This is a genomic window from Flavobacterium sp. GNP008 (genome assembly GCF_056428965.1).
Window position 1 is genome coordinate 576,716 of the sequence record NZ_JBWJVL010000002.1, and the last position, 57,671, is coordinate 634,386.

At 34.1% G+C, this 57,671-nt stretch carries 44 protein-coding genes, 3 tRNA genes, 3 rRNA genes and 2 pseudogenes (2 of these 52 running past the window's edge); 28 read left to right on the forward strand and 24 right to left on the reverse strand.

Features of this window, described 5'->3' with window-relative positions:
- Positions 1–472 carry the final stretch of an alanine/ornithine racemase family PLP-dependent enzyme gene (locus tag AC0608_RS08865; protein ID WP_478288813.1) on the forward strand. It extends 602 nt beyond the left edge of the window, so the window shows 472 of its 1,074 coding nt (coding positions 603–1,074); its start codon lies beyond the left edge, outside the window; its stop codon occupies positions 470–472.
- Positions 473–637: 165 nt separating this feature from the next.
- On the opposite strand, the gene AC0608_RS08870 is transcribed toward AC0608_RS08865, so the two are convergent.
- The 3 genes from AC0608_RS08870 to AC0608_RS08880 are packed head-to-tail and all read right to left on the reverse strand — an operon-like array spanning position 638 to position 5,295.
- Complete coding sequence (locus AC0608_RS08870; RefSeq protein ID WP_478288814.1) at positions 638–2,671, reverse strand: protein-disulfide reductase DsbD family protein; 2,034 nt, start codon at positions 2,669–2,671, stop codon at positions 638–640.
- The gene (tilS, locus tag AC0608_RS08875; protein WP_478288815.1) at positions 2,671–3,981 is read right to left on the reverse strand and encodes a tRNA lysidine(34) synthetase TilS; all 1,311 of its coding nucleotides are present in this window, start codon (positions 3,979–3,981) and stop codon (positions 2,671–2,673) included. The genes AC0608_RS08870 and tilS overlap by 1 nt, the downstream gene beginning before the upstream one ends.
- A gap of 27 nt (positions 3,982–4,008) precedes the next feature.
- The gene (locus AC0608_RS08880) at positions 4,009–5,295 is read right to left on the reverse strand and encodes an anthranilate synthase component I family protein (protein WP_478288816.1); all 1,287 of its coding nucleotides are present in this window, start codon (positions 5,293–5,295) and stop codon (positions 4,009–4,011) included.
- A gap of 142 nt (positions 5,296–5,437) precedes the next feature.
- Between AC0608_RS08880 and AC0608_RS08885 the strand changes: the two genes are divergently transcribed.
- Complete coding sequence (locus tag AC0608_RS08885) at positions 5,438–5,842, forward strand: VOC family protein (RefSeq protein ID WP_478288817.1); 405 nt, start codon at positions 5,438–5,440, stop codon at positions 5,840–5,842.
- 37 nt (positions 5,843–5,879) lie between these two features.
- Positions 5,880–6,260, forward strand: a complete 381-nt coding sequence (locus tag AC0608_RS08890; protein ID WP_417960131.1) for a DoxX family membrane protein — start codon at positions 5,880–5,882, stop codon at positions 6,258–6,260.
- 94 nt (positions 6,261–6,354) lie between these two features.
- On the opposite strand, the gene lpdA is transcribed toward AC0608_RS08890, so the two are convergent.
- Positions 6,355–7,758 carry a dihydrolipoyl dehydrogenase gene (lpdA, locus tag AC0608_RS08895; protein WP_478288818.1) on the reverse strand — a complete coding sequence of 468 codons (1,404 nt, stop codon included), beginning with the start codon at positions 7,756–7,758 and terminating at the stop codon, positions 6,355–6,357.
- Positions 7,759–7,909: 151 nt separating this feature from the next.
- Positions 7,910–8,368, reverse strand: a complete 459-nt coding sequence (locus AC0608_RS08900; protein ID WP_478288819.1) for an Lrp/AsnC family transcriptional regulator — start codon at positions 8,366–8,368, stop codon at positions 7,910–7,912.
- Between the two features lie 213 nt (positions 8,369–8,581).
- Between AC0608_RS08900 and AC0608_RS08905 the strand changes: the two genes are divergently transcribed.
- A complete protein-coding gene (locus tag AC0608_RS08905) occupies positions 8,582–9,808 on the forward strand; it encodes an aminotransferase class I/II-fold pyridoxal phosphate-dependent enzyme (RefSeq protein WP_478288820.1) in 1,227 nt (408 codons plus the stop codon).
- 329 nt (positions 9,809–10,137) lie between these two features.
- Here the strand turns inward: AC0608_RS08905 and rrf are convergent.
- From rrf to AC0608_RS08940, 7 genes are all read right to left on the reverse strand, one after another.
- A 5S ribosomal RNA gene (gene rrf, locus AC0608_RS08910) occupies positions 10,138–10,247 on the reverse strand.
- A 142-nt stretch (positions 10,248–10,389) separates the two neighbouring features.
- Positions 10,390–13,273: ribosomal RNA gene (locus AC0608_RS08915) — 23S ribosomal RNA — on the reverse strand.
- Between the two features lie 138 nt (positions 13,274–13,411).
- Positions 13,412–13,485: transfer RNA gene (locus AC0608_RS08920), tRNA-Ala, on the reverse strand.
- Between the two features lie 91 nt (positions 13,486–13,576).
- Positions 13,577–13,650: transfer RNA gene (locus AC0608_RS08925), tRNA-Ile, on the reverse strand.
- Positions 13,651–13,778: 128 nt separating this feature from the next.
- Positions 13,779–15,292 (reverse strand): 16S ribosomal RNA (locus AC0608_RS08930).
- The 16S, 23S and 5S rRNA genes sit together here with 2 tRNA genes alongside, the layout of an rRNA operon.
- Before the next feature lie 77 nt (positions 15,293–15,369).
- Complete coding sequence (locus AC0608_RS08935; RefSeq protein WP_478287969.1) at positions 15,370–15,525, reverse strand: hypothetical protein; 156 nt, start codon at positions 15,523–15,525, stop codon at positions 15,370–15,372.
- Between the two features lie 836 nt (positions 15,526–16,361).
- Positions 16,362–17,039: a DUF4294 domain-containing protein gene (locus AC0608_RS08940; protein WP_478288821.1), complete on the reverse strand. Its 678-nt coding sequence runs from the start codon at positions 17,037–17,039 to the stop codon at positions 16,362–16,364.
- A gap of 82 nt (positions 17,040–17,121) precedes the next feature.
- Here AC0608_RS08940 and AC0608_RS08945 point away from each other — a divergent pair, with 82 nt between their 5' ends.
- From AC0608_RS08945 to AC0608_RS08955, 3 genes are all read left to right on the forward strand, one after another.
- Positions 17,122–18,210: a M42 family metallopeptidase gene (locus AC0608_RS08945; protein ID WP_417960447.1), complete on the forward strand. Its 1,089-nt coding sequence runs from the start codon at positions 17,122–17,124 to the stop codon at positions 18,208–18,210.
- Between the two features lie 190 nt (positions 18,211–18,400).
- Complete coding sequence (locus tag AC0608_RS08950; protein WP_417960449.1) at positions 18,401–18,859, forward strand: DUF1801 domain-containing protein; 459 nt, start codon at positions 18,401–18,403, stop codon at positions 18,857–18,859.
- A 27-nt stretch (positions 18,860–18,886) separates the two neighbouring features.
- A complete protein-coding gene (locus AC0608_RS08955; RefSeq protein WP_478288822.1) occupies positions 18,887–19,426 on the forward strand; it encodes an SRPBCC family protein in 540 nt (179 codons plus the stop codon).
- Between the two features lie 75 nt (positions 19,427–19,501).
- Here AC0608_RS08955 and AC0608_RS08960 read toward each other — a convergent pair whose 3' ends face one another.
- From AC0608_RS08960 to AC0608_RS08970, 3 genes are all read right to left on the reverse strand, one after another.
- Complete coding sequence (locus AC0608_RS08960) at positions 19,502–20,455, reverse strand: phosphoribosylaminoimidazolesuccinocarboxamide synthase (protein WP_478288823.1); 954 nt, start codon at positions 20,453–20,455, stop codon at positions 19,502–19,504.
- Positions 20,456–20,557: 102 nt separating this feature from the next.
- Positions 20,558–22,906 carry an alpha/beta hydrolase family protein gene (locus tag AC0608_RS08965; RefSeq protein WP_478288824.1) on the reverse strand — a complete coding sequence of 783 codons (2,349 nt, stop codon included), beginning with the start codon at positions 22,904–22,906 and terminating at the stop codon, positions 20,558–20,560.
- Positions 22,907–22,968: 62 nt separating this feature from the next.
- Positions 22,969–23,784, reverse strand: coding sequence for a Cof-type HAD-IIB family hydrolase (locus tag AC0608_RS08970; RefSeq protein ID WP_478288825.1), 816 nt, complete (start codon positions 23,782–23,784; stop codon positions 22,969–22,971).
- 310 nt (positions 23,785–24,094) lie between these two features.
- Here AC0608_RS08970 and AC0608_RS08975 point away from each other — a divergent pair, with 310 nt between their 5' ends.
- The 5 genes from AC0608_RS08975 (at position 24,095) to AC0608_RS08995 (ending at position 30,365) form a co-directional block, all read left to right on the forward strand.
- On the forward strand, positions 24,095–24,412 hold the full coding sequence (locus tag AC0608_RS08975; RefSeq protein WP_478288826.1) for a hypothetical protein: 318 nt from the start codon (positions 24,095–24,097) through the stop codon (positions 24,410–24,412).
- A gap of 169 nt (positions 24,413–24,581) precedes the next feature.
- The gene (locus tag AC0608_RS08980) at positions 24,582–25,088 is read left to right on the forward strand and encodes a hypothetical protein (protein ID WP_478288827.1); all 507 of its coding nucleotides are present in this window, start codon (positions 24,582–24,584) and stop codon (positions 25,086–25,088) included.
- A gap of 181 nt (positions 25,089–25,269) precedes the next feature.
- The gene (locus AC0608_RS08985; RefSeq protein WP_478288828.1) at positions 25,270–25,824 is read left to right on the forward strand and encodes a hypothetical protein; all 555 of its coding nucleotides are present in this window, start codon (positions 25,270–25,272) and stop codon (positions 25,822–25,824) included.
- Positions 25,825–25,986: 162 nt separating this feature from the next.
- Entirely contained in the window at positions 25,987–28,518 is a 2,532-nt protein-coding gene (locus AC0608_RS08990) for a PIG-L family deacetylase (RefSeq protein ID WP_478288829.1), read from the forward strand.
- 122 nt (positions 28,519–28,640) lie between these two features.
- The gene (locus AC0608_RS08995; protein WP_478288830.1) at positions 28,641–30,365 is read left to right on the forward strand and encodes a sodium:solute symporter family protein; all 1,725 of its coding nucleotides are present in this window, start codon (positions 28,641–28,643) and stop codon (positions 30,363–30,365) included.
- A 296-nt stretch (positions 30,366–30,661) separates the two neighbouring features.
- On the opposite strand, the gene AC0608_RS09000 is transcribed toward AC0608_RS08995, so the two are convergent.
- From AC0608_RS09000 to AC0608_RS09020, 5 genes are all read right to left on the reverse strand, one after another.
- Complete coding sequence (locus tag AC0608_RS09000) at positions 30,662–31,507, reverse strand: DUF2911 domain-containing protein (protein ID WP_478288831.1); 846 nt, start codon at positions 31,505–31,507, stop codon at positions 30,662–30,664.
- A gap of 52 nt (positions 31,508–31,559) precedes the next feature.
- On the reverse strand, positions 31,560–32,234 hold the full coding sequence (locus AC0608_RS09005; RefSeq protein ID WP_417960367.1) for an HAD family hydrolase: 675 nt from the start codon (positions 32,232–32,234) through the stop codon (positions 31,560–31,562).
- A 21-nt stretch (positions 32,235–32,255) separates the two neighbouring features.
- Positions 32,256–33,005, reverse strand: coding sequence for a tRNA threonylcarbamoyladenosine dehydratase (locus tag AC0608_RS09010; RefSeq protein WP_478288832.1), 750 nt, complete (start codon positions 33,003–33,005; stop codon positions 32,256–32,258).
- A 79-nt stretch (positions 33,006–33,084) separates the two neighbouring features.
- Positions 33,085–33,738 (reverse strand): TatD family hydrolase, encoded by a 654-nt coding sequence (locus tag AC0608_RS09015; protein ID WP_478288833.1) that lies wholly within the window; start codon positions 33,736–33,738, stop codon positions 33,085–33,087.
- Positions 33,738–34,340, reverse strand: a complete 603-nt coding sequence (locus tag AC0608_RS09020; protein ID WP_478288834.1) for a DUF1684 domain-containing protein — start codon at positions 34,338–34,340, stop codon at positions 33,738–33,740. The genes AC0608_RS09015 and AC0608_RS09020 overlap by 1 nt, the downstream gene beginning before the upstream one ends.
- Positions 34,341–34,436: 96 nt before the next feature.
- On the opposite strand from AC0608_RS09020, the gene AC0608_RS09025 reads away from it, so the two are divergent.
- From AC0608_RS09025 to AC0608_RS09045, 5 genes are all read left to right on the forward strand, one after another.
- Positions 34,437–35,654, forward strand: a complete 1,218-nt coding sequence (locus AC0608_RS09025; protein ID WP_478288835.1) for an MDR family MFS transporter — start codon at positions 34,437–34,439, stop codon at positions 35,652–35,654.
- Between the two features lie 145 nt (positions 35,655–35,799).
- On the forward strand, positions 35,800–36,168 hold the full coding sequence (locus AC0608_RS09030; RefSeq protein WP_478288836.1) for a BlaI/MecI/CopY family transcriptional regulator: 369 nt from the start codon (positions 35,800–35,802) through the stop codon (positions 36,166–36,168).
- 44 nt (positions 36,169–36,212) lie between these two features.
- Positions 36,213–38,099 carry a M56 family metallopeptidase gene (locus AC0608_RS09035; RefSeq protein WP_478288837.1) on the forward strand — a complete coding sequence of 629 codons (1,887 nt, stop codon included), beginning with the start codon at positions 36,213–36,215 and terminating at the stop codon, positions 38,097–38,099.
- A gap of 70 nt (positions 38,100–38,169) precedes the next feature.
- Positions 38,170–38,310: an SsrA-binding protein gene (locus tag AC0608_RS09040; RefSeq protein ID WP_417960381.1), complete on the forward strand. Its 141-nt coding sequence runs from the start codon at positions 38,170–38,172 to the stop codon at positions 38,308–38,310.
- Positions 38,311–38,905: 595 nt separating this feature from the next.
- Positions 38,906–38,979 (forward strand) — tRNA-Arg (locus AC0608_RS09045).
- Positions 38,980–39,528: 549 nt separating this feature from the next.
- Here the strand turns inward: AC0608_RS09045 and AC0608_RS09050 are convergent.
- Together AC0608_RS09050 and pdxH are read right to left on the reverse strand one after the other, a co-directional pair.
- Entirely contained in the window at positions 39,529–40,032 is a 504-nt protein-coding gene (locus tag AC0608_RS09050; protein WP_478288838.1) for a CAP domain-containing protein, read from the reverse strand.
- Between the two features lie 165 nt (positions 40,033–40,197).
- Positions 40,198–40,842, reverse strand: a complete 645-nt coding sequence (pdxH, locus tag AC0608_RS09055) for a pyridoxamine 5'-phosphate oxidase (protein ID WP_478288839.1) — start codon at positions 40,840–40,842, stop codon at positions 40,198–40,200.
- Between the two features lie 596 nt (positions 40,843–41,438).
- Here pdxH and AC0608_RS09060 point away from each other — a divergent pair.
- The 5 genes from AC0608_RS09060 (at position 41,439) to AC0608_RS09080 (ending at position 46,820) form a co-directional block, all read left to right on the forward strand.
- The gene (locus AC0608_RS09060; RefSeq protein ID WP_478288840.1) at positions 41,439–42,026 is read left to right on the forward strand and encodes a Maf-like protein; all 588 of its coding nucleotides are present in this window, start codon (positions 41,439–41,441) and stop codon (positions 42,024–42,026) included.
- 8 nt (positions 42,027–42,034) lie between these two features.
- Entirely contained in the window at positions 42,035–42,565 is a 531-nt protein-coding gene (locus AC0608_RS09065; RefSeq protein ID WP_478288841.1) for a mechanosensitive ion channel domain-containing protein, read from the forward strand.
- 183 nt (positions 42,566–42,748) lie between these two features.
- On the forward strand, positions 42,749–43,948 hold the full coding sequence (locus AC0608_RS09070) for an AI-2E family transporter (RefSeq protein WP_417960137.1): 1,200 nt from the start codon (positions 42,749–42,751) through the stop codon (positions 43,946–43,948).
- Positions 43,949–44,049: 101 nt separating this feature from the next.
- Positions 44,050–45,870 carry a BamA/TamA family outer membrane protein gene (locus AC0608_RS09075; protein WP_478288842.1) on the forward strand — a complete coding sequence of 607 codons (1,821 nt, stop codon included), beginning with the start codon at positions 44,050–44,052 and terminating at the stop codon, positions 45,868–45,870.
- Positions 45,871–46,154: 284 nt separating this feature from the next.
- Positions 46,155–46,820 carry a fused MFS/spermidine synthase gene (locus AC0608_RS09080; protein ID WP_478288843.1) on the forward strand — a complete coding sequence of 222 codons (666 nt, stop codon included), beginning with the start codon at positions 46,155–46,157 and terminating at the stop codon, positions 46,818–46,820.
- Positions 46,821–46,912: 92 nt separating this feature from the next.
- Here the strand turns inward: AC0608_RS09080 and kdsB are convergent, their stop codons facing one another.
- The gene (gene kdsB / locus AC0608_RS09085; RefSeq protein ID WP_478288844.1) at positions 46,913–47,650 is read right to left on the reverse strand and encodes a 3-deoxy-manno-octulosonate cytidylyltransferase; all 738 of its coding nucleotides are present in this window, start codon (positions 47,648–47,650) and stop codon (positions 46,913–46,915) included.
- Between the two features lie 778 nt (positions 47,651–48,428).
- On the opposite strand from kdsB, the gene AC0608_RS09090 reads away from it, so the two are divergent.
- The 6 genes and pseudogenes from AC0608_RS09090 to AC0608_RS09115 all read left to right on the forward strand — a co-directional run bounded on the left by AC0608_RS09090 (position 48,429) and on the right by AC0608_RS09115 (position 57,132).
- On the forward strand, positions 48,429–48,755 hold the full coding sequence (locus AC0608_RS09090) for a DUF6660 family protein (RefSeq protein WP_417960141.1): 327 nt from the start codon (positions 48,429–48,431) through the stop codon (positions 48,753–48,755).
- A gap of 107 nt (positions 48,756–48,862) precedes the next feature.
- A pseudogene (locus tag AC0608_RS09095) lies at positions 48,863–53,235 on the forward strand (CusA/CzcA family heavy metal efflux RND transporter).
- Between the two features lie 14 nt (positions 53,236–53,249).
- Positions 53,250–54,470: an efflux RND transporter periplasmic adaptor subunit gene (locus tag AC0608_RS09100; RefSeq protein WP_478288845.1), complete on the forward strand. Its 1,221-nt coding sequence runs from the start codon at positions 53,250–53,252 to the stop codon at positions 54,468–54,470.
- 25 nt (positions 54,471–54,495) lie between these two features.
- Positions 54,496–54,825, forward strand: a pseudogene (locus AC0608_RS09105) (MerC family mercury resistance protein); the annotation flags it as partial.
- A gap of 57 nt (positions 54,826–54,882) precedes the next feature.
- On the forward strand, positions 54,883–55,095 hold the full coding sequence (locus AC0608_RS09110; RefSeq protein ID WP_417960418.1) for a GDCCVxC domain-containing (seleno)protein: 213 nt from the start codon (positions 54,883–54,885) through the stop codon (positions 55,093–55,095).
- Positions 55,096–55,113: 18 nt separating this feature from the next.
- Positions 55,114–57,132 (forward strand): heavy metal translocating P-type ATPase, encoded by a 2,019-nt coding sequence (locus tag AC0608_RS09115; RefSeq protein WP_478288846.1) that lies wholly within the window; start codon positions 55,114–55,116, stop codon positions 57,130–57,132.
- Positions 57,133–57,288: 156 nt separating this feature from the next.
- Here AC0608_RS09115 and AC0608_RS09120 read toward each other — a convergent pair whose 3' ends face one another.
- A protein-coding gene (locus tag AC0608_RS09120) for an amino acid permease (RefSeq protein WP_417960144.1) crosses the window boundary here: on the reverse strand, positions 57,289–57,671 show its 3' end. It continues 1,537 nt past the right edge of the window; 383 of the gene's 1,920 nt are visible here — the last part of the coding sequence; its start codon lies off the right edge, out of view — the gene reads right to left on this strand; it ends in the stop codon at positions 57,289–57,291.

The window sequence follows — 57,671 nt, forward strand, 5'->3', positions numbered from 1 at the left end:
TCCTTTGATATTGAAAAATGCCCGACCTATGGCTGTGAATCATTTTCGAATAGGAGAAGCACTTTTTTTTGGCAAAGATTTGTTTACAGGAAATACTATCGAAGGAATGCACAATGATGTTTTTAAATTATATGCTGAAATTATCGAAATTACTGAAAAGCCAAAAACACCAACAGGTGAATTAGGCGAGAATGTTGCCGGAAATTCCTTTTCTATGAACGAAGTCACTGATTTAGGAATCACTTCCCTGAGAGCTATTCTAGACATTGGTTTATTAGACATGCAACCCCAATACATCGAATCTGACGATGCTGACATTACCATTGTAGATGCCAGTTCTGACATGTTAGTTATTGATATTTCTAATTCTAAAAAGACCTATAAAATAGGAGATTTAGTCGCTTTTAAAATACGATATATGGGTGCATTGTATCTTTTAAATTCCGATTATATCGAAAAGATAATCGAATAAAACCACATTACTTCCCACCTTGAGCAAAATACCCCTAATACTACGGATTATATTCTGCCACTATTACTAAATAAAAATTGCACTAATCTCCAGCAATTGATTTGTTGAAATTAGTGCAATTTTATTTAAATATTCGGGCTAAAATTTATGTGACCAGACGATAGGTTATTTTATTTTTTTAAATTGATCAATTCCTGCTTTCAACCATCCTTTATAAGCATTGATATTTGAATTATAACTTTCTGGTTTATCAGATAACATATTTTCTTCTGTATCTAAAACAATGTAATACGGTTGCGCATTGGCTTTGTATCGAGTGATTTGAAAATCGCTCCATTTATTCCCCACACTTACAATTTCTTTACCCGTTTCTTTAGATATATATTGCTCACTTTTTGGCAATTCTCTTTTATCATCGACATACAAAGAGATCAATACCACTTCATCCTGTAATATTTTAAGAATCGCGGGATCAGACCAAACATAATCTTCCATTTTTCTGCAATTCACACAAGCAAATCCGGTAAAATCAAGTAAAATGGGTTTGTTTACTGATTTAGCATAAGCCAATCCTTTTTCATAATCGTCAAAAGCAATAAGATCATGTGGTCCTAAATGTGCGCCTTGCGGCAAAATTTGGGCTGATGCATTTGATCCGCCTTTTGAGTTTCCTACACCGTATGGACTTTCGCTATACGTCATTGGTGGCGGGAAACCAGAAATTAATTTTAATGGTGCGCCCCAAATTCCAGGAATTAAATAGATGGTAAAGGCCAGCACTACTAATCCGAAAGACAATCTTCCCACCGAAATATGATTCATAGGACTATCATGTGGCAGCGTAATTTTTCCGAATAAATAAAAGGCCAGTGTTCCAAAAATAGCAATCCAAATTGACAAGAACACTTCTCTTTCTAAGAAATGCAATTGCAATACCAAATCCGCATTTGACAAAAATTTGAAGGCCAAAGCCAATTCTAAAAATCCTAAAACCACTTTAACAGTATTCAACCAACCACCTGATTTTGGCAAAGAATTCAACCAACCCGGGAACATCGCAAACAACATAAAAGGTAAGGCTAAAGCCAATGAAAATCCGAACATCCCAACAATTGGTGCTATTCCGCCCTTAGAAGCCGCTTCGACTAAAAGTGTCCCCACAATAGGTCCTGTACAAGAAAAAGATACAATCGCTAAGGCTAAAGCCATAAAGAGAATTCCAACTATACCACCTCTATCCGCTTGATTATCGACTTTATTGGCCCAAGAATTAGGCAACATGATCTCGAAAGCACCTAAAAATGAAGCCGCAAAAGTAACTAGTAAAATAAAGAAAATAATATTAAACCAAACATTCGTTGATAACGCATTCAGTGCATCGGCACCAAAAATCCAAGTCACTAAAAAGCCTAAAACTACATAAATAAAGATAATAGCAATTCCATAAATAATGGCATTTCTAATTCCTTTTGCTTTTGTTTTACTTTGTTTTGTAAAAAAACTTACTGTCATAGGGATCATCGGGAAAACACAAGGCGTAAGCAATGCGGCAAATCCAGATAAAAAAGCGATAAAGAAAATAGACCATAATCCTCTTTGTTTGGAAGGCTTAGAATCTAATACCGGAACTTTTTCAGGAGTAACAATTTGTGCTTTATTCCCATCCGTATTTACAACTGTAGTATCAACTTTGGCAGAATCTATTGTCGTTAAATCAGGTGCTACAGTAGCTATCTCTAATGTTTTTGAAGCCACAGGAATCGTAAACGAAAAATTCTTCTCTATATTAATACAAACCTCTTTACACACTTGGTAATTGAAATTAACTTCAATTTTAGAAACCTTTGGATTTGTAATTGTGATTTCTTGTTGAATTTGTCCTTTCTTTTCAAAAAATGTTTCGTTTACTTCAAAAATATCATTAAAAGCTGTTCGGGTCTTGCTTTCTTTGGCTTTACCAACCAAATTAAAATTTCCTTTTTGATTTTTGAAAATGATTTCCAATGGCAGCGGTCCGCCATCTGGAGTGAATTGAGAATACAAATGCCAATCATTTTCTATGACAACATTGAAAGTAAGGATATAATTAGTATCTGATTTTTTTTCTATTTTGGTGGTCCATTTTGCAGGATCAAGAATTTGAGCATCTCCATTGGCAAAAGCCAAAAAAGCAATAAGTATAAATAGTAGTTTCTTCATTATTCTAATTGTATTTTAAGTATATTTCTTGTTGTATTTTGTACTTTAAAGCGTTCATCTTGACGAACATCAATAATCCAAACTATTTGATCATTCGAACATAAAAGCCAAGTATTTTCTTTATCTATCAATGATAATTTTTCATCTTTAAAAAGCTTGCTTAATTTCTTCGATTTACCATTCATCCCAAAAGGCTGCAGCTTATCTCCCTCGTTCCAATGCCTTAAAACCAATGGATATTGTAATTTATCGGCGTCCACAAAGATAGTTTTATTTGAAACGATACTAATGTCCGCTACTTTACAAAACGTAAGATTTAAGGGAATATTAACTTCTTTTTGATTTTCGTCAATAAAATATTCTCCCTTTTCATTTACGAAATTTATCGGGCTAAGGATTAGAGAATTCCTATTTTTCAACAAACGGTATTCAGAAGAAAAAATTTGCTTTCCAGATTGGCTTTCGACCAAATCATAAATATCATCCCATGCCGAAAATTCAAATTCTTTGAGCCATTGGTACAAATACGATTTGTAATTCGGTAATTTTTTTAATTTTTTTAAATCAAAGTAGATATCTTCTTTCTCTTGCGTTGCAACTTGCTGATAAATCATAATGGAAGCATCTTCAACCATAACTTGTGCCTCTTGCAAATACATTTGCGTTTTGTTAAACGAGGAAAGGAAATTTGGATTCAATTCCTTTAACATTGGAACCAGATGATGGCGAATTTTATTTCGAAGGTATTTATCAGATGCATTACTACTGTCTTCACGCCATTGAATGTTATTTAATCCGGCATATTCTTCCATTTCCGCCTGGCTGAATGACAAAAGTGGGCGAATTACTTTTTCGTTCTGTTCCGGAATCCCTGTCAAACCATCTAAACCTGTTCCTCGACTCAGATGGATTAGGAATGTTTCCAGATTGTCATCAGCATGATGCGCCGTAAGAATATAGTCAAATTTTTCCGTTTCCAATAATTCATAAAACCAATTGTAACGTAATTCTCGGGCTGCAACTTGGGTAGATATTTTATAATCTTCAGAAAAAGCTTTGGTATCAAATTGCGTTATAAATACTGAAATATCATTTGTAGTGGCATATTGCTGAACGAAATTTTGATCTTCAAAACTTTCCATACCGCGCAATTGAAAATTACAATGTGCAATTCCAATTTTATAATTCAATTGCTGAAACAAATGCACCATGACCATACTGTCTTTCCCGCCACTTGTAGCAAGAAGTAATTTTTTTCCGTTCAAGAATTGGAAATTATGAAGCAGATGGTTTTTGAATTTCTGTAGCATGTTCAAATTTAATTAATTCATTTTGATTTAGCTTAAAACTTCTCGCATAGCTTTTGCTTTAAGCAAACATTCTTCATACTCGTTTTCAGGAATGGATTGCGAAGTTATAGCACTTCCAACTGAAAAAGAAACATATTTTTTTTCTTGATTGTATAAAATGCTTCGGATAACCACATTGAAATCAAAATTTCCATTGGGGGAAATATACCCTACAGCACCACTATAGAGCCCACGTTTGTTTTCTTCCAATTGTTCAATGATTTTCATCACCGAAATCTTTGGAGCTCCGGTCATACTTCCCATTGGAAAAGTTGTTTTTAAGGCATCTACAACGGAATATTGTGCATCTAATCTTGAAGTTACTGTTGATATCATTTGATGTACTTGCATAAAAGTATAAATACCACATAACTCTTCTACTTCAACGGATCCCTTTTGTGCCGTTCGAGACAAATCATTCCGCACTAAATCCGTAATCATAATATTTTCAGCTCTTTCTTTTGGGTCTAAAACCAATTGTATTTTTGATTTTTCATCTTCAATTTGATCCAAAAATCGTTTGGCAGTTCCTTTAATTGGCTGTGAAATAAGCCGTTCTCCTTCTTTTTTTAAATAGCGTTCCGGTGTCGCCGAAAGTAAAAAGTGTTTGTTGTTTTTAAAAAAAACAGCAAATGGAGGCTGAGAAATTTCGTTGAGTTTTATAAATTTTTCAATTGGATCAATCGTTGTATTTTCGGCAAAAAACTCCATACAAAAATTGGCTTCATAAATATCGCCTTGATGAATATGTTCCAATATTTTAGAAACCTTTTCAAGATAATTTTCTTTCAGAATTCGTTGCTGAATAGTTACTATTTCTTCTATTTCAACTTTTGACTTTTGACTTTCAACAATACTTTCAAAATCTTCCTCTATTTCAGCGTCACACACATTAAGATATTGAATTTCCAGTTGATTCCCTTTCAATAAAAACAGTTTTTTTGGTTGAAAGAAAAACAAATCCGGAAAATCTAGTCCATCAAAATTATCTGATTGTAAATCCTCAATGTCATTTTTAAGATCATAAGATAAAGTACCAAAAAGCCAATCTTTAGTACTTTGCTGGTATTGTTTTAAATCCTCAAAAGCATTGTGATGATCGGTCTTTATTGAAGTAAATGCATCAACGGCAAGAACACAATCATAACTGGAATAGTTTTGCGGATAATCATTACTGTCTAAATAAATGATTTCTCGAAACTGTTGAGACCAAAATAAAAGTTGCTGCTTGAACAATTTTGGATTAGAAATGGACTTGTAAATTGAAGTTCTCAAAAAATGATGGTGTTTAAAATTCAAAATTACAACAAAAAATAAACCTTCAATAACTGATTTTACAAAAAGTAGCTTATTTTTTTGTAAATTTGATACTACAGGTTTGTTTTTGAATTCTTTTAATCATTTAATAATTCCAGTTATGGCTTCAAAAATTTTTATTAATTTAGCTGTTAAAGACTTAAAAAAATCCATTGATTTTTTTACTAAACTTGGATTTTCTTTCAATCCACAATTTACAGATGAACATGCTACTTGCATGATTATAGGAGAAAATATTTTTGCGATGTTAGTTACGGAGCAACGTTTTAAAGACTTTACCAAAAAAGAAATTTGTAATGCCCATAAAAATACCGAAGTTTTACTTGCAATAGATGCCGAGAGCAAAGAAAAAGTAGATGAAATGATTCAAATTGCAATTAGTGCCGGTGGTTCAATTTATATGGAGCCACAGGATCATGGGTGGATGTACGGAAATAGTTTTGCTGATTTAGATGGGCATCAATGGGAAATTTTCTATATGGATCAAAGTGCTATTCCTAAATAATAATTCTCAAATCTGTAACCTCTAAAAACCATATACTATGAAAATTGCAATTATTATTATCCGAACTTTAATTGGGCTTTTGCTACTTTATGCGTCTGTTAGCTTCTTTCTTAAACTAGCACCGGAACCAGAAGTTACAGGAAACTTTAAGGCTTTTAATGTCGGCTTAGTTGCGTCAACTTATTTGATCCCCTTGGCAAAATCAATGGAATTCCTTTGTGGATTATCCTTTATTACCGGACGGTATGTTACATTAGCCAATATTTTAATATTACCTATTACCATAAACATTTTGTTTATTAACTTTTTTTTATCCCCTGAAGGAATACCAATTGCCTTATTTTTATTTTTAGGAAATCTGTTTTTAATTTACAGCCATTGGGAAAATTACAAAGGTTTATTTGTGGCCAAAGGCTAAGTAAATTCACCTCATAACAAATAAAAACCCGTTCAATAGAACGGGTTTCTTTATTTTTAAACAAGTATTTGATCTCTCATTTCAGATTCTCTAATTATACATGCAAAGCTCTGTTATCAGTAGCGGCTAATGCAGCTTCTTTTATCGCTTCTGCAAATGTTGGATGTGCATGAGACATTCTTGAAATATCTTCAGCAGATGCTTTGAATTCCATTGCAGTAACTGCTTCAGCAATTAAATCCGCACAACGGGCTCCAATCATGTGAACTCCCAGCACTTCATCCGTTTTTGCATCAGCAAGAATTTTTACAAATCCGTCTAAATCTCCTCCAGCACGAGCACGACCAAGGGCTTTAAAAGGAAAACTTCCTGATTTGAAATCTACTCCAGCTGCTTTCAATTGCTCCTCCGTTTGTCCTACAGCAGCCACTTCTGGCCAAGTATAAACAACACCCGGAATCAAGTTATAATCAATATGTGGTTTTTGACCTGCTAATATTTCAGCAACCATGGCTCCTTCTTCTTCTGCTTTGTGCGCTAACATAGCACCGCGAACAACATCTCCAATAGCATAGATATTAGGTACGTTAGTTTGTAAATGATCATTTACTTCAACCATTCCTCTGTCCGAAATTTTCACTCCTGCTTTATCAGCATTCAATCCATAAGTATACGGACGACGTCCCACAGAAACTAATGAATAATCTCCTTCCAGCGTAATTGTTTCTCCTTTTGCATTTTCAGCTTGAACAACAACGCTCTCGCCATTTCTTTCCACTGATTTCACTTTGTGTGAAACGTAAAATTTCATGCCTTGTTTTTTTAATACTTTAGTCAATTCTTTAGACAATGAGGCGTCCATTCCAGGAATAATTCGGTCCAAATATTCTACCACAGAAACTTGCGCTCCCAATCGTAAATACACTTGCCCTAATTCAATTCCAATTACTCCACCACCGATAATTACCAAATGTTTTGGTACTTCTTTAAGTTTCAACGCCTCTGTAGAAGTGATGATTCTTTCTTTATCGATTTTGATAAATGGCAAAGAAGATGGTTTTGAACCTGTAGCGATAATGATATTTTTAGCTTCGAAAGTTTCAGAAGTTCCGTCCGCTTTTGCAACAGCAACATGTGTAGCATCAACAAATGAACCCAATCCTTCCAGAACTGTAATTTTATTTTTGTCCATTAAAAATTTCACACCACCTGAAGTTTGATCTACAACTGCTTGTTTGCGAGCAATCATTTTTTCAAGATTTACTTTTACTTCGCCAGAAAGTTCAATTCCGTGATCAGCAAAATGAGCAATTTCACTGTAATGATGAGAGGAAGCAAGCAATGCTTTGGAAGGAATACAACCTACATTCAAGCAAGTTCCTCCAAGAGTGGAATATTTTTCGATAATTGCTGTTTTGAAACCCAACTGTGCACAACGAATTGCTGATACATATCCGCCTGGTCCAGAACCTATAATGACTACGTCAAATGAACTCATAGTATATTTTTTTATTGTGTTTTTATAAAATGTTGCACAAAATTAAGGAATTAAGTTTTGTTTGAAGTTTAATTCCGAAGGTTTTTTGTCACGAATTTATAGTAATTAACATTTACTTGTCATTGAATACCACTTAAAATTCACCTTTATTCTAAATATCAACAACCGTCGTATTTTTTACTTCACTAATCATAAAAGTGCTATGTGTACTGCCTATATGTTGCAATGTAGTCAGTTTTGTAACCAAAAACTCTCGATAGGCTTCCATATCTTTTACGACTATTTTCAAGATATAATCGTAATCACCACTCACATGATGGCATTCAAGGACTTCCTTGAGTTTTACCACTTCATTTTCGAATGTAGCGATAAACTCTTTGGTGTGTTGAATCAATTTGAGGTGACAAAAAACAACAAATCCTTTTTCAACTTTCGAACGATTGACTAGCATAACATATTTATCGATAATTCCTTCTCTCTCCAGTTTTTTAATTCGTTCGTAAACAGCAGTAACAGAAAGATTAAGTTTTAAGGACAATTCCTTGGTTGTTTTTTTACTGTCGGTTTGTAATAAAAAAAGTAATTTTTTATCGATGGCGTCTAATGTCATTTTATTAAAATTTGAATTGAAATAAAATCTATATAAATCCTATTTAAGAAGCTAATTTAGAAAAATAAATTATATATTTTAATTATAATAGTTTTAAAGTCTAATAATAAGCAATAGTATTGATTATTAATCTAGAACACTGTTATTTTGAATAGATTTTTTACGCAGCGAATTACCATCAGGGATAGCTTCAAATAACAATAAAAAACAATTATGAAAAATTTCAATCCGGCAGACAACATTCAGGATTTACAGTACTTTGGCGAATTTGGTGGTGTGAATCCATCCATTTCGGATTCCTCAACCTACACTTTCTTATCGGCAAAAACAATGTTCGATACTTTTGAAGGCAATATAGAAGGCTGTTATTTATATTCACGTCACTCTTCTCCAAGCAATTTATACTTAGACAAAGCCTTGGCTGCGATGGAAGGCACAGAAACAGCCAATGTTTCAGCATCAGGAATGGGAGCCATTACCCCTACATTGTTGCAATTGTGCGGTTCTAGCGATCACATCGTTTCCAGCAGAACTATTTATGGCGGAACCTATGCTTTCTTGAAGAATTTTACACCAAAATTCGGCATCAAAACTACATTTGTGGATATTACAAAGTTAGAGGTTGTAGAAGCTGCAATTACTCCTGAAACTAAAGTTTTATATTGTGAAACGGTGAGTAATCCTTTGCTGGAAGTGGCAGATATTGCCGGTTTGTCAAAAATTGCTCAGAGATATAATTTGAAATTAGTGGTAGATAATACTTTTTCACCATTATCTGTTTCTCCTGCAAAATTAGGTGCGGATATTGTGATTCATAGTTTGACAAAATACATCAACGGGAGCAGTGATACTGTGGGAGGCGTCACCTGTGCTTCTCAGGAATTTATTGATAGTTTAAAAAATGTGAATAGTGGCGCCAGTATGTTATTGGGTCCAACAATGGACAGTTTACGTTCTGCCAGTGTGATGAAAAACTTACGTACATTACATATTAGAATGAAACAACACAGCCATAATGCGATGTATCTTGCAGAACGTTTTGAAAAAGAGGGTCTAAAAACGGTTTATCCTGGTTTAAAAAGTCACCCAAGCCATGCATTGTATACTTCAATGATTAATCCCGAATATGGTTTTGGAGGTATGATGACACTAGATGTTGGAACTTTAGAAAAAGCAAATGCACTAATGGAATTAATGCAAGCAAAAAATCTAGGATATTTGGCAGTGAGTTTAGGATTTTACAAAACCTTATTCAGTGCTCCCGGAACTTCAACTTCAAGCGAAATTCCAATGGAAGAACAAATAGCAATGGGATTAACTGATGGATTAATTCGGTTTTCTATAGGTTTGGATAATGATATCCAAAGAACCTATCACATGATGAAAAAATGTATGATGGAATTGGATATACTAACACCAGAATCAGTTTTGATGAATTAGTTTATTTACTTCATAATTTAATAAAGCAGCAAAATATTTTGCTGCTTTTTTTGTTGCTTTAATTTTCAATAAATGAATTCAATATCTAATTAAGATACTGTTTACCAATCAAATAAAATTCTTATTACCTGTAATGCAGATCAGAATAAATTAAAAATTTCACATAACATCCAAAAAAAGTCATATAAATATTCTGATACTTTTGAGTATTAATAATGTTATAATTTCTCGGAAAATTATTTATGGAAAAATGTGTCAATACTAATTGATATTATTTAAAAAGAGGGCAAAAAAAAACCTATTCAAATAAATGAATAGGTTTCTTTAAAGAAAGGCGACGACATACTCTCCCACATAACTGCAGTACCATCTGCGCAGGCGGGCTTAACTACTCTGTTCGGGATGGGAAGAGGTGAGCCCCGCCGCAATAACCACCTTAAGAGGTTATAATTGCTTTGGGCAATTACTGTAATGTTGTTTATACTACTATAAACACCAATCACATAATATCTTAACATACTGAGATAAAGAAAATAAAAAGTATTAGAAAGTTTCTTCCCCGGGTTGCCCCGGGGAAAAGCGTACATAAGCTTACGGGTTATTAGTACTACTCGACTATGACATTACTGCCTTTACATCTATAGCCTATCAACGTAGTCATCTCCTACGACCCTTAAAAGAAATCTCATCTTGTGGTGGGTTTCGCGCTTATATGCTTTCAGCGCTTATCCCTTCCAAACGTAGCTACTCTGCGATGCCACTGGCGTGACAACAGATACACTAGAGGTTTGTCCAATTCGGTCCTCTCGTACTAGAATCAGATCCACTCAAATTTCTTGCGCCCACAGTAGATAGAGACCGAACTGTCTCACGACGTTCTGAACCCAGCTCGCGTGCCACTTTAATGGGCGAACAGCCCAACCCTTGGGACCTTCTCCAGCCCCAGGATGTGACGAGCCGACATCGAGGTGCCAAACCCCCCCGTCGATATGAGCTCTTGGGGGAGATCAGCCTGTTATCCCCGGCGTACCTTTTATCCTTTGAGCGATGGCCCTTCCATGCGGAACCACCGGATCACTATGCTCTACTTTCGTACCTGATCGACCTGTATGTCTCTCAGTCAAGCTCCCTTATGCCATTGCACTCTACGCACGGTTACCAAGCGTACTGAGGGAACCTTTAGAAGCCTCCGTTACTCTTTTGGAGGCGACCACCCCAGTCAAACTACCCACCAAGCAATGTCCCCCGCATAGCGGGGTTAGGCCTCAGACAAACAAAGGGTTGTATTTCAACAATGACTCCACAACGCCTAGCGACGCCACTTCACAGTCTCCAACCTATCCTACACATCATTTGTCCAAGGTCAATACTAAGCTATAGTAAAGGTGCACAGGGTCTTTTCGTCCCACTGCGGGTAAGCGGCATCTTCACCGCTACTACAATTTCACCGAGCTCATGGCTGAGACAGTGTCCAGATCGTTACACCATTCGTGCAGGTCGGAACTTACCCGACAAGGAATTTCGCTACCTTAGGACCGTTATAGTTACGGCCGCCGTTTACTGGGGCTTCATTTCAATGCTTCTCCGAAGATAACATCTCCACTTAACCTTCCAGCACCGGGCAGGTGTCAGGCCCTATACTTCATCTTACGATTTTGCAGAGCCCTGTGTTTTTGATAAACAGTCGCCTGGACCTCTTCACTGCGGCCAGCATTGCTGCTGGCGACCCTTCTCCCGAAGTTACGGGTCTATTTTGCCTAATTCCTTAGCCATGAATCTCTCGAGCACCTTAGGATTCTCTCCTCGACTACCTGTGTCGGTTTGCGGTACGGGTACTTATTACCTGAAGTTTAGAGGTTTTTCTTGGAAGCCCTTAGGCGCACTATCTCTTTGTCCGAAGACTCCGAGTACTATCGTATTTCCCCAAGCCGCGTGGATTTGCCTGCGCAGCTTATAGGTAGGTACTTCAACGAACTATTCCGTCAGTTCGCGGCGCTTTCATCACTCCGTCACCCCATCACAGTAATAACTAGTACGGGAATATTAACCCGTTGTCCATCGACTGTCCCTTTCGGGTTCGCCTTAGGTCCCGACTAACCCACAGCTGATTAGCATAGCTGTGGAAACCTTAGTCTTTCGGTGTGCGGGTTTCTCGCCCGCATTATCGTTACTTATGCCTACATTTTCTTTTCTCACCGGTCCAGCATACCTTACGATACACCTTCTACCCTGTGAGAATGCTCCCCTACCACTTAGAGTAAACTCTAAATCCATAGCTTCGGTAATATACTTATGCCCGATTATTATCCATGCTCGTCCGCTCGACTAGTGAGCTGTTACGCACTCTTTAAATGAATGGCTGCTTCCAAGCCAACATCCTAGCTGTCTGGGCAGACAAACCTCGTTCTTTCAACTTAGTATATATTTGGGGACCTTAGCTGATGGTCTGGGTTCTTTCCCTCTCGGACTTGGACCTTAGCACCCAAGCCCTCACTGTTATGAAACATTATATAGCATTCGGAGTTTGTCAGGAATTGGTAGGCGGTGAAGCCCCCGCATCCAATCAGTAGCTCTACCTCTATATAACTTTACGCATAACGCTGCACCTAAATGCATTTCGGGGAGTACGAGCTATTTCCGAGTTTGATTGGCCTTTCACCCCTACCCACAGGTCATCCGAAGACTTTTCAACGTCAACCGGTTCGGACCTCCACTATGTGTTACCACAGCTTCATCCTGCCCATGGGTAGATCACACGGTTTCGCGTCTAACACTACTGACTAAAGCGCCCTATTCAGACTCGCTTTCGCTACGGATCCGTGGCTTAACCACTTATCCTTGCCAGCAACGTTAACTCGTAGGCTCATTATGCAAAAGGCACGCCGTCACCCCACGAAAGGGCTCCGACCGCTTGTAAGCGTATGGTTTCAGGATCTATTTCACTCCGTTATTCACGGTTCTTTTCACCTTTCCCTCACGGTACTGGTTCACTATCGGTCTCTCAGGAGTATTTAGCCTTAGCGGATGGTCCCGCCAAATTCAGACAGGATTTCTCGTGTCCCGCCCTACTCAGGATACCACTATCGTTATCTTCTATTACTTATACAGGGCTATCACCTTCTTTGGCTCTACTTTCCAGTAGATTCTAATTCTATCCGCAACAAATAACGTGGTCCTACAACCCCAATATTGCCGTAACAACATTGGTTTGGGCTAATCCGCGTTCGCTCGCCACTACTTACGGAATCACTTTTGTTTTCTTCTCCTCCGCCTACTTAGATGTTTCAGTTCAGCGGGTTTGCCCACCTATCGGTGTACTATGTCTTCAACATAGTGGGTTGCCCCATTCAGGTATTTACGGATCATATCGTGTGTGCCAATCCCCGTAACTTTTCGCAGCTTATCACGCCTTTCATCGCCTCTGAGAGCCAAGGCATCCCCCATACGCCCTTATTTTGCTTATTGTACCAACACATTATTTAAAATGTGCCGTTTCTTTTACTTGTCTATAAATAAACAAGCAAAAAATGCTTTCTACTTTTTATTATTTTCTTATCTCAATATGTCAATGAACTTTTATGCTGAATTTATTTCAACATCTTGTGGAGAATAACGGAGTCGAACCGTTGACCTCCTGCGTGCAAGGCAGGCGCTCTAGCCAGCTGAGCTAATCCCCCAATCTAATTATGAATTGTGAATTATGAATTATGAAATACTTTCATAACGCCTCAACTCTAGAATTTCTTCTTTTATTTAAGTCTAAAATAGTTGTCTCGGACAGACTCGAACTGTCGACCCCTACATTATCAGTGTAGTACTCTAACCAGCTGAGCTACGAGACACTCTTATTCTTAAATGGTATTATTTGAACTAACAGCAAGAGTAATATAATTTCAACATTTGTTTCCTTCTCGAACTTTCGTCTTCTTTCCCAAAAGTGTTGTTTACACAACTAACATTCGGGCTCTAGAAAGGAGGTGTTCCAGCCGCACCTTCCGGTACGGCTACCTTGTTACGACTTAGCCCTAGTTACCAGTTTTACCCTAGGCAGCTCCTTGCGGTCACCGACTTCAGGCACCCCCAGCTTCCATGGCTTGACGGGCGGTGTGTACAAGGCCCGGGAACGTATTCACCGGATCATGGCTGATATCCGATTACTAGCGATTCCAGCTTCACGGAGTCGAGTTGCAGACTCCGATCCGAACTGTGACCGGTTTTATAGATTCGCTCCTGGTCACCCAGTGGCTGCTCTCTGTACCGGCCATTGTAGCACGTGTGTAGCCCAAGGCGTAAGGGCCGTGATGATTTGACGTCATCCCCACCTTCCTCTCAGTTTGCACTGGCAGTCTCGTTAGAGTTCCCGACATGACTCGCTGGCAACTAACGACAGGGGTTGCGCTCGTTATAGGACTTAACCTGACACCTCACGGCACGAGCTGACGACAACCATGCAGCACCTTGTAAATTGTCTTGCGAAAAGTCTGTTTCCAAACCGGTCAATCTACATTTAAGCCTTGGTAAGGTTCCTCGCGTATCATCGAATTAAACCACATGCTCCACCGCTTGTGCGGGCCCCCGTCAATTCCTTTGAGTTTCATTCTTGCGAACGTACTCCCCAGGTGGGATACTTATCACTTTCGCTTAGCCACTGAGATTGCTCCCAACAGCTAGTATCCATCGTTTACGGCGTGGACTACCAGGGTATCTAATCCTGTTCGCTACCCACGCTTTCGTCCATCAGCGTCAATCAATTAGTAGTAACCTGCCTTCGCAATTGGTATTCCATGTAATCTCTAAGCATTTCACCGCTACACTACATATTCTAGTTACTTCCTAATAATTCAAGTCAGACAGTATCAATGGCCGTTCCACCGTTGAGCGATGGGCTTTCACCACTGACTTATCTGACCGCCTACGGACCCTTTAAACCCAATGATTCCGGATAACGCTTGGATCCTCCGTATTACCGCGGCTGCTGGCACGGAGTTAGCCGATCCTTATTCTTACGATACCGTCAAGCTCCGACACGTCGGAGTGTTTCTTCTCGTATAAAAGCAGTTTACAATCCATAGGACCGTCATCCTGCACGCGGCATGGCTGGATCAGGCTTGCGCCCATTGTCCAATATTCCTCACTGCTGCCTCCCGTAGGAGTCTGGTCCGTGTCTCAGTACCAGTGTGGGGGATCTCCCTCTCAGGACCCCTACCCATCGTTGCCTTGGTAAGCCGTTACCTTACCAACTAGCTAATGGGACGCATGCTCATCTTTCACCGATAAATCTTTAATATATAAATGATGCCATTCATATATACTATAAGGTATTAATCCAAATTTCTCTGGGCTATTCCTTTGTGAAAGGTAGATTGCATACGCGTTACGCACCCGTGCGCCGGTCTCTAGTTCCGAAGAACTATACCCCTCGACTTGCATGTGTTAAGCCTGCCGCTAGCGTTCATCCTGAGCCAGGATCAAACTCTTCATCGTATATTGTACGCTTGAATAAATTCAAGCTATTGTTATTCGACTAAATTCTAGTGGTTTTTTCAAATCTCTCGATTCTATTACTCTTTATTCTTTTGTCTTAAGATCTCTCTTAAAACGGCTGTCAATTCAATATGTCTAGGAACGTGTTCTTCTTTGTTTCTCTCTTCGTTTGATTCATATTGTGTCTCTCTGGAAGCGGGTGCAAAAGTACAACTTCTTTTTTCAACTGGCAAGAAAATTTTGAAGTTTTTTTAGAAATATTTCTATCTCTCTTTCTTCTCGTTTTACTACCAATCTGTCAAGGAACATTGCGCGTTTTGCGGGGTGCAAATGTAACTTCCGTTTTCTAATCTCACAAGCTTTTTACAATCTTTTTTTGAAAATAAATTTTCTCCTTGATTCGTTTTTCTTGCCAGTGTTTAAAAGAACGTATGCGTCATTGCGGGTGCAAAACTACACCCTTTATTCGCTTTTACAAGCTTTTTAATCGCTTTTTTTTGACCTTTTCTTAACCTAATCTTTAACTAGCTGATATCAAGTTTTTTGAAACCAAATCTTTTTAAACAAAACTACAATCAAACAACTAGTAAACTCGTTTTATTGTCAAAATACCCTATTCCGGTAAGGATGGACCGTTTTCAACTACCTTTCGAATTTTAATAATGCCTTATGAATTCAACCATTATTAACGCTTTTAATGCCCTTTAATACGATCTCAACATTCAAAATAGCTTCCATTACCAGTAATCGAACAAAAGAAACTGGTCTGGATCAATAAAATGGTTTTATCCTATACCTTATATAGTAACAAACATCCCTTTTAAATTCTCTCCTATATATAAGGTATCATAATATGTCGTCTAGATGTCATTCTGAATTATTCGAATAATCAACAAGCTCCGCCTTACACTAGCTCGCGTTAGGGATAGAAGCAAAAAGCCCACAGTACCGCCTTCTTTGGCGGGACGAGGACTTGTAGCGAATAGCCCGACGCCATATATAAAGAGAGTCAACTAATCCCTAGATTAATTGACTCTCTTTATATATAGCGAAACGCTCTAAATAAAAATTACTGTTTCAGCTTCTCAGCTTTGGACTCCCAGGAATCGGTTAGATTGCTATAATCAACTGATTTTGCAGGATTTTGGTTTTGTAATCTTCCGGAATCAAATGCTCGAACTAATATTGTTTCTATCAGATAGTCTTCATTAACATCGAAAGGTGCATACTTTGTTTTTAAATTAATGTCAAACATGCTGGCTGCGGTATTCGACCAAAATGCTTTCCAACCACTTTTTAGGTTTTTTACCAACTCATAAGTTGTGGTGCCTGTTTGGCGATGAATTAACTTTACCAGAATTTGACCTTGTTTACGGGAGAGTTTTTTAAGTTTAGCTTCGAACTCCTCACTCAAATAACTTTCAACTATCTTAAAGTACCTTTTTTTCTCTTTATTTGTTTTGAGGTTTGCCATTCCTTTATTCAAAATCGTCAATCGCTCCGAAGCTAATTTTGCATAAGGATACGTTTTAAAAACACGGCTTTGAAGTAATAAAAATTGCTTTCTTGCATCGGGATCCATTTTCTCCTTGTATATTAATACTTCCGGTAATTGAATCGTATCGTTAAGAATGGATTCGTCATTTTCTAACTCATAGCCCATCTTTGTGGTATCCTGAGGTATTACCTGTGCATTAACAGACATCGTGGTAAAAAGAATAAGCAACAAAAATTTAATTAGCTTCATATAGGGAAATTTAATTGCCAAAATTATACATTATATATACAACTGTAATGCCAAATTTATAATTTAGCAAAAAAATAATTTTATGAGCACTAAATCAATATTAAACAAGTCGTCACTTGACTTTTTAGAAAACTATCTTAATAATGCCTCCCCTACCGGTTATGAAAGTAGTGGCCAAAAATTATGGATGGATTATTTAAAACCTTATGTTGATACTTTTATAACGGATACCTACGGTACAGCGGTAGGAATTATAAACCCTGATGCTCCCTATAAAGTAGTAATTGAAGGCCATGCGGATGAAATTTCCTGGTACGTTAATTACATTACGGATGACGGATTAATCTATGTGATTAGAAACGGTGGTTCAGATCATCAAATTGCCCCTTCAAAACGGGTCAATATACATACTAAAAACGGTATCGTAAAAGGAGTTTTTGGTTGGCCTGCGATTCATACGAGAAATAGAAGTAAAGAAGAAGTGGCTAAAGTCGATAATCTCTTCATTGACATTGGTTGTGAAACTAAAGAACAAGTTGATAAAATGGGTGTTCATGTAGGTTGCGTGATTACGTATCCTGATGAATTCATGATTTTAAACGAAAATAAATTTGTTTGTCGTGCCATTGATAACCGTATGGGTGGGTTTATGATTGCCGAAGTAGCTCGTTTGTTACACGAAAACAAAATAAAACTTCCTTTCGGATTGTACATTACCAATTCGGTTCAGGAAGAAGTAGGGCTCCGCGGTGCCGAAATGATTACCAAAACCATCAAACCCAATGTAGCTATAGTAACCGATGTTTGTCATGACTCTACTACTCCAATGATTGATAAGAAAATTGAAGGAGAAACAAAAATTGGTAAAGGTCCTGTTGTAACGTATGCGCCGGCTGTTCAGAATAATTTGAGAGAATTGATTTTAGAAACTGCCATGGCTAAAGAAATTCCATTCCAAAGATTAGCTTCTTCTCGTGTTACGGGTACCGATACCGATGCATTTGCATACAGTAATGGTGGCGTAGCCTCAGCATTGATATCATTGCCGTTGCGTTACATGCATACCACGGTTGAAATGGTGCATCGTGACGACGTTGAAAACGTAATTAAATTAATTTATGAAACCTTATTGAAGTTAGAAAACGAAGAAACATTCTCTTACTTCAAATAGTTTTAGGAGCTAATCCCTCTATCCGTTGCAAATGAAATTCACTGAACTCAAATAAAAATATAGTGAAGTAATCTTTCCCTTTTTGGCAGCAAAAAGGGAAAGGATTTCCACTACTATCAGGACTAAAAAAACCGCAATTCAAATTATGAATTGCGGTTTTTTTGTTAACTTTACTTAAACAATTCTTAAAATGCAGTCAACCGCCACGTCAATCGAAGCCTATTTAGAAGAAATTCCCGAGGAAAGAAAAGATGCTTTTAAAAAACTGAGAGAAACTATTCTAGAGAATATTCCAAAAGGATTTGTTGAACGAATGTCATACGGCATGATTGGATATGTGGTTCCACATTCCATCTATCCAAGCGGCTACCATTGCGAACCAAAGCTACCGTTACCTTTTATAGGTATTGGATCCCAGAAAAATTTTATCGCGCTATACCACATGGGAATTTATGCTAACCCAGAAATACTAAATTGGTTTATTACTGAATACCCAAAACACAGCACCCAAAAATTAGACATCGGAAAAAGTTGCATCCGGTTTAAAAAGGTTGACCAAATTCCATTCGATCTAATTAGAGCACTTGTGCAGAAAATATCAGTACAGGACTGGATTAATACTTATGAATCACAAATTAAACCAAAGTAAAACGAAACCTTAAATTTTTAAATAGATATGAATATCATCAAAAAGATTCTAGCAATCATAATAGCCCTCGTGTTTTTGGCCCTAATTATTGCTCTATTCTTGACCAAAGACTTTGCTGTTGAAAGAGAAATTACAATCAACCAACCAAAAGACAGTGTGTTCAATTATGTAAAGTATTTGAAAAACCAAGACAATTTTAGCGTTTGGTCTACTAAGGACCCTGCGATGAAGAAAACATTTACTGGAACTGACGGAACCGTTGGTGCTATTGCGGGTTGGGATAGTACTGATAAAAATGTAGGCGTTGGTGAGCAAGAAATCAAAAAAATCGTTGAGGGCGAACGAATTGATTTTGAACTTCGTTTCAAAGTACCGATAGAATCTACAGACTATGCTTTTATGACAACACGAACCATCACACCAAATCAAACCAAAGTAAAATGGGGATTTTATGGAAACATGCCTTATCCCATGAATCTTATGTTGCCTTTTATGAATATGGAAGAAATGCTTGGAAAGGATTTGCAAGATGGATTGAATAACTTAAAAGCAGTTCTAGAAGAATAGTCGTATTTTCAATAAAAGCAAAACTGCAATTCAAAATTATGAATTGCGGTTTTTTCGTTACCATTTATGAATGAATTATTTGTTGGCTAAATATCCCAAAACATTTTTTTCGATTCTTTCATCTATACTAGTGATATCCGCTTTTACAAATTTCTCTCCTAAGATATTTTCGTATAATTCGATATATCTTTCAGAAACTGTTTGAATGTATTCATCCGTCATATCTGGAATTTGTTGTCCTTCTAGTCCTTGAAAACCATTTTCGATTAACCAACGACGAACAAACTCTTTCGATAATTGTTTTTGTTCTTCCCCTTTGTTTTGACGTTCCTGGTATCCTTCAGCGTAAAAATAACGAGAAGAATCCGGTGTATGAATTTCGTCAATCAAGACAATTACACCTTCTTTAGTTTTACCGAATTCATATTTGGTGTCAACCAAAATCAAACCACGACTGGCTGCAATTTCAGTTCCCCTCTGAAACAAATCTCTTGTAAATTTCTCTAAAACCAGATAGTCTTCTTCAGAGACAATTCCTTTCGATAAAATATCCTCTCGAGAAATATCAGCATCATGTTCTCCGTTATCCGCTTTGGTTGTCGGCGTAATAATAGGTTCCGGGAATTTATCATTTTCTTTCAAATATTCTGGCATTTTCACGCCACAAATTTCTCTTTTGCCAAGAGCGTATTCTCGTGCAGCATGACCTGAAAGATAACCCCGAATGACCATTTCTACTTTGAAAGGCTCACATAAATGACCTACAGCCACATTAGGATCAGGAGTTGCAATTAACCAGTTCGGAACAATATCCTGTGTTAATTCCATGAATTTTGTAGCAATCTGATTTAGAATTTGACCTTTATATGGAATTCCTTTTGGTAAAACTACATCAAAAGCCGAAAGCCTGTCTGTAGCTACCATAACCAAAAGTTCATCATTGATGTTATACACTTCTCTTACTTTACCGCGGTAAACAGATTTTTGGTTTGGAAAATTAAAATCCGTAGTTGTGATGGTATTGCTCATTATACTAGTTGTGTGTGTTTATTTTTGTTCTTGCAAATTTAAAACTATTTCATAGAGTTTCGCAAAGAACAGAACTCTTAAATTTCATTTTTATCTCTAAAGTTATTTTTTAAGCAGCGTATCGTTGAATAAATTTAAGATTCGGCTGTATTCATCAACCCATGAATAGGTTTCTTTAAAACCATGAGCTTCTACAGGAAACGAAGAAAGACTCCAGTTTTTCTTCCCTAATTCGATAAAACGTTGAGACAAACGAACAATATCTTTGTACTCTACATTGTCATCTACCATTCCATGTAGCATCAATAAATTACCTTGTAAATTATCTGCAAAATAGATTGGTGAACTTTTTTTATAAGCATCAGGATCCGTTTCTGGAAAATTAAGAATGTTTCCTGTGTAGCCATGATTGTAATGCGCCCAATCTGTTACAGAACGCAATGCCGCACCCGAAGCAAACTCTTTGGGAGTAGTCAACATTCCCATCAACGTGATGAAACCTCCATAAGAACCGCCATAAATCCCTACTCTTGAGGCATCAATTCCATGGTTTTCAACTAAGTATTTCTTGCCGTCTATTTGATCTGTTAAATCCTTACCGCCCATAAAACGGTAAATTCCTGTTCTAAAATCACGTCCATATCCATCGCTGCCTCTATAATCAATATCCAAAACGGTATACCCCAAGTCTACCAATAAATTATGAAACATGTATTCTCTGTGGTACGTACTCCAATAGTTATGTGCATTTTGCAAATAACCAGCACCATGAACAAACAAGATAGCGGCTTTATTTGCATTAGCCGTTTGTGGCTTGTACAATCTAGCATTTACGGGAGTTCCATCCTGCGCTTTGAAAGTAATTACTTCTGGTTCACGCCAAGAATATCCTTTAAAACTTTCCGTAGTTGAGGACGTTATCTGATTTAAGTTTGCATTCTTTTTATTAGGTGCTATATACAATTCCCAAGGTTTGTTTTTATACGAATAACGCACCAATAAAGTACTTTCATCTGGAGACAAACTCACTTCATGAGCGCCATCTTTAGTTAAAATAGGTTGTAAAACCGGATTTGAAACTTCCAATTTATAGCAATTTCTGTTTCCCGGATGCGTAGTCGTTGTGATCAAATAAAAAGACTTTTTATCTTTTGCCAAAGTCACGTTGCGCACTTCCCAATTTCCTTTGGTCAGTTGGGTCTTCTTTTTTGACTTTAAATTATAGCTATACAAATGAGAATAACCCGTTTCTTCTGATTGGAAATATGCGGTTTCATTGTCTCCTAAAAATCCAAGTGCCCCTCTTCCATAAGAATTAGAAGGAATTCCAGGTCCGCCAATCCAAGCTTCGTCATGTTGATAATCTAATTCTTGAAAAGTTCCTTTCTCTAAATTTAAACTGACAATCCATCGGTCTTTGTTGTCTTGACTTCTTATTTCGGCAATTGCGTAAGAACCATTTTCATTGTAAACAGGTTCCTGAACCACAATTAGTTTGTTCTTTTTTTCTGCAGTTTTTGATTTTTCATACAACTCAAAATATTTAGGAACATCCTGAATGTGGCTCAATGATGAAAAATTCATGAAATAAACAGAATCTTTGGCCATGTTATACACTCCGAATTTAGTAGGTAACAAATTTTCTACAGAAACTTTTTCCTTCGTATCTTCTATTTGGTTGTAGCCATCAGCAGTTATGAAAAGTTCCATTTTTTCATTCTTGCGTTCTGAATCTTCTATTAATCTGAAGGTGGCAAAGTTTCCTTTTGGATCCACTTTTAAGCTCCCAAAGGTGTTTTTTCCATAATAATAAGGCTTTGGAAAATCCGATTTTGTAGTTTTTGATTTTGCTAAATTCCATTTTTTAAGCGCTTCCTGATCTCTAACAAATTGAAACAATTCCTCTTGTTGGTTTTTTAAAAAAGATTCTTTTTCCGTTGTTGCATCTTCTCCTTTTCCTCGCCTGAAATTAGTGAGTTGAATAATAGAACCTTCATTGGTATTGAACTGAAAGAGGTTTTCATTTTGTCTAAAATAAAGCATTCCAGCGACAGAACCCATTTGCAAGTTAGAAATAGGACTGCTTTGTTGGTATAGTTTTTTAGATGTTTTACTTTTTAAGGAATATGAAAATAATCTTCCTTTATCGATGTAATAATACAAATCCGGATTGGCTGTTTTTTTGAAATCTAATTTTGAAAAAGCAGCTTCATTTGGCGATGCTACTTCTGGTTTTGACAATCCGTTTTTCCAGAAATAAGTACTTGTACCCAATTCATTATTGGGATTCCAATCAAAATAAACTTTTTGTCCATCTAAAGACCATCTTTCATTTTCTGGTTGCGCACCAATGAAAGTGTTGCCTTTCATGATTTCTTCCAGTTTAAGGGCTTGACTTTGTATTGTTATGGAAAACAAAATACAGATAACAAGGGTTAGTTTTTTATTCATTTTACTGTTTTTATTAAAAAATCGATTCTAAAATTATTTTTAAAAGTATTCATTTAAAATTTTTAACTATTTAAAAGTTGTTTTGCTATATATTTAGCTACTCCTTCATTATCATTAGTTAGTATTACTTCTAAATGAGAAAGTTTATTCTTTAAACTATCGGGTGCATTTCCCATTACTAAACCTTTCCCCGAAGAATTAAGCATATTTTCATCATTATATCCGTCACCAAAAGATATAGCTTCATTAAAAGCAAAATTCTCTTTTTCTAAAATTTTTGCAATCGCAACACTTTTATCTACTGATTTGTCCATGAATTCCAAACACAGCGGAAGACTAAAGGCATGACTAAAAAGGCCTGTATGGTCCTCTAAAATCCGATCCCTTAATTCAATTAATTTCGAATGTTTATGGTGTGTGAAGAATACTTTTATAGCACTTAAGTCTTCCAAACTATCAAAATCTACCAGTTCAGGATGATAATTTACTTCTGGTTGAAATGCATTTAGTTTTTCATTATGCTTGTTTGTTTGCCAAACATTTTCTCTAAACAATACTGTTGTGATTTCAGGATCAATATCTAATGACAAGACGGATTTAACCGCATCGCTTTCCATATTAAAAGAAAAAAGAAGTTCTTTTTCAGGAGAATGTATACGTGCCCCATTTGAAGTAACTAAATAAAGAGGAATATTTAAACCTGCAACTATGGGCATTGCATCCAAGTGATGCCGACCAGTTGCTACAATTATTAAATAATTTTGATTGTTGAGTTCTTGAAAAACAGTTTTGGTATATTGGGATATTTTGTGATCTGAATTGAGTAAAGTTCCATCTAAATCACTAATAACTACTTTAATTTTTTCTTTTAAAATCATTTGTTTTTCACTGTCATTTTTAATAATTTCAAATTTATTCCATTTTTAAGAGATATGCAATGATTAAAGAAAAGTTTAACCCATAAGTATCATTAAATAATATAAACTACTCTACCGATTATATATTAATTTCAAAGTTATAGTTACTAATAGAAAGGCCTAAACTACACCTATCAGTATAAATTAGTATCTCCATTTTTATATCAAATAAGAGTAAATTATATAATTAAATAGCAAAATAGTATAAGATTTTGTATGGGATTAATGTTTACTTTTATGATATATAAATTTATAACTAAAACCAAAAGAAATGAAAAAAGTTACCTTTTATTTAATGATGATGGTATTATCATTAAGTATTGTTCCTACACAAATGTTAGCTGGTGAAAAAACTCCAACTTCAGTTTCAAACACACCAAAAGAAGTTCCGGCAGAAGTAAAAGTGTTGCTTAATCGTCTTGATGAAATAAAAGCAATGGACAAATCATCATTGAATTCCGCAGAGAAAAAAGAGTTGCGTAAAGAAGTTCGTGCTATCAAGGCTGAATTAAAATCTACAGGAAATGGTGTTTATTTATCTGTAGGTGCAATTATTATCGTTATTCTTTTGTTGATTCTTTTGTTGTAATCTAATAAAAAATAAATAAAAAGGAAACGACATTAATCGTTTCCTTTTTTTTTGCAATCCAAACAGACGAAAATAATATTATTTAATATTGGCATAGTTGTTGGCTTTAGTATAGGAAATATTGACTCAAAGAATTACTATAAATAAGTATTAATTAAAATTTAAAAAAATGAAGACATTAAAATTAATTGCGATAGGAGTAATACTTTTAGTATCTACGCATACGATACAAGCTCAAGTTTCAGTAAATGTAAATATAGGAAGTCCTCCTGCTTGGGGTCCTGCTGGATACTCTGCAGTAGAATACTATTATTTACCAGATGTACAAGCCTATTATGATGTAAGAGCGACACAATTTATTTATTTTGGTGGAGGAAAATGGGTTCGTTCCAGAAATTTACCTTCTCAATACAGAAACTATGATTTATACAATGGTTATAAAGTAGTATTGAATGATTATCATGGTTCTAGACCTTATAGCAACTTTAAAAGTCATAAAGTAAAATATCACAAGGGATACAAAGGAAGTCCACAAAGAACAATAGGAACCCGAAAAGTTGTGATTCATAAAGATTCATATAATCACGGTAACAATGGGAATACTAATTACAAAAAAGGAAAAGGAAATAATGGCCATGAAAAAGGAAATAAAGGACGTGGTAACGATAAACATTAATATGTAGATAAACTATTAAAAATGAGAACCTCACGCGAGGTTCTTTTTTTTTGAGTAAAAAACCATCTTAATTAAATCTTAAAAAAATGTTATTTTTTTTACGTTGGCACAATTGTTGGAAAACTAGAGATGGAGCTATAATTTATAGTCCTATAAATAAGTCCAATTAAATTTAAAGAAAATGAGAACACTAAAATTAATCGCCGTAGGAATTATCCTTTTTGCATCAAGTACAATACATGCACAAGTTTCTGTAAGTTTAAACATTGGTAGGGCACCTTCTTGGGGTCCCGTAGGTTATGCTGAAGCTGAGTATTACTATTTACCTGACGTGGAGGCTTATTATGATGTAAGAGCAACACAATTTATCTATTTTGGTAGCGGAAGATGGATCCGTTCTAGAAACCTTCCAAATCAATATAGAAACTACGACTTATACGGTGGCTACAAAGTGGTATTGAATGATTATCATGGTTCAAGACCTTATAACAACTTTAGAAACCATAAAACTAGATATTATAGAGGATATCATGGGAGAGAACAACGAAACATTGGATACAACAATAACCGTAGAGTCTATGTTAACCACAGACAAGATGACAACCGCAGACAATATGATAATCATAGAAAATATGATGACGATAGAGATGATGACGATAGAAAAGAATATAAAAAACAGTACAAAAATTATGGCCATGGAAAAGGTCGTGACCGAGGAGACGACGACAGAGACTAAATTAAATTCATAAATTATTATAAACTACAAAGAGAGAGAACTAAAATTAGTTCTCTCTCTTTGTAGTTTAACTGAAATTTTATTTTAAAGATAACTAAAAAGATTTCAGAAAAAAACTTTTAATTCCTACATTTGAAGCTATTGCAAATTAAATTTAAAAAAATGCAAAAAAAACACATTCAAGCTATAATAGTATTCCTTTTTTGTTTTCAAATTACAAATGCTCAACAACCACAAAAATTAAATGCTGTTGAAATTTATAACCAGATTCACAAGCTTAATTTTCTTGGTTCAGTACTTTATATAGCAGCACATCCCGACGATGAGAATACCCGATTAATTTCTTATTTATCCAATGAGCAAGAAGCCAGAACTGGATATTTGTCTTTGACACGCGGTGATGGTGGTCAAAACCTAATAGGTACACAATTGCGAGAATTATTAGGAGTGATACGAACTCAAGAACTTATTGAAGCTAGAAAAATTGACGGTGGAGAACAGTTTTTTTCTCGTGCCAATGATTTTGGATTTTCCAAAAACCCAACCGAAACATTAGAAATATGGGACAAAGAAAAAGTATTGGCGGATGTTGTTTGGGCCATCAGAAAGTTTCAACCCGATGTAATTATTAACCGGTTTGATCATCGCTCTCCAGGAACTACACACGGTCATCACACCGCATCGGCAATGTTAAGTGTAGAAAGTTTTGAAATGGCTAACAATCCAACTATTTTTCCAGAACAATTGCAATTTGTAAAACCTTGGCAAGCAAAACGCCAATTTTTTAATACCTCTTGGTGGTTTTATGGAACTATCGAAAAGTTTAATACTGCCGATAAAACTAATTTAATAGCATTACAAACCGGGGTTTATTATACCGGATTAGGAAAATCGAATCAGGAAATAGCGGCACTAAGTCGGAGCCGCCATCAATCACAAGGATTTGGCAGTACTGGTGCACGAGGTGAAGAAACAGAGTATTTAGAGTTTATAAATGGAGATGCTTTAAAAGAAAAAAAATCGCTTTTTGAAGGAATTGACACCTCTTGGAACCGATTAAAAGGAGGAAAAGCAATTGGTGAATTATTGACAACCATTGCAGCTGAATTCGATTATAATAATCCTTCGGCAAGTATTCCAAGTTTGGCGAAAGCCTATACGATGATAAAAGCTTTGGATGAAAATCATTGGGTACCACTTAAATCTGAAGCCATAAAAGAAATTATAGCAGCCTGTTCCGGTTTGTATCTCGAAGCCGTTGCCCAAAATCAGGAAGCAACTCCCGGAAGTACAATAAAATTAAAACTCGAGGCCATCAACAGAAGCTCCGCACCCATACAATTAATGAGCGTGACTACTTTACCCGAACAAATAAGCACACCTCAAAACCGCGAATTAAAAAATAATATTTTAAACGGCATAAACTTAGATTTAAAATTACCTGAGTCAATTAACTACACACAACCGTATTGGTTAAAAGAAAATGGAACTGTTGGAATGTATGCCGTAAATCAGCAACAAAACATTGGAATTCCAGATATTATTCGGGAAACTAAAGTGGTTTTTAACATTCAAATCAACGGAATCGAAATTCCATTTGAGCGCACCGTAATTTATAAATTTAATGATGATGTAAAAGGTGAAGTATACAATTATCTCGATATTGTTCCTGAAGTTACCACTTCAATTATGGACAAAGTATTACTTTTTAAAGACACCAAAATTAAACACGTAGGCGTTAGAATTAAAGCAGGTAAGGATGATGTGAAAGGAAACTTACAACTTGAACTGCCTCAAAACTGGAATGTTTCTCCAAAATCAATCCCTTTTAACATTCAAAAAAAGGGAACGGAACAAATTGTTTATTTTGAGGTCACTGCACCAAATAGATCCGAAGAAGTAGTAGCCAAAAGCGTTGCTATAATTGATAATAAACGATTTGACAAGGAACAAATCATTATTAATTATGACCATATCACTAAACAGCAAGTTTTAAAATTGGCTGAAGCCAAATGCATCAAAACGGATTTAAAAACAAATGGTGAAAAAATTGCATATATTATGGGTGCTGGAGATGAAGTCCCTAGCAGCTTGATTCAATTAGGATACTCAGTTACACTCCTTAAACCCGAAGAAATATCATCGGAAAAATTAGAGCATTTTGATGTAGTTATAACTGGGGTACGCGCGTACAATACCGTTGCAGCATTAGCGAACAAGCAAAACATTCTTTTTGATTTTGTAAAAGGCGGAAAAACAATGCTCGTTCAGTACAATACTGCCGGTGATCTTGTAACAGAAAATATCGCGCCTTATCCCTTGAAACTATCCCGTGACCGAGTAACGGAAGAAGATGCCGAAGTTCGGTTTTTAGTACCAAACCATCCCGTTTTGAATTTCCCCAACAAAATCACCACTAAAGATTTTCATGATTGGAAACAAGAGCAAGGATTGTATTACCCAAGTGAATACGATAAAGCCTTTACTCCTATTTTATCTTCAAATGATAAAGGCGAAAGTCCTAAAAATGGCGCTTTACTAATTGCTCCTTATGGAAAAGGACACTATATTTATACCGGTCTAAGCTTTTTTAGAGAATTACCCGAAGGTGTTACTGGTGCATATAAATTAATTTCCAACATTATTTCGTTACAATCATCTGAAAATATTCCTGTTCAAAAAATCAAGAACTAAACTTATTTAAAATGGAAATAAAAAAAATAAAAACTTGGAAGAAGAACTATACTTGGGTGCTTGTAGCCAATGCTATTTATATCTTGATCTTTTGTCTCATCATGAAATTATACGCTTAAATTATGCAATTATTTGATTGGGTTATACTCATAGTTACTTTACTCTTCATAGTCATTTACGGAGCTTGGAAAACCAAAGGGAGTAAAAATGTGGAGGACTTTATTCTGGGTAATAATGAAACGCCCTGGCATGTAGTAGGACTCTCGGTTATGGCGACACAAGCCAGTGCAATTACGTTTCTTTCTACACCAGGACAAGCCTATCATGACGGAATGGGTTTTGTGCAATTTTATTTTGGATTACCAATTGCCATGGTGGTAATTTGCGTAACTTTTATCCCTTTATACCATAAATACAAAGTATATACTGCTTACGAATACTTAGAAAAAAGATTTGATTTAAAAACGCGTTCTTTAGCAGCAATACTTTTCTTGTTCCAAAGAGGTTTAGGAACTGGATTAACCATTTATGCGCCAGCGATTATTTTGTCGGCAATATTGGGTTGGAATCTTACCTATATGAATATTATTATTGGTGTATTGGTTATCATTTATACTTTTTCGGGCGGGACAAAAGCAGTGAATGTAACTCAAAAACAGCAAATGTTTGTAATTATGTCCGGAATGCTAATTACTTTTTTTCTGATATTGCATTACCTACCCAATGACATGACATTTACCAGTGCGCTGCATATTGCTGGAGCAAATGACAAAATGAATATTGTTAATTTTTCCTTTGATCCAGAAGAAAAATATACTTTTTGGAGTGGTATTACAGGAGGTTTTTTCTTGGCATTGGCTTATTTTGGAACGGATCAATCGCAGGTAGGACGTTATTTATCAGGAAAATCTGTTCGAGAAAGCCAAATGGGATTAATCATGAACGGCCTTTTAAAAGTGCCTATGCAGTTCTTCATTTTACTGACCGGAGTTATGGTTTTTGTTTTTTTTCAATTCAATCCTGTTCCGTTAAATTTTAATCCAAACAACAAAGCCATGATTGAAAAATCGGCTTACAAAGGCGAATACAATGCTTTGGAGAAAAAATTAGACGATTTATCCGAAGATAAAAAAGTAATTAATCTGTTGTACATCGATCAGCTCAATCAAGATTATGACAATCCAATCCTTCGAAAAGAATTAGTGGCTTTGTCCAATAAAGAAAAAGATTTAAGAGATCGAGCCAAAGAAATAATCCTGAAAGCCGATAGCAACAGTGAAACCAACGACAAAGATTATGTATTTTTTCACTTTATACTCAATTATTTACCCAAAGGACTTATCGGTTTATTGTTGGCCGTTATCATTTCAGCCGCCATGTCTTCTACCGCTTCTGGACTGAATGCATTGGCATCTACAACAGCAATTGATATTTACAAACGTAATCTGAAAGAAGAAAAATCAGAAAAACATTATCTCTATGCTACAAAATTCTTTACCTTATTGTGGGGAGTTATCGCAATACTATTCGCTTGTATTGGGACGCTGTTTGAAAATTTAATCCAATTGGTAAATATCATTGGATCCATATTTTACGGTACTGTACTGGGAATTTTTCTTGTTGGTTTTTATATACACAAGGTCCAATCCAAAGCTATTTTTTACAGCGCCGTAGTTAGTCAGATCACTATTTTTATCATTTATTATTATGCCATTTATATTTTCCCGAGTGGAGAAGAAAAACTGGGCTATTTATGGCTTAATTTCATCGGAGCAATGTTAACGATTGTTATTTCCTTACTATTGCAGTGGACTATTTTTAGGAAACAAAAAGTAATTGTAGTCTAGCTATATTTAGGATTGCTTTTTATTTTAGAACTAAAGAGTTATTTTTAGTTTTTATTTTTTATTTACCGCAGATTCACAAATTATCATAATTTGCGAATCTGCGGTTCTTTTTTTAACTTCTAGATATTCCTTAAGTGACAATATTAGGAGAATTTTTCTTTATTAAAATACAGCCGATAGTAAACTGGCGGAGCAATTATAGTAGAATAATTTATAAATAAAATAGCTAAAATTTTCAAAAAAAATCTCGTCTCTAAAGGGAGACGAGATTTTGTTAAATAAAAAAGTTAGAGTAATTAGTTTTTACTCCACTCTGCAATACTATCTTTATTCATTTTTACATAGTCTTGGTTTTTTGCAATTTCAGCTGCTGCAAGAGATAATTTAGCCGTTTCGATAGCGCCTTTTTTGTCTCCAAGTTTGGCTTGAATCAATGACTTCAATCTGTTAAACCAAAACGGTTTGTCTTTAGACATATCCAACGCTTTGTTTACATAAACTAACGCTTTTGTATTGTCACCATTCGATTGAAATAAAAATTGAGAGGCAGAAAAATAATCTGCGGCAGTAGGACCCGCTAATGCTTTCTCGATATTAGCTGTTGCTTTTTGTTGTGTAGGCACTTCAAATTTTAAAGCGGCATACGAATTCTCCCAGTACATTTCTAAAAATGCAAAATTATTATCTAAACCACTAACTCCAATGGTAAATGTTTCCACACTTCTATTTAACGTTTCTGGCTTAACAGTAGCTCTAAGCGCTACATTTTCTTCTTTCCACTCTTCTGGATTCCCCCAGTTATCAGTAGTTTTATAAAATATTATTTCCCAGCTTTCTATTTTAGGGATAGTATACAATGAATATTTTCCTTTTTTCAAGGTTTTACCATCAATAACAACATCGTCGCTAAAAGATACGGTTGTATTTTCATTTGCTCCTGTTCTCCAGACTTTTCCAAAAGGAATCAAATTGCCAAAAACAGCTCTACCTCTAGCACTTGGTCTTGAATAATTAATCTCTACATCTGTCAAACCAACTGTTTGCATTATAGTAGCTTTTGGACTTGACTGCGGCGTTTTTACTTGTGCCTCAATGGTGAAATTTGCGATGATAATGGCAAATACAATAATTATTTTTTTCATGTTACACATTTTTTATGTTTCCCAAATTTACAAATTCGGTAGTTTGTAAATGTTAATTATTTCTTAATTTAGAATCCATTTTATTTACTAGATCAAAATCTAATTCGTTAAAATGATTAATCACAACATCAGCCTCAGATAAATCTTGCGCCTCAGAATGAATACTGTTGTAACCCACACAAAAAATACCGGCTGCTTTAGCGGCTCTTATTCCGTTTGTGCTATCTTCAATAACGATACAATTCTCTTTTGGAGCAACTGATAAACTAGCGGCATGTTCAAAAATAGCAGGATGTGGCTTTGATTTAGGAAAATCTTCTCCGCTTACCACATGTGTAAAATAGTCGTGCAACTTAAACCTACTAAACACACGTTCAATAGTAACTTTGGATGCCGAAGAAGCCAGAATCAATTGCATACCATTTTGATGCAATTCTTTAATAAGATTTTCAACACCTTGCAATAATTCTAAATCAGCTTTACTGTCAAATGCATCATTAAAGATGTTCCTTTTTCGTTGAATTAAATCCTCTACTTCGTGTTCTATCACGAAAACTTCTTTCAATTTCTGAAACGTATTTCGAGTAGAAAAACCGGTAAATGAAGTATACATTTCCTCCGTAACAGTAATATTTAATTCCTCGAATTGTTTGAAATAAGCATAACGGTGAACAGGTTCCGTATCGACAATTACGCCATCCATATCAAAAATTACGGTTTGTATCATTTTTTTAATTATTTGAATTACTTAGATACCACTGATTTTCAATTCTGAATTCTGAACACTATTTTTAAGTAAATAACGAATTACAGTTTCTGCAGCATATAATCCAAATAATCCCGGCATATAACTGTTTGTCCCGTAAAATGATTTTTTGAAATTGGATCCATCAGTCATTTTCAAACTCGCTTCGTCCTGAATTTCAGAAGAAAAAACCACTTTCAGTTTATCAATTTTCACTTCTTTTAATCGTCTTCGAATGGTTTTAGCAAAGAAGCAATTCACAGTATTGGTAATATCCGTCACTTTCACTTTAGAGGCTTCCATTTTTCCGCCAGCGCCCATACTGCTAATGATTTTTACTCTTTTTCGCTTGGCGCCAATAATCAAATTCAATTTTGGAGTCACACTGTCTATGCAATCCAAAACATAATCAAATTCCTCTGAAACAATTTCGAAAGCACGCTCCGGCGAAAGAAATTCCTGCACACGAGTCAATTTCAATTCTGGATTAATGTCCATCAATCGATCCCCTACAACAGTCACTTTAGGTTGCCCCACAGTCGAATGTAAAGCGGGTAATTGTCGGTTTATATTGGTAATATCAACTACGTCACCATCTACAATAGTCATAGATCCCACTCCTGCTCTTGCCAAAAATTCAGCCGCAAAAGAACCAACACCCCCTAATCCTACAACCAATACATTTGCCTTTTTCAAATTATCTAAACCTTCTTTTTTGAATAAAAGTTCGGCTCTTTCTGTCCATTCTGCCATTTTCTTTAGTTTATTGTTTATAGTTTGTTGCTCTCAAAAATCTGAAATCAACAATCGTTAATCTACATTCTTAAATCAATTATAGTTCAATCTTGAATACTTCCAAAAAATTACTATTCACCATTTCCTGTATTTCTTCCACAGAAATTCCTTTGTATTTTGCTGCTAATTCATAAACTGCTTCAATTCCTTCTTCAACAGTATCCGTTTCGAGAAAAAATCGATTATTGGGAACGCTTTTAAAAACAGCTTCTAGGTCCTTATTTAGCAATAAATATTTTCCAAACGAAATATAAAATCCATTGTCCACTAATTGTTTGGCAACTGGTGCATTTTTCGAAAATCCATGAATCAACATAGGAACTGAAATATTCATTTTTTTCTTAATTGAAATCAATTCCTGAAAAGCCGCGACACAATGTATTACCACTGTTTTTTGATATTGCTGTGCCAAAAGCAATTGCTTTTCGAAAACCATTTGTTGTAATTCCATTGGAATATTGATGCGTTTGTCTAATCCGCATTCGCCAACAGCGAGACAATTTGCCTCTTGCAATTTACTTTCAATTATTGCCAAATCAGCCCCTATTCGTTCTTCAACGATAAACCACGGATGAATCCCGATAGAATAATACGGAATTGTAGTATCAAATTCCTGCGGATATTGATTCACTAATTCCAACACATTGATCTGATTGGTATATTTATGCGTATGCAGATTAAAGAATTCCATTAGTAGTGAAACTTTTTAACCCCAGCTTTTATCTCGATATTCAAATCATTTTCCAATGGTACTTTTGGACAAGAATACTTAGGATTATAAGCGCAATACGGATTGTATGATGTATTAAAATCAATAACAATCTTATTTCCTTTTGGAATCCTTAAATCGATGTATTTCCCGCCAATGTAACTTTCGTTGCCTGAAGTCAAATCTGAAAACGGCAGAAATAAATAGTCTTTATATTCTTCTTTTTTCGAAAGCTCAATATTTTTATAGGCATTCAATTTAAAATCCCGTCCACCAATTGTAAAAGAAAGTTCGCCATATTTCACATACAATGGTTTCCTGTCCGTTGACGTCTTCATTTCAAAAGGCTTCTCTTTTTTTGTTCTCACAAATTTCGCTGAAACAAAAAACTTCCCGTCAATAGGATAAAAATCAAGCGTTTTGAATTCAGCTAAATCTTCTGCAGTTAAAGGACTTGTCTTTGCATCCGCATATTCTGTGTTTAATTCCTTTTGAAATTTGGCTACAGCCGAAACCTCAAATTGTTCTTGACCAAAGCCAAAATTCAATTGTACTAAAAGAAACAAAGTAAAGAGCATTCTCATATTCTGATTTTTATGCAAAAATAGTTTAAAAGTTACTAGGACACAAAGACGCATCGGTACAAAGTTTTCTACCTTTGTGAAATTATAACTTTAGATATGCTCAAAACTGCTTTTCAACGCTACATAAATAATTTCAGAGGATTTACAAGAGAAGTTTGGATTCTTACACTGATTACTTTTATCAATCGCGCCGGCACGATGGTTTTGCCATTTTTATCAAAGTATTTAAAAGAAGATTTAAGCTTTTCCTATGCCCAAGTAGGATGGATTATGGTTGCTTTTGGTTTTGGTTCTATGTTGGGGTCCTGGCTTGGAGGCAAATTATCCGATAAAATAGGATTTTACAAAATCATGGTTTTCAGTTTATTCACTAGCGGAATATTACTATTTTTAGTACAATACATACGAACTTTTTGGGGATTGTGTATTGGAATGTTTTTTATCATGACCGTAGCAGATATGTTTCGTCCGGCCATGTTTGTATCTCTGGGCACGTATGCAAAACCTGAAAATCGCACCAGAGCATTAACTTTAGTACGGTTAGCTGTAAATTTAGGTTTTACTGCAGGACCGGCTTTAGGAGGTTTGATTATCATGAATTTAGGTTACAGCGGCTTATTTTGGGTAGATGGAAGTTCTTGCATTGTATCTATTTTAATTTTTACATTATTAGTAAAAGAACGCAAAAAACCAGCCGATTTGAATGCGACAAATAGCGAAACTGAAATACCTGCTTCAGTCTTCAAAGACAAGATATTCTGGATTTTTCTCTTTATCTGTTTTATTACGGCAATGCTTTTCTTTCAACTTTTTACCACTTTACCCTTGTATCACAATGAAAAATTTGGGCTGACTGAATTTCAAAGTGGACTTTTATTATCCTTAAATGGACTGTTGATTTTCTTTCTGGAAATGCCAATTGTGAGTATTAGCCAAAGAAAAAACATTGATAAACTCAAAATTATTCTTTGGGGTTCGCTACTAATGTCTATTAGTTTCTATGTTTTAATGATTAATGTTTGGGCAGGGATATTAATTGTGAGTATTATATTTATCACTTTTGGAGAAATGTTCATCTTTCCTTTTTCTAATTCTTTCGCTTTAAGCCGCGCTCCAAAAGGCCATGAAGGGCGCTATATGGCTTTGTTTACGATGAGTTTCAGTTTAGCGCACATTGCAAGCTCCAAAACCGGACTGGAAATCATTGCTGCCTTTGGTTACCAAATCAATTGGTTTGTCATGGGAAGCTTGGGAATTCTTTCGGTAGGCGGTTGTATTTGGCTGCAAAAATTAATTAAGCTGGAAAATAAATAGTTCTCATATTACTTATTTTATTTTGATGATTTTTTGCTAAAACAAATTTGATCTCAGCACTAAACCTGTTTTTTTAGTTAATTAACTATATTTTTAGTTGCTAAACTAAAAATATAGTTGTAAGTTTGATTCAAATAAAGAAATCATGCAAAAACTGACGAACAAAGAAGAAGAAATCATGCACATATTATGGAAGCTCAAAAAAGCATTCGTAAAAGAAGTCATGGCAGAAATCACTGAAGAGCAACCCCATTATAACACGCTTTCCACTATTGTGCGCAATCTGGAAGAAAAAGGTTTTGTGTCCCACAATGCTTTTGGAAACACACACCAATACTATCCTATCGTGAGTTTAGAAGACTATAGAAAACGCTTCATGAACACAGCTATCGATAATTATTTTAACAGTTCCTATAAAAATATGGTCTCTCATTTTGCCAAAGAAGAAAAAATCTCTGCTGCCGAATTACGCGAGATTTTGACAATGATTGAAACTCAAAAAGAAGAAAAATAATCCTTCTTTAAAAAAACAACTCCAGAATAAAATCAAGAATCGTTATGGAAGCATTGTACATTTATCTCATCAAATCCAGTGGATTAATCGCACTGATTTATTTGGCTTATTATTTTATGTTGCGAAAAGAGACCTTTTTTACAAGTAATCGATGGTTTCTGCTATTGGGTTTACTCACTTCTGTAGTTTTGCCGTTAGTGGTTTATACCAAAATAATAATGGTAGAATCAAGCTCCAAAAACATTGACTGGTCAAGAATTCCTGTAACAACAAGTATCAATAATGACGCTTTTGAGATTAATTGGTATTTAATAGCTGGAATTATATACGCAATTGGAATAGTTTTATTTCTGTTAAAATTTGCTTTCGATTTTTATAGTTTGCGTGTCGTTTTGAAAGGAAAAACCATTCAAAGTCAAGCTGATTTAAAATTTATTGATACCACTGAAAACATTGCTCCATTTTCCTATTTTAATACTATAGTTTACAATTCGTCCTTATACAGCGACTCCGAATTAGAAAATATTTTGGAACACGAAAAAGTGCATAGCGATCAAAATCATACCCTTGACGTATTGATTTCAAGACTATATTGTATCCTTTTTTGGTTCAATCCGTTCATTTGGCTGTACAAAAAGGCGATTTTACAAAACTTAGAATTCATTGCAGACTTTGAAGCCTCAAAAAAGATATCTGACAAAAAAGCGTATCAGTTCACGCTTTTAAAAATAACAACACACGAAAATTGTGTTGCCATTACCAATCATTTTTATCAATCATTAATCAAAAAACGAATCGTTATGTTAAACAAAAATCAATCAAAAAAATCGAATTCCTGGAAGTATGCAGTAATAATTCCCATATTTGTGGCATTTGTGATGCTTTTCCAAGTAAATGTAATTGCGCAGGAGAAAACAACTTTACAAGCAAAAACAAAAATCATAAATACAAATGAACAATCAGTAGATGTTTACAAAATAAATAAAAATACTACTGATGAGGAACTAAAAGAAAAATCTAGCAATCTAAAAGAAAACTATGCTATAATCGCTACTTTCTCCGATATAATAAGAAATTCCAAAAACGAATTAACCGCTATAAAAGTTGATTTGAAAAAGGGAAAAGAAATTGCACAGAAAATGGAAACAAAAGGAACTGAGGCAATAAATGAATTTGGAATTATAGTATCTAAAAATGATAATGGAAAGCTTACTGTAAATTTTGGATCGGATGAAACAATTATCAATCAAAAAAGTATTGTTATTGCTCCAAATTCACCGTCGTTAGTAACTGAAAAAGAAATTTTTATCAACGGCAAAAAAGTAAGCCAAGATGATTTGGATAAAATTGATCCTAAAGAAATTGCGACCATGAATGTCAATAAGAATGATAACAAACAGGAAATCCGAATTATTACTAATAATTATAGAAATATGATTAACGAGAATGACATTTATATCAACAACGAAAAAGTGTCTCAAAATGAATTAGACCTTTTAGATCAAAGTACAATTGAGAGAATGGATGTAAATAAGGAAGGTAAAACAATCCGTATTATAACCAAAAATGGAGTACAATATTCTCAAGAGAAAAATTTAGCCGTTCCTCCAACGCCTCCAACACCACCAGTTTTGAATATTAAAACTCCAGCTTCTCCAACATTTCCCAAAGCGCCAAAAGCACCAAAAGGTGACCCAATTAAAGGAGATAAAAAAGCTTGGAAAGAGTTTGAAAAGGAAATGGAAGACTACGAGGCTAAAATGAAAAAATTAGAGCCTCAAATGGAAGCTTTCGATAAGCAAATGGAAGAATTTGATAAAAAAATGGAACCATTCAATAAAGAAATGAAAGCTTTTGAGAAAAAAATGAAAGTGTACGAACAACAAATGGAAGTATATTATTCTAACTTGGAACGCGAAAGAAAAAAATAATATCTTCATAAAAAACCAAAAAGACGGTCCTCATCAAGACCGTCTTTTTTTATATCTTTGAAAAAAAAACATGTATAAAATCCTGGCCGAAATCAACAAAATCATTCTACCTAGTTTTACCAAACAAGGATTGGATTTGGCTAAAGCCAAGAAATGGCAAATAGCAATTATTGGTTTTAGGTATTACGTGACCACACGTGCATTAAATTAATACGTATTTGATGTAAAAATTTCATTCCCTTTGATTTTCGCCCTTCCATTTAAAAAAGCTAATTCCATCAGAAAATTTCATTGCACGATTTCGACTCCCAATCATTCTAGAAGTTTACAAGCTGCTTTCGCTCTTCATCCAGTTGCCAAAACATCATTATGAATTAGAATTCAGTCTCTTTTTTTGAATCATTTAAATTAGAAGATGAGTTCCATATTTCAAATCAAAGTTTCACAAAATCTTTTTTAAGGGAGCCTCTTAGAATTTTCAACTAGAATAGAACCAACCTTTAATTCCTGTGCAACCAACTTTCTTAATAAACTATTTCTTTCTAATTTCAATATCTTTGTTTTTTATACAATAAACAATTAAAACCACTATATTAAAGTATTTTCTTCTTGCTTAGGCATTAGTCACCATAGAAATAATATCTCTATATAAATTCCTTTTTTAGGAAATACCTGAATATCAATTATATAATTATTAAGTGAAATATATTTTTATTTTTTTATAAATTTAGACTTGCAGATTACACAATTATACTTATATTTGCACCCGCTAAGGGCTTATTAAATCTCTACGCTCAAGTAAAAATGGCCTTGTGGCGCAACTGAATAGCGCACTTGATTACGGCTCAAGAGGTTACTGGTTTGAATCCAGTCAAGGTCACAAAACCCCAACAGAAGTTGGGGTTTTTTTATATTATTTTTTAACTATAGAGTACTTTTTAAGTACAAGAATTATTTTGGCTTGGACTTTATATTCCTAATTTAAAATTTAAATAAAGTTATATTAAATTAAAAAAAGGTACTTATTCAATATTTTACAAAAAATATCTAATTTTTAACCATCATTAATAGAAAAATATTAACTACTCCTTTTTTCTTTTAAAAAATTATATTTAAAAATTGAATTCATAAAACATATAATTCTGGGAGTCAAAATTCCAATACTTCATCTTGTTTTTGTAATAAAGTAATGTACTAGTCTAGCTATTGCTACTTTATAACCACATAACAATTTATCCTAATCAAATGGATATAACAGTTCCTTAATACTATAATTAAGCTCTTGAAAAAAGCGTTGTAATTAGCATTAAAATTAAAAAATTATTGATTTAAATAATATATCAGTATTAATATTTTTAAGGTAACCTAAAATCATAAAAGGCTGTCTTTTGGGGAAAAGACAGCCTTTTAATTATATAAAAAACTCAACTTATATTTTTGCAAAGATATTAGTATAATACTTTTTACCATTTGCAGGATTTTCTTTGACAGCAATCCCGAAATGCGTAAAATTACCTTCTATATTTTCTTTGTGACTTGGGCTTGCAAGCCAAGCATTTAATACTGCTTGTGGAGTATTAAAATTATAAGCAATGTTTTCGCTCACTTTTTTAGCTCCTAAAGTTTTCATTATATCTTCTGAACGGGCTACAAAATCATTATGATTAACTACATTATTAACAATCATATAATTATCATGTTCTTCTGATTTATGAGACATATAATTAATTTTCTCCAAAGGATTTAAACCTTTACTAACTCTATAAGAATTTATTAAATCCATTGTTTCTAACTCAAAAGAACTATATGTATATACAACTACTTTTTGTACAGTTGCATCGGCTGATTCAATCTCAGAACTATCTGAAGAACAGGAATTCATAGTGCATATCACAGCAGCGAGCAATAATGCACGAAGTAATTTTAGCTTCATAATTATGGTAGTTTAACTTTAAAGTTGTTTGCGAAACAAAAAACTTTATCAAGTAGATAATATATTTTTTAAATCTTATTCAAATATAAATCAAAACTCGTTGAAACGCCAAATAAAACCGATGAAATACACAATAAAAATTATTATACATGTATATTTCTTACATTATGGTGATAATCGATCTGATTTCCATGAAAAATCAGTTTGAATGGTATACCGTATTCTATCATGTAATCTATTTGGTCTTCCTTGCCAAAATTCAACTTCTAATGGAGTAACTAAAAATCCACCCCAGTGCTGCGGCCTTGGAATTACCACACTTTCAAAATCTTTTTCTAACTGCTTCAAATTTTCCTCTAAATATTCTCTTGAGGGTATTACTTCACTTTGGTTTGAAACGATTGCTCCTAATTTACTTCCATCAGGTCTTGATTCAAAATAACGATCAGATATTTCTTCTGATGCCCTATTCGCAATGCCTTTTATGATTACTTGGCGCTCCATAGTATGCCAAAAAAAGGATAAGCAAACGTTAGGATTTTTTGCTATAGCCCTACCCTTCTCTGAATTATAATTAGTATAAAAAATGAAACCTTCTTCGTTAAACTTTTTTAATAAAACAATTCTAGATTTTGGAAAACCATCCAAGCCAATAGTTGCAACGTTCATAGCATTTACCTCGCCATCCCCACCAAAATCCTCCACTTCATGAAACCACCTATTAAATAGATTAATAGGATCTTCTGGAATATCTGATTCTAGTAATTCGCTCTTATCATAGGATTTCCTATAATTACTTAAGTCATTCATAATTTTTTATTTTAACCCATTGGGTGCTGTTATAGTTTATAATTATTTAATCTCAAAAATAATATTAATGTTGCATTAAACCCATTCCCAAAGGGTTATTTTTGATGAAATTATAGTTTTTAAAACGGGAAAGATGATACCATAATATCATTAGAATAAAAAATGATCCTAATTTATAAAATACCTTTTCAATTCATTTCTTTATTTTACAAAGATAAAACTGGTGTGCAAACTTTATTTTTGCCTTTAGTGTGCTCTTAATAGTGTCTGATTTGTAAAAAATTAACATATTTTAAATGTGTTACCAACTCTACTTCAAAACTGTAGGAGTAAATGTTTGAAAATTACATTTTTGAATGCAAAAAACAACTGTTTGTAAATTAGAAATTCTACTTTTAACGTATGTTATATTTCACTTCAAAACTTAGGGTAAAACAATAAATAACTTCTAAAATGCTAATCTATTTTTTTACTATATTTGAACTTTCTATTAGTCTATTTTGTGACATAAACAGGATTGTTTAAAACCTATTAATTAACTGTAAATCGACATTTTACTTCTAAAAAATTTTAGCTAACAGCTTACTATAAATACAATGCTTAAAAATAAATTAAAAAAATACACCTTGATTTTGGCTTCTGGTTCTCCAAGACGTCAGCAATTTTTTAAAGATCTAGATTTGGATTTTGAAATTCGTTTAAAAGAAATTGAGGAAATCTATCCACCAGATTTGAAAGCAGAACAAATCACTAATTATCTGGCTGAATTGAAAGCCAGCGCTTTTGAAGGTGAATTAAAAGCCAATGAAATTCTGGTTACCAGCGATACCATTGTATGGCACAATAACAAGGCCTTGGGTAAACCAAAAAACGAGCAAGATGCTTTTGAAATCTTAAAATCATTGTCGAATGCTACACACGAAGTGATAACTTCAGTTTGTTTTAAAACCAATGTGAAAGTTGATTTATTGTATGAAATAACCAAAGTCACTTTTAATGAATTAAGCGATGAATCAATTCACTATTATCTGGAGAATTACAAACCATTTGATAAAGCAGGAGCCTATGGCATTCAAGAATGGATTGGCTTTATAGGCGTCTCAAAAATAGAAGGTTCATATGCGAATGTAATGGGAATGCCTACTGATAAAGTGTATGAATACTTGAGTAATTTAGCGCAATAAATATAGATATGGCTTTATTTAATGTATATATTAAAGAACTAATTGCATCCGGAATTCTGGGTTTTTTATTGATCTTTTTACGCATTATTTCAACAAAATTGGTGCGTCGCTTTGCTAAATCAAATCAAACAATTGAACACAGGACGAATTTAGTAATTAAGTACATCCATTTGTTTATCAATGTTTTAGCAATTATAGCCCTAATAATAATTTGGGGGGTTCAAACCAAAGATATTTTCATTGCACTATCTTCTATCACTACTGTTGTAGGAGTTGCTATGTTTGCCCAATGGTCTATTTTAAGTAACATCACCTCTGGTATTATTTTATTTTTTTCCTTCCCGTTTAAAATTGGTGATGTAATTAAAATCCATGATAAAGATTTTCCAATTGAAGCTGAAATCGAAGATATTGGCGCTTTTCACGTTTTCTTAAAAACTATTGATGGAGAAAAGATTATATATCCAAACAATTTACTATTGCAAAAAGGGATCTCTATCCTAGAAAATCATTTCGAAAATAAAGAATTTGTTGATTAATTCATAACTTTATAATAATTAAGCGATTTTATACTATTCAATAAGTAGTATGAAAAAGTAATAATTATATAACTATTGATCTAAAATGTATAATACTTTAATTTTTATAATTATACATATTTGTTCTTGAAAAAATTTGAGCTTCAAAAATATACTTTGTTTGCACTACAAAATTATAAAGAGATGAATGAGATTATAAAGTTTCCGTTTTATGTTAAATTAACCTTGACTTTATTAGGCTTAATAAGCATTGTCTTTATCTTTTATATTGGCCAAGACATATTGATTCCAATAATGATGTCGTTTTTGTTTGCCATATTATTATATCCTATAGTTCAGTTTTTTAAATCTAAACTACGTTTTCCACATGTTTTGGCTGTAATGATAGCAGTGCTATTATTTGTTTTAGTTTTTATAGGTCTTTTTATATTTCTATCATTCCAGATCAGTGATTTTGCAGATGATTTTGATAGAATTGAAAGAAATATTAATATTCACCTAAGTAATATTCAAGGATTTGTCAGAGACAATTTTCATTTAAGCTCAAGAGAACAAAAACAATACATCGATACTGCCACAGAAGATTCGTTAGAAAAAGGAAAAGAAATAATAGGAACTACACTAATGTCTTTTACGGATACCCTAATTAATTTGACTTTAATACCTATTTACACTTTTCTAATTCTTTTGTACCGTACTCATTTTTTACTTTTTTTATCTAAATTATTCAAAAAAGAAAACCATGATCAGTTAAAAATAATTTTAACTAACATTAGAGTAGCTATCAATAGTTACATTGTAGGTTTGATTATTGAAATGATTTTAATTTCTACAATGACTACTCTTGGATTCCTGTTAATAGGTGTAAAATATGCCATTTTATTGGGTATAATAACCGGAATTCTAAATCTGATTCCTTACATTGGAATTCTATTTGCAGGTGTTTTAAGTATAGTGGCTTCTCTTACCGGTTCTCCAGATATATCAATAATTATTGGTGTTATTGTAATCACGATTGTTGTTCAACTGATCGATAATAATATTATTGTTCCACTAATTGTAAGCTCTAAAGTAGAAATAAATGCATTCATATCAATTATTGGAATCATTATCGGTGGAGCAATTGCTGGGGTTTCCGGAATGTTTTTAGCACTTCCGATACTTGCCGTTTTAAAAGTAATTTTTGACAGAGTTGAATCCCTAGAGCCCTGGGGCTATTTAATGGGCGATCATTTACCTAAAACCTACACTTGGCGCAAAATTAAATTACCTCTTTTTGATTCTGAAGAACCTTCTGAAAAAATTATACTTAAGGCTGATGTTATTGTACCAGTGTTTACTGAAACAACTACTGAAAAAGATCCTAATCGAACTGAAGGTTAAACTTAAAAAACACTTTTGAGCTCATTCTTTTTAATACTAATAACATTAGAAGAAAAATTCTCTTATGTTTGTATGACAACTTTACAGTTTATTCTTTAATAATGTATAAAAAAATAAAACTGATTCTATTTCTTGTAGTAATCTGCTACTCTCACATTTCTTTTGCTCAAGCAATAGAGCCTAAAAAAGATACATCTTCCCTTTATACAAATATTCAAAATTATTCAAAAAAGAATAAGTTTACCCGTTTGATGCATAAATTAATTTTTAGATCGCCTGTGATAAAAAACGATGAAACTAAAAAAATTCAAAAAAAATACGAAACTTATGAAGGTAAAATTATAAGAAACATTACTATTCTTACTCTGGACCCTTTTGGATATTCTGAAATTGATACTTTAAAAAAACCTAAAAACTGGGCAGAAAGAAATGGTAATAAGATACATATAAAAACAAATCGCCTCGCTATTCTCAATTTATTACTTATTAAGAAAAACAAACCCTTTGATTCTTTATTAGTAAAAGAGTCAGAGCGTTTGATACGAACGCAACGCTTTATAAATAGAGTTGATATTGCACCAAAATTGATTCGAAATAGTCCTGATTCTATTGATATTTCAATACGAGTTTTAGATTCTTGGAGTCTTATTCCCAGAGGATCACTTTCGGGTTCTAGAGCTAATTTTGAACTTAAAGATCTGAATTTTTTAGGATCAGGTCATCAATTTGAAAATGACTTTAGAAATAGATTTAGTGATGGGAAAAGCGCTTACTCTGTAGCCTACAGTATTCCAAATATAAAAAACACTTTTATAAATACCCGATTAAGCTACCACATAGATTTAGATGATTATTATGCTAAAAGTATTACTATTGATCGTCCTTTTTATTCTCCCTTAACCAAATGGGCGGGTGGAATTTATTTAGACCAACAATTTCGAAAAGATACCCTACCTGATTCCAATTTAGTTTTTGCATTTCAAAATTTTAAATTCATTACTCACGATTTTTGGTTTGGGCGCGCTTTTAGGATTTTTAAGGGAAACACTGAAAGTGAACGTACAACAAATCTTATTACAACAGGTCGGTTTTTACATCTAAAATACCAAGAAAGTCCAGAGTTTAATTACGATCGTGATGATTTTTACTCTAATGAAAAACTGGCCCTATTTGGTATAGGAATTTCATCCCGTAAATTTATTAGGGACCGTTATATATTCAGAAATGGCATTATAGAGGATGTTCCTATTGGTAAAGTATACGGAATAACGACTGGTTATCAATATAAAAATAACGGTGGCCGTTACTATTTAGGTGGACGTGCTGCGTTTGGGAATTTTTATAAATGGGGCTTTTTAAGTGCTAATTTTGAGTTGGGTACTTTTTTCGAAAAATCTATAACGAAACAAACTGCATTTTCTTTTCAGGCAAATTATTTTACAAATCTATTTAGTTTAGGAAAATGGAAATTACGCCAGTTTATAAAACCACAAGTGATAATTGGATCAAACCGAATGAATGTAATAGGGGATCAACTATCAATCAATGATGATTATGGACTCAATGGATTTAGGATTGCAGATTATGGAACTGAAAAAGCAATAGTAACACTGCAAACTCAAGCCTATGCCCCATGGAATCTTTGGGGATTTCGATTAAATCCGTATTTAAATTATTCGATTGCTATGTTAGGAAATGCAAAAAATGGTTTGGCAGAAAGTAAAGCATATTCAAAAATTGGCATCGGATTAATTATAAATAATGATTACTTAGTGTTTAGTTCCTTCCAAATTTCTCTTTCCTTTTATCCTTCCATACCCGGGAATGGGCAAAATATTTTTAAAACCAATTCTTTTGAGACTACTGATTTTGGCTTCCAGGATTTTGAATTAGCAAAACCACGTACTGTAATTTTTCGCTAAAAATCGTTTTAGATTCTTGCTACATCTAGATTAAACAGAATTTTTCTAATATTAATTAACGTAATTGTTGCTGTCATGTATTGTAAACATTAATTTTATAATTCTCCGGAATTTTAAATTCAGTATTTGAATATTTAAAAAAACTAAAAGTAATCAAGCGGTTTATAATTTATTCGTTCTAAAAAAACTCAGGTTCAATGAATGATGGCCTACATAAAAATAAAAACAGTAAATTATAGGTAATGAATTAATCTAAGTCTTATTTTTGAGTAAAAGTGATTCAAATGATTAAAAAAATATTCAGTTATCTAATTCCAATAAAAATTTATCAAACAAAATCTTTGTTGAGTAAATCGATTGAGGTGACTTGGTCAAACGGCGAATTAGTTTTAGATTCTGAAAATGCCAATTATTCGTATGGCAGTCTGCAACGCATTTTAAGATTAGGCTTAAAAAACATTGGTTATGAAAAAATAGTAACCATGAATCATGTTTTAGTTTTGGGAGTTGCTGGCGGAAGCGTTATAAAAACATTGATAGATGAAATAAGATTCAAAGGAAAGATCACAGGAGTCGAAATTGATCCAGAAATAATTAAAGTAGCCAATGCGTATTTTAAATTGGATGAAGTTAAAAATCTTGACATAATAATTGATGATGCTTTTGAATTTGTTTTGAAGACCAAAATTAAATATGATTTAATTATTATTGATATTTTTCAAGATATTATAATGCCCAATTTCCTGTTTGAACCTTTTTTTATCAAAAGAATTTGCTCTCTTATAGAAAGTAAAGGTTTCATACTTTTCAATACGATGTTATTGAATGAAGCACAAAACCTACGAAATAAAAAATACGTTTCTGAGTTTTATGAAAACCAATTCAAAATCAAAACTATTCCTCGAGTTGAAGTTCATAATGAATTGATAGTAATCGAAAAGCTATTATAATGCTATGCAACAATAAATTTAGAAACTAATTTGCCCTTAATGGAAATAAATTGTTGTCTAACTACAAATAATTAGCTTAAAATACTCTTTAATTAGCGATTTACTCCAAGCATATTTCTAGCTTTTTCTAAATCTTCAGGCGTATCAATCCCAATTCCTACATGTTGGGTTTCGATCATTTTAATACGTTTCCCAAATTCCAGATAGCGCAATTGTTCTAGCTTTTCTGATGCTTCCAATGATTTCATAGGGAGACTGTAAAAGTCTAATAGTGCTTGTTTTCTAAAAGCATAAATTCCGATGTGTTGCATGTACCGAACGCCCACATTTTTCTCTCTAGGATATGGGATCACGGAACGAGAAAAGTACAAAGCAAATCTGTTTTGATCGACCACCACTTTAACATTATTGGGATTATTAATATCGTCTTCATTGGTAATTTCGCGCATTAATGAAGCTAAATCTACTTTTTTGTCCAAATCATTTCTTAAAACTTCAATTACTTTGGCTAATGGTTCTACCTCAATAAAAGGTTCGTCCCCTTGTACATTAATTATTATGTCAACATCCAAATTTTCAATTGCTTCAGCAATTCGATCACTTCCGGATTCGTGTTCCTTGATACTTCTAATGGCTTTTCCGTTATGAGAAACGATTTCGTTATAAATTAAATCAGAATCGGTAACCACAAAAACATCATCAAACAATTGGGTGTTCATGGCGGCTTCATATGTCCTTAATATGACCGTTTTACCTCCTAAATCCTGCATCAGTTTAGCAGGAAATCGTGTCGAAGCATACCGGGCGGGAATGACTGCTATTATTTTCATTTACCTAATTTTATTTTTTTACGAAGATAGTAAGTTGCAAAGTTTCATTCAGTTTTTTGTGCAAATATTCGCTAATAATCAACACAAATACTTTAATAAAACTGCTTAAAAATAATTATTTGAAGTAAAAATGTTTAAATAGTACTTAACACTATGAAATCCATCCTTGAAATCGATCAACAAAAGCTATATATGTCAAACATAGCAAAATATATTTTAGACTTTTAGAGGTTATACATTCCCTGAAGATTAATTTATCAACTTAAAATCATGTAGAAATAAATATAAGTAATTAAACCCATATTTTTAAAATTAACACCCTTATTTAGGTTTATCGATAGTGAAATTCATTTTTTAAATTATACATAGAATCAACCACTTATACATTTAATTGTATAAAACCAATTCGATAAAAAGCAGTAGGCACTTGCTTTTTTATAGAAGAAATTAGTCCGAATTTATATCTAGACTTTACCTCGCTTGAAGCCTATTTAATTGTTGTTAGGCTGTCCCTATCGATTTTTAAAAAGCTACAAAAAGTACCCTGTTTTATGAAGATCATACCTAAAAAAAAGCAAGAATTTTGGTTCCATTCAACAATGCTTTTTTTGCTAGCCCATTATTACATATGAAGCAAACACAGTTGATTTAATTAAAGCAAATAGAATACTAATAAAAGTAAAGTGATGTTCGTAGAATTTATTTATACATCATGTAAGATGAATTAAAAATGAATCAATATTAAAATCATTTGAATTTTATTCCTAATTTTACATTCGTGAAATGGATTTTATCGATATTATCAATTTATCTAATAGCTCTTTCCTGTTTGCCGTGTGCTGACATCGAAGTAAATAGTCCTGTTCATGATTTGGCTAAACTAGCGCCAATTGATGAACAACATTCCCATGATAAAGAAAAAGATTCCTGTTCCCCTTTTTGTTTTTGTAATTGTTGTGGTGCACAAGTATTGAGTTATCAGTCCAATATCCCGTTTGGTTTTACTGTAGTTTCTGCTATGATAAACATGCAGCTACCTACTTATAAATCCGTTTTTGCTTCTAATTTCTTTGGAAGTATTTGGCAACCTCCACAAATAGTATAATGATACCTGTCCCGACACTTCGGGATTCGGTACAGAGAATTGTGGTTTTTCCACAGTATCCAAAGGGCAATTTATTGTTCCCATTTCTCATTCATTATAATATTTAAATGTTAGATAAAATCATACAATTTAGTATAAAGAACAAATTCATTATACTTTTATTTACCCTTATGCTGATCGTTTGGGGTAGTTATTCTCTTAAAAATTTACCGTTAGATGCGTTACCCGATGTAACAAACAACCAGGTCCAAATTATTACTACCGCTCCTACCTTAGCAAGTCAGGAGGTTGAACAATTAATAACATATCCGCTGGAACAAGCAGTCAAAACGATTCCTAAAGTAATCGAACTGCGCAGTATCTCTCGTTTTGGACTTTCAGTAGTTACTGTTGTTTTTAAAGACGATGTGGACATTTATTGGGCACGAGAACAAATTTTTCAACGGTTGAAACAGGCTGAAGAAAACATTCCAAAATATGCAGGTTCGCCCGAATTAGCCCCCATAACAACAGGACTTGGAGAAATATATCAATATGCGGTGTATGCCAAAAAAGGATATGAAAATAAGTATGATGCCGTACAATTAAGAACGATTCAAGATTGGATTATTACGCCTCAATTACAAGGTATTGAAGGTATTGCAGAAGTAAGCACTTGGGGTGGAAAACTAAAACAATATGAAATTGCAGTCAATCCTAATACATTGAATAGTTTGGGTGTAACGATAACTGAAATTTTTGAAGCGCTTGAAAAAAACAATCAAAATACTGGAGGTGCCTACATTGAAAAAGACCAATATGCCTATTTTATTAGAGGTGTTGGTATGGCAACTGGTCTCAAAGATTTAGAAAATGTAGTAGTCAAAAATCGTAATGGTTCGCCTATTTTAATTAGAGATGTTGCAGTTGTAAAAGAAGGAATAGCACTGCGTTATGGGGCTTCAACTAAAGATGGAAAAGGCGAAATCGTGTCTGGTTTAGCATTAATGCTTAAAGGTGAAAACTCTAGTGCAGTAGTGGGAAGAATTAAAGAGAAAATGGTTCAGATCAACAAAACCTTACCCGAAGGTGTAGTTGCCGAAGCTTTCATCGATCGAGGGAAATTAGTTGACAATGCTATTGGAACGGTTACTAAAAACTTACTTGAAGGTGCGTTAATCGTGCTATTTGTATTAATATTATTTCTTGGTAATTTACGAGCCGGATTAATTGTTGCTTCTGTCATTCCTTTAGCCATGCTTTTTGCAGTCATATTGATGAATTATTTTGGCGTAAGCGGAAATCTAATGAGTTTGGGCGCTATCGATTTTGGAATTATTGTCGATGGTGCCGTAATCATTGTTGAAGCAACCATGCATCATTTACAAAAACTAAATAAGCAAAAAACATTAACGCAATCAGAAATGGATACTGAAGTATACAAATCTGCTTCCAAAATCAGGAACAGCGCTGCTTTTGGAGAAATTATAATTTTAATAGTTTACCTGCCTATTTTAGCTTTAATCGGTACCGAAGGAAAAATGTTTAAACCTATGGCCATGACTGTTGGTTTTGCAGTGGTTGGAGCTTTTATTTTGTCATTGACGTACGTTCCTATGATGAGCGCGCTTTTTTTATCAAAAGACACGGAACATAAACCCAATTTCAGTGATAAAATGATGGCTTGGTTTGAAAAAATTTACATCCCATTTTTACATAAAGCGTTACAATTTAAGAAAGCCGTCTTAGCGATTGCTATAGGGTTATTCGTTTTTGCCTTTGTTATCTTTCAAAATATGGGAGGTGAATTTATTCCAACTATCGAGGAGGGCGATTTAGCGATTAATGCCTCTATTATGACTGGAAGTTCACTTTCGCAAATGATAAAAACAACTACCGAATATGAAAAAATCTTAAAAGCAAAATTCCCGGAAATAGAAACTATAGTGACTAAAATTGGTAGTGGCGAAATCCCAACTGACCCAATGCCTATTGAAAGTGGCGATTTAATTATTGTGCTTAAAGACAAAAGCGAATGGACTTCGGCAGAAAACTGGGAAGATTTAGCCCATTTAATAAAAGAAGAAATGGAAGCCATTCCTGGTGCCACTATAGAGATTTCGCAACCCATTCAAATGCGTTTTAATGAATTAATGACAGGAAGCCGAAGCGATATTGCTATCAAGATTTTTGGTGATGATTTAGAAATTTTAGATACGAGAGCAACGGAACTCATTGCTAAAATTAAAAATATTGAAGGTATTGGTGATTTGAAAGCCGATAAAGTAAATGGATTACCTCAAATTACAATTAAATATGATTACAGCAAAATCGCGTTATATGGTCTAAATATTAGAGATATCAATCAAATTATTCGTTCTTCATTTGCTGGAGAAAGTGCGGGCAAGATATATGAGGAAAGCAAACGATTTGATATTGTAGTTCGTATGGATGCGACCAATCGAAGTGACATTACTGATGTTACCAATCTATTTATTCCATTGCCAAACGGACAACAAGTACCACTCTCACAAGTAGCTACAATTGCTTATGAGCAAGGCCCCGTTCAGGTGAGTCGTGAAGATGGAAAGCGAAGAATAACAGTTGGTTTAAATGTTCGGGGTCGGGACATCAAAAGCGTGGTCGAAGAAATACAACAAAAACTAGATAAAGATTTTAAACTTCCGATAGGATATTATATAACCTATGGAGGTCAATTCGAAAACTTGATTGAAGCCACTAAAAGACTCTCAGTAGCCTTACCTATTGCATTGGGATTGATTATAGTATTGTTATTTTTTACTTTTAATAGTTTCAAACAAGCTGGATTAATTTTCACAGCCATCCCATTATCAGCCATTGGTGGCGTATTTGCTTTGTGGCTAAGAGGCATGCCGTTTAGTATTTCAGCAGGAATTGGTTTTATTGCTTTGTTTGGGATAGCCGTATTAAACGGAATTGTATTACTCTCTTATTTTAACCAACTCAAAGCGGAGGGAATAATTGATCCTTTGCAACGGGTTTTGACAGGAACAAAAACAAGATTGCGTCCCGTTTTAATGACTGCTGCCGTGGCTTCATTAGGTTTTCTTCCTATGGCTTTATCAACCAGTGGTGGTGCCGAAGTGCAAAAACCATTGGCTACTGTTGTCATTGGTGGGTTGTTTTCAGCTACGTTATTAACACTAATCGTTTTACCAATATTGTATTTATTATTTGAAACCTCTACTAAAAATATTTTTTCTAATAAAAAAAATGAGACTCCTGACAACATTAAAAAGGAATTAAAATGAAAAAAAGAACATTAAAACACATTCTAACGAGGATTATACTTTTAATTAGCACATTTTCTTTTGCCCAAAATAGTCAATTAATCACATTAGAGAACGCTATCGATTTGGCTAAATCTAATAATATAGATTTAAAAATTGCTACTAAAGAAATTGAAAAGCAAACCGTTCTCAAAAAAAATGCTTTTCAAGTTGATCCATTGCAAATTCAGTATCAAGGAGGACAATTTAATAGTGCCAATTACGACCACAATGTTTCCGTTCAGCAATACTTTCCAATCGGAAAAATTACCAAAGCCAATAGACAATTGCAAGAAGAATTAGCAAAATTAGCCGAAAAAAGAAAAGCCTTAACGGAATATGAACTAGAAAAAGCCGTAACATTATCCTATTATCAATATCTATTTGGAGTTACTATTCAAAACTTAAATAATGAATTGAATGCTATTTATACCAAATTCCTCAAAAATGCCACCCTTCGTTTCAAGACGGGTGAAAGTGGAAATATTGAAGTCATTAGTGCCAAAGCAAAGGTGAAAGAAATTGAAACTCAAAAAGCACAATTAGAATACGATAGGATTATTTATCAAAAACAATTGCAGTTTTTTGTTCAAACCGAACTTAATATTGTTCCGGACAGCACAACGCCAGTTCAGTTTTCGTCCCTAACGAATACGAATAAAACTAAAATTGAAAGTTTAGTAACGGAGTATTATCTACAGCAGATATCAGTGTATCAAAAAGAAGCTAATACGTTTAAAGCACTCAGAACGCCAAAATTAGGATTGGGTTATTTTGCCCAGACCATTGATACGAAATCCTCCTTTCAGGGATTTACAGCCGGTTTACAAATTCCATTGTTTGGTAATGCCAATACTGCTAAAGCCAAAGCATCGGAAATTAGTATTTCACAATCGCAATTAGAATTGGATAAAAACAAACTATCGTTGCGATTACAAATTCAGAAATTACAAAACGAATTTGAAAAGCAACAAAAAGGATTGGAATATTACCAAAATGAAGGTCTCCAATATGCCGAACAAATTATTACAACAGCTGAAAAAAGCTATGCCAATGGTGACATGACGTATTGGACTTATATCAGCTTTTTAAACCAAGCAATTGATATTAAAAAGCAACATGCTGAAACACTAAATTTATTCAATCAAAGTGCTATCCAGCTGCAATTTCCATCTATTTCTACTAATTAATACTCAACAAAAAAATGAAAAATATAACAATCAAAGAAATAACGTATATCCCTCGATCAACAACATATTGCTTACTTATTGCTACTTGTTTCTTACTTTTAGTCTCCTGTAACAATACAAAATCTGAGGAAGTAAGAGAAGAAGAAAAAGCTGAAAATACAGTTACTTTAACAGTACCTCAATTTAAAACAATAGGCATTGAATTGGGTGTTGTAGAAAATCGTAATTTAAATACAGTTATAAAAGCCAACGGGTATACCACCGTTCCGCCACAGAATGCTGCAAATATTTCAACTTTAATTAGTGGTGTAGTAAAGGATATTTATATATTGGAAGGCACTTTTGTAAACAAGGGAAAAGTATTGGCAACCATTCAAAATCTGGCTATTATAGAAATGCAGGAAGATTACAAATCGGCAATTGCTACAGTAGAATATTTACAATTAGAATTCAATAGACAAAAAATATTGAGTGATGAAAATGTAAATCCAAGAAAAACATTTCAAGAAGTCAAATCCAAATTAGCAGTAGAACGAGCCAGAGCACAAGCAGCAAAAACTAAATTAAACGCTTTACATGTAAGCCCAAACAGCAACAGTTCATTAGTACCGATTGTATCCCCAATAAGCGGTTATGTTGGAAAAATCAGCATTTCAAAAGGATCCTTTGCCGATACAGGAGTCGTGCTCTTTGAAGTAGTTGACAATAGCCAGATGCACTTGGATTTAAATGTATATGAAAAAGATTTAGGATCAATTTCTATAGGTCAGGAAGTAGACTTTGTTTTAACAAATCAATCTAATAAATCCATTAGAGGAAAAATATTTGGCATCAATAAATCTTTTTCAAATGAAAGTAAAACAGTAGCAGTACATGCTAAAATTAATGCCGAGGATGCAAAAGGATTAATTTCAGGAATGTATGTTTCCGCTAATATAAACATTAACAACAATACGGTTCCAGCATTACCAAAAGATGCCATTGTAAGAAATGGAGAAAAATATTTCATATTTATTCAGGAAAAAGCTCCTTTAGAAAAAGAAGAAAAACATACCAATATGGAAGAACACAATGAAGTTTACTTTAAAGCCATTGAAGTAATTCCTGGCACTACTGATTTGGGTTACACAGAGATAAAATTTATTGAGACAATTCCTGCCGATGCAAAAATTGTGACTAAAGGAGCCTTTTATCTACTTTCAGTTATAAAAGGAGGCGGGAGTCACGATCACTAATTAAAGAACTTAAACACTTCCTATTATGAAACTTAAATTAAATCTTGAGAAATTTGGAGTGATTGGGCTTTTCATCACGGTTCTATTTTCACCTTGTTGTTTCCCCTTATTTAGTTTTGGGGTCTCGGTACTTGGATTAGGCAGTTTTGAATTATTTGGGGGATGGACAATGTGGGTATTTCTAATAATGGTACTACTTTCTATTTTAGGTTTTTACATTTCTTATCTAAAACATGCCTCTTTACGTCCTTTACTTATAGCTGCTCCAAGTGCCCTTTTAATTTTATTTGGATGTATTGCTAACAGCAATATTCAATTTATTTATACGGGTATGTTTGGAATATTGATCGCAACGGGAGTAAATTATCACCAAAACAAAGTATACGGAAAATGCAACAATTGTACAAAAGATATAAGCAATACTGTTGTGTTAAAATCAACTGTAACGTGTCCAAATTGCGAATTCCAAAAAGAAGAAATAATGCCCACTGATGCTTGTCAATTTTTTTATGATTGTGAAAATTGTAAAAATATACTTAAACCTTTAGAGGGAGATTGTTGTGTATATTGTAGTTATGGTTCTATAAAATGTCCGCCAATACAACTTGGAGCTATTTGTTGTTAGTTAATAAATTAGAATAATATGAAACATCTACATCAATATGATTCGTCCGGAAAACAACTTTGTTGTACGTTAGAAGAAAAAATAAACAACAAATCCAATAATCAATCAGGCTGTTGTACCCCTCAAAATGAACCCGAACATGCAGACGATGACGGTCACGATCATTCTGACGTAAAGGATAGTTTACTTCAAATGTTCCTACCCGCAATTATTTCATTTTTGTTACTTATAGTGGCCATTGGCTTGGACAATTATATCCCCCAAACTTGGTTTGTAGGCTGGGTAAGAATTCTCTGGTATGCAGTCGCGTATTTACCCGTAGGATTTCCAGTAGTAAAAGAAGCTTTGGTTAGTATATCTAAGGGCGAAATTTTTTCAGAATTTTTATTGATGAGTATTGCCACAATTGGCGCATTTAGTATTGGTGAATATCCCGAAGGTGTTGCTGTGATGCTTTTTTACGCTATCGGAGAACTGTTTCAAACTCTGGCAGTCCAAAGAGCTAAAACAAACATCAAATTATTATTAGACCAAAGACCCGATGAAGCCACTATATTGGATGGAGAAAATGCCATTACTAAAAAAGCATCCGAAATAATTATTGGAGAAATTATTCAATTAAGACCCGGAGAAAAATTAGCACTAGATGGAAAACTACTTTCAGACACTGCTTCTCTCAACACTGCAGCATTAACAGGCGAAAGCAAACCCAACACCAAACAAAAAGGAGAGACCGTTCTTGCGGGAATGATTAATCTGAATACCGTTGTTCAAGTTGAAGTAACTACTGCGTACACGGATAGTAAACTGTCAAAAATCTTGAAAATGGTGCAAGAAGCAACGGCAAAAAAAGCCCCAACTGAATTGTTTATTCGGAAATTTGCCAAAATATATACCCCAATAGTTGTTTTTTTGGCTATTGGTATTTGTTTGCTTCCAATTTTATTTGTTGAAAAATATAATTTTAATGATTGGTTGTACCGTGCTTTAATATTCTTAGTTATCTCGTGCCCGTGTGCTTTAGTTATTTCCATTCCATTGGGATATTTTGGAGGGATTGGTGCGGCCAGTAAAAACGGAATTCTATTTAAAGGATCTTCCTTTCTTGATCTAATGGCCTCCATACAGGTGGTGGTTATGGATAAAACAGGAACGCTGACCAAAGGCGTTTTTAGGGTCCAAAAAGTTGTGGCTGTTGCTATTCCTGAAGCTGATTTAGTAAAATATACAGCCGCATTAGAAACCAAATCTACCCATCCCGTGGGAACCGCAATTATAGAATATGCTAAAGGAACAGAAAAAAATACAACCGTTACTGATGTAGAAGAAATTGCAGGACATGGTCTTAAAGGAAAAGTAGACGGAAATGAAATCTTGGCAGGGAATGTTAAGTTAATGCAAAAATTCGATATCAGTTATGATCCAGAAATCGATAATACTCCTTTCACGATTATTGTTATTGCAATCAATCAAAAATATGCAGGATATTTTTTAATTGCCGACGAAATCAAAGAAGATGCCCAACAAGCGATTCAGAACTTACATAAAATAAACGTAAAAACGGTAATGCTTTCCGGGGATAAACAAGCTGTTGTAGATGCGGTGGCCAAAGAATTAAACATAGACCAAGCGTACGGTGATTTATTACCGGAAGATAAAGTCCAAAAAGTCGAGGAATTGAAATTACAAAATCTTAAAATTGCATTTGTTGGTGACGGTGTAAATGATGCACCAGTTATAGCCCTAGCGGATGCTGGTATAGCAATGGGCGGTTTAGGAAGCGACGCCACTATTGAAACAGCAGATATAATAATCCAAAACGATCAGCCTATGAAGATTTTTACCGCCATCAATATTGGGAAACAAACCAAGAAAATAGTATGGCAAAATATTGGATTGGCATTCACCGTAAAAGCCGTTGTACTTATTCTAGGTGCAGGCGGTTTAGCCACCATGTGGGAAGCAGTCTTTGCTGATGTAGGCGTGGCATTATTGGCAATTTTAAACGCCGTGAGGATTCAAAGAATGAAATTTTAAAGGGCTATAACAAAAAAAGAGGTTCGCTTTTATAACGAACATCTCTTTTTTAATTGTATTTATATTTACAAGGCCAATATAACCTTATTTAATATTACTTCTCGTTAGTTGCTTAGTAATTAGTCCTATATTTCGGCAATAAAGATTCTTAGAACTTTAATTCAACTTGCTATTTTTTCGGCTAAAGCCAAAATAAATAATCAATCCAATCAAAAGCCAGATTCCAAAATAAATCCAGTTCCAAACGCTCAATTCTGCCATCATATACAAACAACATATCAAACCCAACAATGGTATCAAGGACAAATTTGATTTAAAAGACCAAACTGATAATCCAGCTAAAACAATTAGGAAAATCCACATTGGAATTTTGTGTTTGAATAAACTAAAACCCGTTTCATATTTAACTCCATCTGCTATTGGTAAACCCGCTATAACAGTAGAATATTTTGCATCATCTACTTCATATTGACTTAACAAAAGTTCTAAATCAGGTGTTTCATCAGTACTGTTTTTAGCATCAATACTTACTAAATAAT

Coding starts and splice junctions, on each gene's coding strand:
- AC0608_RS08870 (WP_478288814.1), bottom strand. CDS start 2,671: ATGAAGAAACTACTATTTATACTTATTGCTTTTTTGGCTTTTGCCAAT.
- tilS (WP_478288815.1), bottom strand. CDS start 3,981: ATGCTACAGAAATTCAAAAACCATCTGCTTCATAATTTCCAATTCTTG.
- AC0608_RS08885 (WP_478288817.1), top strand. CDS start 5,438: ATGGCTTCAAAAATTTTTATTAATTTAGCTGTTAAAGACTTAAAAAAA.
- AC0608_RS08890 (WP_417960131.1), top strand. CDS start 5,880: ATGAAAATTGCAATTATTATTATCCGAACTTTAATTGGGCTTTTGCTA.
- lpdA (WP_478288818.1), bottom strand. CDS start 7,758: ATGAGTTCATTTGACGTAGTCATTATAGGTTCTGGACCAGGCGGATAT.
- AC0608_RS08900 (WP_478288819.1), bottom strand. CDS start 8,368: ATGACATTAGACGCCATCGATAAAAAATTACTTTTTTTATTACAAACC.
- AC0608_RS08905 (WP_478288820.1), top strand. CDS start 8,582: ATGAAAAATTTCAATCCGGCAGACAACATTCAGGATTTACAGTACTTT.
- AC0608_RS08940 (WP_478288821.1), bottom strand. CDS start 17,039: ATGAAGCTAATTAAATTTTTGTTGCTTATTCTTTTTACCACGATGTCT.
- AC0608_RS08945 (WP_417960447.1), top strand. CDS start 17,122: ATGAGCACTAAATCAATATTAAACAAGTCGTCACTTGACTTTTTAGAA.
- AC0608_RS08950 (WP_417960449.1), top strand. CDS start 18,401: ATGCAGTCAACCGCCACGTCAATCGAAGCCTATTTAGAAGAAATTCCC.
- AC0608_RS08955 (WP_478288822.1), top strand. CDS start 18,887: ATGAATATCATCAAAAAGATTCTAGCAATCATAATAGCCCTCGTGTTT.
- AC0608_RS08960 (WP_478288823.1), bottom strand. CDS start 20,455: ATGAGCAATACCATCACAACTACGGATTTTAATTTTCCAAACCAAAAA.
- AC0608_RS08965 (WP_478288824.1), bottom strand. CDS start 22,906: ATGAATAAAAAACTAACCCTTGTTATCTGTATTTTGTTTTCCATAACA.
- AC0608_RS08970 (WP_478288825.1), bottom strand. CDS start 23,784: ATGATTTTAAAAGAAAAAATTAAAGTAGTTATTAGTGATTTAGATGGA.
- AC0608_RS08975 (WP_478288826.1), top strand. CDS start 24,095: ATGAAAAAAGTTACCTTTTATTTAATGATGATGGTATTATCATTAAGT.
- AC0608_RS08980 (WP_478288827.1), top strand. CDS start 24,582: ATGAAGACATTAAAATTAATTGCGATAGGAGTAATACTTTTAGTATCT.
- AC0608_RS08985 (WP_478288828.1), top strand. CDS start 25,270: ATGAGAACACTAAAATTAATCGCCGTAGGAATTATCCTTTTTGCATCA.
- AC0608_RS08990 (WP_478288829.1), top strand. CDS start 25,987: ATGCAAAAAAAACACATTCAAGCTATAATAGTATTCCTTTTTTGTTTT.
- AC0608_RS08995 (WP_478288830.1), top strand. CDS start 28,641: ATGCAATTATTTGATTGGGTTATACTCATAGTTACTTTACTCTTCATA.
- AC0608_RS09000 (WP_478288831.1), bottom strand. CDS start 31,507: ATGAAAAAAATAATTATTGTATTTGCCATTATCATCGCAAATTTCACC.
- AC0608_RS09005 (WP_417960367.1), bottom strand. CDS start 32,234: ATGATACAAACCGTAATTTTTGATATGGATGGCGTAATTGTCGATACG.
- AC0608_RS09010 (WP_478288832.1), bottom strand. CDS start 33,005: ATGGCAGAATGGACAGAAAGAGCCGAACTTTTATTCAAAAAAGAAGGT.
- AC0608_RS09015 (WP_478288833.1), bottom strand. CDS start 33,738: ATGGAATTCTTTAATCTGCATACGCATAAATATACCAATCAGATCAAT.
- AC0608_RS09020 (WP_478288834.1), bottom strand. CDS start 34,340: ATGAGAATGCTCTTTACTTTGTTTCTTTTAGTACAATTGAATTTTGGC.
- AC0608_RS09025 (WP_478288835.1), top strand. CDS start 34,437: ATGCTCAAAACTGCTTTTCAACGCTACATAAATAATTTCAGAGGATTT.
- AC0608_RS09030 (WP_478288836.1), top strand. CDS start 35,800: ATGCAAAAACTGACGAACAAAGAAGAAGAAATCATGCACATATTATGG.
- AC0608_RS09035 (WP_478288837.1), top strand. CDS start 36,213: ATGGAAGCATTGTACATTTATCTCATCAAATCCAGTGGATTAATCGCA.
- AC0608_RS09040 (WP_417960381.1), top strand. CDS start 38,170: ATGTATAAAATCCTGGCCGAAATCAACAAAATCATTCTACCTAGTTTT.
- AC0608_RS09050 (WP_478288838.1), bottom strand. CDS start 40,032: ATGAAGCTAAAATTACTTCGTGCATTATTGCTCGCTGCTGTGATATGC.
- pdxH (WP_478288839.1), bottom strand. CDS start 40,842: ATGAATGACTTAAGTAATTATAGGAAATCCTATGATAAGAGCGAATTA.
- AC0608_RS09060 (WP_478288840.1), top strand. CDS start 41,439: ATGCTTAAAAATAAATTAAAAAAATACACCTTGATTTTGGCTTCTGGT.
- AC0608_RS09065 (WP_478288841.1), top strand. CDS start 42,035: ATGGCTTTATTTAATGTATATATTAAAGAACTAATTGCATCCGGAATT.
- AC0608_RS09070 (WP_417960137.1), top strand. CDS start 42,749: ATGAATGAGATTATAAAGTTTCCGTTTTATGTTAAATTAACCTTGACT.
- AC0608_RS09075 (WP_478288842.1), top strand. CDS start 44,050: ATGTATAAAAAAATAAAACTGATTCTATTTCTTGTAGTAATCTGCTAC.
- AC0608_RS09080 (WP_478288843.1), top strand. CDS start 46,155: ATGATTAAAAAAATATTCAGTTATCTAATTCCAATAAAAATTTATCAA.
- kdsB (WP_478288844.1), bottom strand. CDS start 47,650: ATGAAAATAATAGCAGTCATTCCCGCCCGGTATGCTTCGACACGATTT.
- AC0608_RS09100 (WP_478288845.1), top strand. CDS start 53,250: ATGAAAAATATAACAATCAAAGAAATAACGTATATCCCTCGATCAACA.
- AC0608_RS09115 (WP_478288846.1), top strand. CDS start 55,114: ATGAAACATCTACATCAATATGATTCGTCCGGAAAACAACTTTGTTGT.